This is a genomic window from Microcoleus sp. C2D2, assembly GCF_036702495.1.
Lineage (GTDB): Bacteria > Cyanobacteriota > Cyanobacteriia > Cyanobacteriales > Microcoleaceae > Microcoleus.
The window spans coordinates 8,091-51,345 of sequence record NZ_JAUBTO010000045.1 but is presented as its reverse complement, the minus strand read 5'-3'; the positions used below and the strand labels follow the sequence as shown (position 1 = coordinate 51,345).

General features: G+C 46.4%; 35 protein-coding genes, 1 tRNA gene and 2 pseudogenes. 10 read left to right on the top strand and 28 right to left on the bottom strand.

The genetic code is table 11. The features are described from left to right. From QUB61_RS16520 to QUB61_RS16505, 4 genes and pseudogenes are all read right to left on the bottom strand, one after another. Nucleotides 1-132: pseudogene (locus QUB61_RS16520) on the bottom strand (Mo-dependent nitrogenase C-terminal domain-containing protein); the annotation flags it as partial. A 120-nt stretch (nucleotides 133-252) separates the two neighbouring features. Next, nucleotides 253-1,089 (bottom strand): SGNH/GDSL hydrolase family protein, encoded by an 837-nt coding sequence (locus QUB61_RS16515; RefSeq protein WP_333136812.1) that lies wholly within the window; start codon nucleotides 1,087-1,089, stop codon nucleotides 253-255. Nucleotides 1,090-2,128: 1,039 nt separating this feature from the next. Next, a pseudogene (locus tag QUB61_RS16510) lies at nucleotides 2,129-2,341 on the bottom strand (ISKra4 family transposase); the annotation flags it as partial. 76 nt (nucleotides 2,342-2,417) lie between these two features. Continuing rightward, nucleotides 2,418-2,795 carry a Mo-dependent nitrogenase C-terminal domain-containing protein gene (locus QUB61_RS16505; RefSeq protein ID WP_333131727.1) on the bottom strand — a complete coding sequence of 126 codons (378 nt, stop codon included), beginning with the start codon at nucleotides 2,793-2,795 and terminating at the stop codon, nucleotides 2,418-2,420. Between the two features lie 471 nt (nucleotides 2,796-3,266). Here QUB61_RS16505 and QUB61_RS16500 point away from each other — a divergent pair, with 471 nt between their 5' ends. Beyond that, entirely contained in the window at nucleotides 3,267-3,857 is a 591-nt protein-coding gene (locus tag QUB61_RS16500) for a rhomboid family intramembrane serine protease (protein WP_333131729.1), read from the top strand. Nucleotides 3,858-4,129: 272 nt separating this feature from the next. Here QUB61_RS16500 and QUB61_RS16495 read toward each other — a convergent pair whose 3' ends face one another. Beyond that, on the bottom strand, nucleotides 4,130-7,018 hold the full coding sequence (locus tag QUB61_RS16495; protein ID WP_333131731.1) for a PAS domain S-box protein: 2,889 nt from the start codon (nucleotides 7,016-7,018) through the stop codon (nucleotides 4,130-4,132). 693 nt (nucleotides 7,019-7,711) lie between these two features. Here QUB61_RS16495 and QUB61_RS16490 point away from each other — a divergent pair. Then, entirely contained in the window at nucleotides 7,712-8,095 is a 384-nt protein-coding gene (locus tag QUB61_RS16490; protein ID WP_333131733.1) for a hypothetical protein, read from the top strand. Between the two features lie 234 nt (nucleotides 8,096-8,329). Then, nucleotides 8,330-8,575, top strand: coding sequence for a DUF2949 domain-containing protein (locus QUB61_RS16485; RefSeq protein ID WP_333131735.1), 246 nt, complete (start codon nucleotides 8,330-8,332; stop codon nucleotides 8,573-8,575). Nucleotides 8,576-10,654: 2,079 nt separating this feature from the next. On the opposite strand, the gene QUB61_RS16480 is transcribed toward QUB61_RS16485, so the two are convergent. The 11 genes from QUB61_RS16480 to QUB61_RS39925 form a co-directional block, all read right to left on the bottom strand. Then, nucleotides 10,655-10,728: transfer RNA gene (locus QUB61_RS16480), tRNA-Met, on the bottom strand. Between the two features lie 117 nt (nucleotides 10,729-10,845). Then, nucleotides 10,846-11,799 carry an asparaginase gene (locus tag QUB61_RS16475; RefSeq protein WP_333131737.1) on the bottom strand — a complete coding sequence of 318 codons (954 nt, stop codon included), beginning with the start codon at nucleotides 11,797-11,799 and terminating at the stop codon, nucleotides 10,846-10,848. A gap of 183 nt (nucleotides 11,800-11,982) precedes the next feature. Beyond that, nucleotides 11,983-12,492, bottom strand: a complete 510-nt coding sequence (locus tag QUB61_RS16470) for a CGLD27 family protein (protein WP_333131739.1) — start codon at nucleotides 12,490-12,492, stop codon at nucleotides 11,983-11,985. Between the two features lie 2 nt (nucleotides 12,493-12,494). Further along, the gene (rsfS, locus tag QUB61_RS16465; protein ID WP_333131742.1) at nucleotides 12,495-12,914 is read right to left on the bottom strand and encodes a ribosome silencing factor; all 420 of its coding nucleotides are present in this window, start codon (nucleotides 12,912-12,914) and stop codon (nucleotides 12,495-12,497) included. Nucleotides 12,915-13,052: 138 nt separating this feature from the next. Further along, the gene (gene yqeK / locus QUB61_RS16460) at nucleotides 13,053-13,688 is read right to left on the bottom strand and encodes a bis(5'-nucleosyl)-tetraphosphatase (symmetrical) YqeK (RefSeq protein WP_333131744.1); all 636 of its coding nucleotides are present in this window, start codon (nucleotides 13,686-13,688) and stop codon (nucleotides 13,053-13,055) included. A 705-nt stretch (nucleotides 13,689-14,393) separates the two neighbouring features. Beyond that, entirely contained in the window at nucleotides 14,394-15,662 is a 1,269-nt protein-coding gene (locus tag QUB61_RS16455) for a WcaI family glycosyltransferase (protein WP_333131745.1), read from the bottom strand. A 162-nt stretch (nucleotides 15,663-15,824) separates the two neighbouring features. Then, on the bottom strand, nucleotides 15,825-16,268 hold the full coding sequence (locus QUB61_RS16450; protein ID WP_333131747.1) for an ATP-binding protein: 444 nt from the start codon (nucleotides 16,266-16,268) through the stop codon (nucleotides 15,825-15,827). A gap of 947 nt (nucleotides 16,269-17,215) precedes the next feature. Continuing rightward, complete coding sequence (locus tag QUB61_RS16445; protein WP_333131749.1) at nucleotides 17,216-18,214, bottom strand: exopolysaccharide biosynthesis polyprenyl glycosylphosphotransferase; 999 nt, start codon at nucleotides 18,212-18,214, stop codon at nucleotides 17,216-17,218. A 400-nt stretch (nucleotides 18,215-18,614) separates the two neighbouring features. Continuing rightward, entirely contained in the window at nucleotides 18,615-19,283 is a 669-nt protein-coding gene (locus QUB61_RS16440) for a DUF3318 domain-containing protein (RefSeq protein WP_333131751.1), read from the bottom strand. A 257-nt stretch (nucleotides 19,284-19,540) separates the two neighbouring features. Next, the gene (locus QUB61_RS16435) at nucleotides 19,541-20,263 is read right to left on the bottom strand and encodes a DUF2079 domain-containing protein (RefSeq protein ID WP_333190048.1); all 723 of its coding nucleotides are present in this window, start codon (nucleotides 20,261-20,263) and stop codon (nucleotides 19,541-19,543) included. A 343-nt stretch (nucleotides 20,264-20,606) separates the two neighbouring features. Next, entirely contained in the window at nucleotides 20,607-20,795 is a 189-nt protein-coding gene (locus tag QUB61_RS39925) for a glycosyltransferase (protein ID WP_445300266.1), read from the bottom strand. A 668-nt stretch (nucleotides 20,796-21,463) separates the two neighbouring features. On the opposite strand from QUB61_RS39925, the gene QUB61_RS16430 reads away from it, so the two are divergent. The 3 genes from QUB61_RS16430 to QUB61_RS16420 all read left to right on the top strand — a co-directional run bounded on the left by QUB61_RS16430 (nucleotide 21,464) and on the right by QUB61_RS16420 (nucleotide 24,036). Continuing rightward, the gene (locus tag QUB61_RS16430; RefSeq protein ID WP_333131754.1) at nucleotides 21,464-21,844 is read left to right on the top strand and encodes a hypothetical protein; all 381 of its coding nucleotides are present in this window, start codon (nucleotides 21,464-21,466) and stop codon (nucleotides 21,842-21,844) included. A 161-nt stretch (nucleotides 21,845-22,005) separates the two neighbouring features. Further along, nucleotides 22,006-22,383: a polysaccharide deacetylase family protein gene (locus QUB61_RS16425; protein WP_333131756.1), complete on the top strand. Its 378-nt coding sequence runs from the start codon at nucleotides 22,006-22,008 to the stop codon at nucleotides 22,381-22,383. Between the two features lie 204 nt (nucleotides 22,384-22,587). Beyond that, nucleotides 22,588-24,036 (top strand): DUF5009 domain-containing protein, encoded by a 1,449-nt coding sequence (locus QUB61_RS16420; protein ID WP_333131758.1) that lies wholly within the window; start codon nucleotides 22,588-22,590, stop codon nucleotides 24,034-24,036. Nucleotides 24,037-24,116: 80 nt separating this feature from the next. On the opposite strand, the gene QUB61_RS16415 is transcribed toward QUB61_RS16420, so the two are convergent. Beyond that, on the bottom strand, nucleotides 24,117-25,178 hold the full coding sequence (locus QUB61_RS16415) for a hypothetical protein (RefSeq protein WP_333131761.1): 1,062 nt from the start codon (nucleotides 25,176-25,178) through the stop codon (nucleotides 24,117-24,119). Between the two features lie 207 nt (nucleotides 25,179-25,385). Between QUB61_RS16415 and QUB61_RS16410 the strand changes: the two genes are divergently transcribed. Next, entirely contained in the window at nucleotides 25,386-26,234 is an 849-nt protein-coding gene (locus tag QUB61_RS16410; protein WP_333131763.1) for a hypothetical protein, read from the top strand. Between the two features lie 125 nt (nucleotides 26,235-26,359). Here QUB61_RS16410 and QUB61_RS16405 read toward each other — a convergent pair whose 3' ends face one another. Further along, nucleotides 26,360-26,590, bottom strand: a complete 231-nt coding sequence (locus tag QUB61_RS16405; RefSeq protein WP_333131765.1) for a type II toxin-antitoxin system HicB family antitoxin — start codon at nucleotides 26,588-26,590, stop codon at nucleotides 26,360-26,362. A gap of 121 nt (nucleotides 26,591-26,711) precedes the next feature. Beyond that, nucleotides 26,712-28,121 (bottom strand): ferredoxin:protochlorophyllide reductase (ATP-dependent) subunit N, encoded by a 1,410-nt coding sequence (locus QUB61_RS16400; protein WP_199292772.1) that lies wholly within the window; start codon nucleotides 28,119-28,121, stop codon nucleotides 26,712-26,714. Between the two features lie 76 nt (nucleotides 28,122-28,197). Between QUB61_RS16400 and QUB61_RS16395 the strand changes: the two genes are divergently transcribed. After that, nucleotides 28,198-28,521 (top strand): hypothetical protein, encoded by a 324-nt coding sequence (locus QUB61_RS16395; protein WP_333131767.1) that lies wholly within the window; start codon nucleotides 28,198-28,200, stop codon nucleotides 28,519-28,521. An 88-nt stretch (nucleotides 28,522-28,609) separates the two neighbouring features. On the opposite strand, the gene QUB61_RS16390 is transcribed toward QUB61_RS16395, so the two are convergent. From QUB61_RS16390 to QUB61_RS16380, 3 genes are all read right to left on the bottom strand, one after another. Continuing rightward, a complete protein-coding gene (locus QUB61_RS16390) occupies nucleotides 28,610-30,118 on the bottom strand; it encodes a DUF5331 domain-containing protein (protein WP_333131769.1) in 1,509 nt (502 codons plus the stop codon). Nucleotides 30,119-30,152: 34 nt separating this feature from the next. Further along, a complete protein-coding gene (gene bchL, locus QUB61_RS16385; protein WP_333131771.1) occupies nucleotides 30,153-31,019 on the bottom strand; it encodes a ferredoxin:protochlorophyllide reductase (ATP-dependent) iron-sulfur ATP-binding protein in 867 nt (288 codons plus the stop codon). A gap of 1,225 nt (nucleotides 31,020-32,244) precedes the next feature. After that, the gene (locus tag QUB61_RS16380) at nucleotides 32,245-34,413 is read right to left on the bottom strand and encodes a CBS domain-containing protein (protein ID WP_333131773.1); all 2,169 of its coding nucleotides are present in this window, start codon (nucleotides 34,411-34,413) and stop codon (nucleotides 32,245-32,247) included. Nucleotides 34,414-34,563: 150 nt separating this feature from the next. Between QUB61_RS16380 and QUB61_RS16375 the strand changes: the two genes are divergently transcribed. Together QUB61_RS16375 and QUB61_RS16370 are read left to right on the top strand one after the other, a co-directional pair. Further along, a complete protein-coding gene (locus QUB61_RS16375; RefSeq protein ID WP_333131776.1) occupies nucleotides 34,564-37,128 on the top strand; it encodes a PhoD-like phosphatase in 2,565 nt (854 codons plus the stop codon). Nucleotides 37,129-37,263: 135 nt separating this feature from the next. Further along, nucleotides 37,264-37,389 (top strand): hypothetical protein, encoded by a 126-nt coding sequence (locus QUB61_RS16370; RefSeq protein ID WP_333131778.1) that lies wholly within the window; start codon nucleotides 37,264-37,266, stop codon nucleotides 37,387-37,389. Nucleotides 37,390-37,473: 84 nt separating this feature from the next. Here the strand turns inward: QUB61_RS16370 and QUB61_RS16365 are convergent, their stop codons facing one another. The 6 genes from QUB61_RS16365 to QUB61_RS16340 form a co-directional block, all read right to left on the bottom strand. Next, a complete protein-coding gene (locus QUB61_RS16365) occupies nucleotides 37,474-38,082 on the bottom strand; it encodes a transposase (protein ID WP_333131780.1) in 609 nt (202 codons plus the stop codon). A gap of 47 nt (nucleotides 38,083-38,129) precedes the next feature. Next, nucleotides 38,130-38,261: a hypothetical protein gene (locus tag QUB61_RS16360; RefSeq protein ID WP_333131782.1), complete on the bottom strand. Its 132-nt coding sequence runs from the start codon at nucleotides 38,259-38,261 to the stop codon at nucleotides 38,130-38,132. Nucleotides 38,262-38,346: 85 nt separating this feature from the next. Beyond that, on the bottom strand, nucleotides 38,347-38,664 hold the full coding sequence (locus QUB61_RS16355) for a hypothetical protein (protein ID WP_333190044.1): 318 nt from the start codon (nucleotides 38,662-38,664) through the stop codon (nucleotides 38,347-38,349). Nucleotides 38,665-38,705: 41 nt separating this feature from the next. Continuing rightward, nucleotides 38,706-40,553: a WD40 repeat domain-containing protein gene (locus QUB61_RS16350; protein WP_333190042.1), complete on the bottom strand. Its 1,848-nt coding sequence runs from the start codon at nucleotides 40,551-40,553 to the stop codon at nucleotides 38,706-38,708. After that, nucleotides 40,550-42,598 (bottom strand): ATP-binding protein, encoded by a 2,049-nt coding sequence (locus tag QUB61_RS16345; protein ID WP_333131791.1) that lies wholly within the window; start codon nucleotides 42,596-42,598, stop codon nucleotides 40,550-40,552. The genes QUB61_RS16350 and QUB61_RS16345 overlap by 4 nt, the downstream gene beginning before the upstream one ends. Before the next feature lie 449 nt (nucleotides 42,599-43,047). Continuing rightward, a partial coding sequence (locus QUB61_RS16340) for a hypothetical protein (protein ID WP_333190040.1) occupies nucleotides 43,048-43,255 on the bottom strand: 208 nt, incomplete at its 5' end.

The window sequence follows — 43,255 nt, the reverse complement described above, 5'->3', positions numbered from 1 at the left end:
ACAATAGGTCGTCACATCCTCGCCACACTCGTCAGCCAAATAACACAAAGCACGAAAGCGCAGCCCAACCACTTGCTGGTAAAGCGGATTTAACTTGCACAGTGGCGGAATGGATAATAAGGTGCGATCGCCCACGAGGAAAATTTCTACAATATCAGATGAGTCAATATTGCTCTCATGCAAAAGATTATGTCAACCTCTACCACAAGGAAGCATCCCGGTATTGTGGCGCCCGTCGGGCCTTAAAATGGTTTAGCGAAGCATCCCCAATTCAGATTTAATCATCCCGCTTTCCTGCACAATCGCGGACGCTGCTTCCCCCAAAATTTTGTGTGCCGCCGTCGTCGGATGAATGCCGTCCCAAAACAAAAATCGATCGGGACTACCACAAACACCTCCACCCAATAAACACGCACTCATCACATTAGTCAAACCATATTTAGCCGGAGAAGCGATCGCGTCCCGATAAAGCGCATTAGCATCCAGAGTCGCAATCTTTAAGTCCGAATGCTGTTGACTTAATCCCTTAACCGTTCGCCTCAAACCCTGATTGTGTGCTTGCGTTAATGCAGTGAGACTTGCAGAATTAGCGCTTGTTCGCGTCGCCGGTAACTGCCCCAAATCTGGTAAATTTGCCAGCAGGATATTTTTGGCACCCACACCAGCAAGAGACGCCATCGCCCTCGCCACATTTTCAACGGGAATATTCGCATTATTTCCCCCCTGCAAATAGTCATTCGCCCCCGCCCACAGTACATACAGCGCATGAGGATTTGCCTGTTTTTGGGAGTTAGTCCATGACTCAACTTGAGCTAACAAGCCAGGGACAAGGCTATTGCGATCGCTTCGGGTTGTTGCACCTCCATAGGCAAAATTAGTGATTCGTTCAGGCGGTAACTTTAGGCGATCGGCAAGATACTCTACCCAAACCTTACCATTCGAGTAACGCCCTTGAAAGTAAGTCGAACGAGGCGGATATTGACCGCCGCTGGCTCGAAACACCATTCCCATATCCGAAAGACTGTCCCCAAATACATATAGTTCATTGACAGCCTCAGAACTTTGAGCTGATAGGATGACTGCAACCATAAAAGATAAAAGCGCAATAATTACTGCAAAAAAAGTTTTTTTCAACACTGGGTATTAGTTAGATGCTTGAAATATTTGATATTTTGTACCCGGTAATTACCGAGTTCCTGATTTTGAGATTTAGTGTGAGTTATATTCTTGAAATCGCTTAAGCTGTTGCAGCATTTAAATTGTATGTCAAAAAAAATCAAAGTCTTGTGGGGTGGGCGTCCCGCCCGCCCTGAATATACAATTTAGATGCGCGACAGCTTATCTATTAGCCCCAATTACTAATATATCAATTTGGTAAAAAATGTGGGGAGTAAAACTGAACTTTAATTGTGAGTTGCCTCACTCCACTGCTCAACCTACATAGATTGGTGATGTCCTTGACACTTTTCTAATGCTATCTAGCTCATACCGCTGTAGAGGGGAAAAAACCGTACATATTTGGGGAGATTACCCAATAAAGTTAGGCAAAAGGCGAACCTGCAGCATCCCGGTTTTGCGCTTTTGAGCATCAAAGGGATATTGAGCCGTTAACGTACACCGAAGCGATCGCATTTAATTAACATTTTTCATCAACCACAGCAATCCTGAAATTTTCAACCTTCTATCAATTTGTTTTACTGCCGACTCTACAGTTCCCGAACCTCCAAAGCAAACCTTTTGTGTTGACAACTGCTCTTCGTTAACAATCCGGAGGCGAAGCTTCACCACATAAGCATAAAAGTTCTGCGCTTGTTTTTGAGGGCAAGACTTAAATCAATTTATGGTTTCCTCGACTCGTCCTTGCGACAGAAGTTCCTTATCCCCTCAGACCAGACCCTTCAACGACCCATCCACCTTACATAGATTTTCAACCTTCGTGATACCAATCTAAAATTTCCCGCCCGGCCCCGTCAATCGATTTTAGATTTTAGATTTTAGATTTTAGATTGACCCCACGGATAAATGCGGGGGCTTGAGGATTTTCGATTTGCGATTTTGGATTGATTCCACGGATAAATCACGTGGCGGGTACCACCTTTGAAATTCGCTTGTCAAGATTCAACTGGATAATAATATTGCCAATGCCATCATCACCATCTCCCAAACAGGTTAGTAGCTCTGATAAAGGCTGACTGTTCACATAATTAATTAACGCTTGATTGTCAAGAAAAAATGCCGCGTAATAACTGCCGTGCAGCCGCACAGCCTTGCAGTCAAGCCAGTGACTGCCCTCTCCCTCTTCTTTTCAGAGACGGACTTTCCCCCCATCCACACTGGTTTCCTTACAAAACAAAAACCCTCCCCAACAAGGATAAGGGAGGGTGAAAAGACAGTGAGAAATTTAAGTTTTTGCAGAATTAACAATAGGTCGTCACATCCTCGCCACACTCGTCAGCCAAATAACACAAAGCACGAAAGCGCAGCCCAACCACTTGCTCGTAAAGCGGATTTAACTTGCACAGCGGCGGAATGTGAAATAAAGTGCGGTCGCCAATTTTGACTTCCCGCTCAAACGGACACTGGCTGGGAATAAATTTACACAGCAACCGAGCCAACTTTTGACTTTTAATTGCGGTGTTATCAAGCCATTGTTTTAGCGGATGCAAGGGGTCAAAGTGTGGCTTTTGACCGTAAGGTTGAGATTTTGTAGCGACACTAACTGCGGTTTCTTCTTTGCCCAACCATACCCAACTTGGTAGAGTTCGGTAGGAGACTGTATGGTCAAATACATTCATCTTGCTCTGTTCCTCTTTTATAACGAGGTGCCAAGAACTCTTTGTAGAGCTTGTGCGATCTTATCTACAATCAGTATCTACAGCATCTCGTTTGGCTTTACCGGATTGAACTTCTTAAATTAATGACTTTCTACGAGAAAATTAGTTCCTGATTTTTTTTAGGCCTGGTGTGCGATCTAAAAAGTGTCCTCATTTCAAGCCCAAGGATTGATTGCTCGGGTAAAAATTCTGCCTTCTAAGTTCTAGGTTCAACCATCGGTTGACTCTCCTTTTGTAGTTCATCTACAATTTTGACGCATCGAGGTGAATTATTCCATACGTGAAAATGCGGAACTTTTAATGAAAGTTATAATATTTCTAAATAAGCTCTGCTGCAAAAAACCCGGAAACCCGGCGCCCGCTATCTTTTCTCGCGATCGCGAGCGAAACTCCTACAATTAGAAATAATCGGTATCACCGCCCTCACCACCCATGAGCAACCCAGAAACCAAAACTATCACCCGCGAATTGCAAAGCCACGCCGCCATTCTCGGCGGCTTCGTCTCCCTCCTCTGGATTATCGAAATTGTCGATGTATTGCTGTTCGGAGGCAGGCTGAATGCCTACGGAGTCCGCCCCCGCAGCATCGACGGACTTGAAGGCATCTTGTTTATGCCTTTTCTGCACGGCAGTTTTGCTCACTTAGCTGCCAATACCTTCCCTTTTGTGACATTGGGTTGGTTGATTATGCTGCGAGAAATTAGCGACTTTTTTATCGTGAGTGCTGTCACTGTGCTAGTCAGCGGATTCGGAGTTTGGCTGACCGGCGCGCCTAATTCCGTTCACATTGGTGCTAGCGGATTAATCTTTGGTTACTTCGGCTTTTTACTGCTGCGGGGCTATTTTGAACGCAGCTTTACCTCTATTTTGTTATCTTTAATTGTCGGTTTCTTCTACGGCAGCTTAATTTGGGGAGTTTTGCCCTCGCAGCCGGGAGTTTCCTGGCAAGGGCATTTCTTTGGCTTTGTTGGCGGGGTATTAACAGCTCAACTTTTGGGGCGGCAGAAACGGCCAATTAACTAGAATAAGACTGAGGCTGCATCGTATCATCACCTTGGTTTCTTGCTCATAAATTATCTAAAAGCGCAGGTGTTTTGGCAAGAAACCAGATTTATTTTGTAATACAAGTTCTGAAAAGTAGGGCTAAATATAGATGGTACGCGAGCGTCTGTAGGGACACGGCATTGCAGTCTCCGGCTCCAGGAGCAGGGACTTTTGATAATTGGTATAATATTTGAGGATTGGAGCAGCGACTTTTTTTAATTGGTATAACAATTGCCTCCAGGAAAGTAGGACTAACTACTTACTAATAATTCAACGTGCGCCGGCAAGCACACAGTAAAAACCGAACCGCCACCTAACTCGCTTTGAACTTGCATATCGCCACCCATCATCACGCAAAAGTGACGGCTAATAGTCAATCCCAAACCCGTGCCGCCGTACTTGCGCGTAGTTGAGGCGTCGCCCTGCATAAACGCTTGAAATAAATGCTGCAATTGTTCGGGGGGAATCCCAATGCCCGTATCAGCTACGCGAAAAATTATTAAGTCGGAAGGTTCTGCTATTTCTTGAGTTGTTAAGCTGTCATGTTTAACTCTTTCAATGCAGAGGGTAATAGTGCCACGTTCGGTAAATTTGGCTGCATTGCTCAGCAGGTTGAGCAATATTTGACGAGTTTTGGTAAGGTCAGCATACATCATTCCCAAGTTGCTAGCACAATAAACTTCAAACTTATTAGAAGTTTTATCTACCAAGGGTTTGACAGTAGAAGCTACCTCGTCAATTAAATTAACCGGGTTGAAAGTTTCCAAATAAAGTTCCATCCGCCCCGCTTCAATCTTAGAAATATCTAGAATGTCGCTAATTAAAGAAAGCAAGTGTTTCCCAGCAGTTTGAATTTTGTGCAAGTCGGGGATAAAATCTACGCAGCCTAAATCCTCGGCGTCTTCTTTGAGCATATCGCTGTAACCAATAATCGCGTTGAGAGGAGTTCGCAATTCGTGGCTCATATTAGCTAAAAAAGCGCTTTTGGCTTGGTTTGCAGCTTGAGCGGTTTGAGCGACTTTTTGGAATTCTTCTGCTAATTTGCGCTGGGTAATATCTTCAGCAATACCGACGATGCGGTAAATTTCCCCTGTTTTGCTGCGAACTGGAAAAGCCCGATCGCGCACCCAGCAAACTGAACCGTCCGATCGCACTACCCGATACTCCTCATCATAATCGCCCCGCACCTGTTTCTCAAAAGCAGCCTTGACGCGATCGAGATCTTCCGGGTGAATAGCATCCCAAAAAGCTTCCGGTTCTGAGTGCAAACTCTGACAGCTCAAATTCCATATTTTCTCGCAAGCAGGGCTCACATAAACTAGCTGCTTTTGATTGGGTTCTCTAATCCAAAATACCTCATGAATATTTTCTGCCAACTGGCGAAACCGCTCCTCGCTAGCCCGCAACTTCTCCACAGCACTGTGAAATTCAGTCACATCCTGAATCAGCGAAGCCACCCCCACGATCCTGCCATCAGCATCAACCAAAGTCGTATTGTACCACTCGCACAGAATAATTTTACCGTCCTTTCTGATGTTCTTGTGAAGGCTGGTAACTCCTCCTTTATTAGTGAGCAAAGTTATAGATAGTTGCCTGACATACTCCTTAGCATCTTCAGGAACTATTAGATCGACTCCGTGGCGTCCCATTGCTTCCAAGCGCTTGTATCCAAAAATTCTTTCCGCTGACAAATTCCATTCCGCTACTTCAAATTTGAGATTCCATTCAATGGCTCCCAAAGGAGTTTGGTGAAGGTGGAGAGCCAGTTTTTGCTGCGAGTTTTTCAGAGAAATAATTAATTGATTTTTGTCGGCGAACGCAGATTGCACCCGATCTTCGAGAGTAGTAAACGACTCTTCCAATTGACCGGCCATCCTATTAAAAGAGCGAGCCAGGACACCCACCTCATCCTCCCGCTCTAGAGACGCCATCAAGCCGGGATCTACCGCCATCCCGTCCCATTCTCCCCGCGAAAAAGCATCCGCAGCCAGGCTCAGACGCCGAATCGGTACCACAATCCACCTAGAAGTCAGAGCGCCAACCGCCGTTGCCAGCACCAAAGCACCCAGACACATCACCACAGTATACTGAGTATTGGCATTAATCCTTTCCATAAAATCCGCTTCAGGAACCGTCACCACAATCAACCAGTCGAGGCCGCTGCTGTCTGAGAGCGGCGTCACCTGTAGAAATTGCCGTTGACCGTCGATAGTAAAATCTAACTGGCGAGAACTGTCAATTTTGCCCAAATCCCCGAAGCGTTCTCTCAAATAGCGGGCACTCGATCGAATCAGAACATTCTTGCTGCTCGTTGCCACAATCCGTTTCGGAACGCCGTTGCTAACAATAAATGGTGGTTCAGGAGTAGAATTTGCCACTAATTGCCCCGACCTTTCTACAATAAAAGTCTGTCCTGATTTGCCAATTTTTAGACTTTCCAAGAATTGATTAATCTTGGAAATTCTCAAGTCAGAACCCAGGATTCCAATCAGTTTGCCATCCTCGGCATAAACTGGTTGAGCCGCCGTAATTGCTAGTTTGGGAGCGTCAAAATAACTATAAATTTTACTCCAAGTCGGTTTGCCTGCCCGCACCGGAGCTATGTACCAAGGCCGGAGGCGGGGGTCGTAGTTGAGAGTAGTTTTTAATAGCTTGGTTGGTTCCCCGAACTCAGACGGCGCGTAGCTGTGCAAGTTATAGCCAGTAGATTGATTGGAAATCTGAACTTGCAACTTGCCGTCGTCGAGACGTTCAACTCCAATAAAATCTTTTTGTTCGGAGGCGAATTGAATGTCGCTAACTTTATCAAAGGTTTTGATTTGTTGGGAGAAGTAGCGTTGCAAATTATCAGCATCCTGGACGTTCAAAATGCCGAGACGGATGGCATCGAGATTGAGCTGATTGATTTGGTGAGGTGTTTTGATATAAGCATAAATATGTTGCTGGATACGCGATGTGACTTCTGCGCGCAGTTGTGTGGCAACATCGTTGACGGCTATCCGCCCGTTGCGCAGCGACAGCCACCCCGTCAACCCTACAGCAGCGAAAGTCTGGATGGCAAAAGGCACCACAAGGACGATGCGAATTGGCACTTTGCCCGACATTTTTAAAATCTGGTCGGTCAGATATTTGATTGGCATGGTAAAGCAGAACTATTATGATCCCACAACATTTCCGTAAAGTGCAACCTGATAAGCGCAGATTTTGAAGTTGAGATCGTTTTAGTACGCAAAGTGCTGTTAATAACTCAGAATCTGCAGCTGGCAACTGAATTTTTAACGACTTCTACCGACATTTTAGCGCGATCGTCCGCTTTGAGAGCAGGGGCGATCGAGATGAAGCTGTATCAATCCTGGACTCACTCTACACGCTCATACTATTAGATTAAAGAATTAAAGAATTGGGAAAGACTGATTCTGTAAGGGTTTAGAACTTGCCGGCTGTTGCATTCTTTTTTTAAACTGGTATCTGAAACCGAGTTTTTTTAGGGTTTCGGCGGGCTGCAACGATGTATTTTCGTGAAAAAAAAAAAACGATGGATGCCCAGGCGGATAGCCAGCAGTGCATCCAGCACTAACTATTTTTCCACTCCTGACGCGGGCTAATCAAACAAACAAACCGAGTTTTGGGTTGACTCATTCCTGAAATGACGTATTTTGGCGTTTCAACCCGGTTGCTGCGTCAGTTCTATTTTTCCTATAACGCTATCCAAAGTTATAAGTTTTCACAGCAACTTTAATGGGTATCTGCACAAGCAGCTACTTTTGATAGAGTGCAACTTAATTCCGGCTGGGTACAATAAGCGTAGTAGGATGCAACTAGCGGAGGCATTGATGATGAACGCAGTTATTGCTACTCTTGGCACTGCTCTTGGAGTGAGCTCAATTTTTATCGGTTTCACGCCCGCGGTTCTCGCCCAACAAAGACTGCAACCAGCGCCCCAAAATTCGGAAACGACTTTATCCGGCGACTCCCTCAGGACTGTGGAGGACAGAACCGTAGACTCGGACTACCAAAACTTGATTGGTGAACGAGAAACGGCGGCTAATTCTGCTAGAAGGGAAAGCAGCTTGGGCGACACTTTTCGCCTCAAAATCGATGGCCCATTGGAATTTATTACTACTCCTTCGGACGCCCAGCGCCAAGGAAATCCTTTACCTCCAAAACAAACCGACAGCGGCACAGAAGCGGGAGTTCAGCTTCAGCTAGGACTTTAGCAATTTTAAATGAATTTATTTGAAGCAAGGGAGCGATCGCGGAACCTAATTTTTGAGAGTCGGAACTCTTGTGACTGCGATCGCCTTTTTTTATACGTTTTATCACAAGTTGTGTGCGATTTCCATCACACCACATCGCCGATTCTCAACAGAGAATTAGGACTATTAAACTTCTGATTAATTGCGATCGGCTACATATCTTTACAATAGCGCATAAAACTGGCGGTGAAGGTGATGGGAAAGGCTCAACTGCTCGATTATTTACGGGGGGACTTGGCGATATCGAATTCTGCGATCGCCGTTGCTCTCCGACACGGTGAACAAGATGCCAGCCAACTGCCTATGGTTCTGTGGCAGTACGGGTTAGTTACACTCGAACAGTTAAACCTAATTTTTGATTGGATGGAAGCTCAGCCGACTGAGCAATTTAAAATTTTCACCGATAAAAGGTCGCAAGGATGCCCAACACCGTACCAGTAGGTCTGAATGTGTTCCTATTGCGACGAATAAACAAATTGATCGTGAGCGAATTCTCTATTAGTAGGACTAAGACCAAAAAAACCTAGTTTCTCCGAAAAATCATAGATTTCTCCGAGAGATGCTCCCCGCAGAAACCAGGTTTTTGACCCCGCGTGCGTAAGTCCTCATTATATTAAATAAAATTACCAACTATAAGGGATTAACTTTTATGAAAGCAGCATCATAAGTATCTATTTCTTTGGCAATAGCTATTTACTCAAATGAAACCTTTGAAGCTGATGATGAAAGGCTAAACTATGAATCCTATAAAGAGCTAAGCCTTATTGGTGGTGAATGTAGGGAATCTAGCTTTCTTAAAAAAGGTGAAGTAAGAAGTCCCCACTTTTCCCATTTCAGAGATATCGGTAAAAATTGTCACTGGAGAAAAGGGAGCGATAGCAGTACATAAGATACTGATTCAGAGAATAGAAAACAAAGCTTAGGAAAGTTCCAGACTAAATTTAAAGGGATTGTTGAACGGGGGATAATTCAATATCAACAAATTTCATACTCCCCGATTCGCAATCAAATAGCTAACGGTAAAATCTTAGTGGCTCAATATAAAATTGAGAGCGAGGTGTGGCTAAGGTGGTTTAATAAAAACAGAGACCAAATTGAAAATATTGCTCAAAAATTTTAGCGAAACAATAAGTTTGTATCTGATGCAAATCCTATAGTTATTTTAAATTTCCTTGATTACTTGTGTGTTGCTGCTAGTAAATATAATTTGAGGCTCTCCTTTACCATGTAGTTTTTATGTTGGATAAAGAGATAGGAGTTAATAAAGATTTAGAGGAAGTTTGCTCTAACGTCGTTGAATTAATGAATTATGGTGATTGAGAAAAAGAATATAAACGAGCAAAAACAGTAGGAGAGACCAAAGTAAAATCCGCTCAACCTACTACTAGATTTTACTCTCTCACCTTCAAGGAAAGCTACCTACAAGCATTACGCCAGGAAGCAACAATAGAGGTTTCATCTTCTCAGAATGCCTGCCAAAAACTACAAGCAGGAGTTCCTCGCAGTGAAATTCAATAATAATGTAGATGCGTTTTCTATCTTAAACAAGTATCCCAGACGTATTATTAGTGTAGAAATTTACCCTACAATGGGTCTAACACACATTAATCTGGTGAATAATTCCACAAGCTGCCAGAAGTTCTATAACTTGTTCAAAAATTGGGTCAAGCTACCGAAAGCTTTATTGATTTAGAATCTGGTAGCCAACTCTCTGTACAAAAAGCTTCCCCAGTACCTTTAACAGAGGAGTTGTGGCTAAACTCCTTTAAGACTCTGTTATAACTGCATAAAACTCTGAGAGACTCCCCATCTGAAAAGTGGAAATCAAACTCTCTAGCCACACTCCCTGAACTAGCAGAGAAACTAGATTTAGAGCCTAATAAGTTAGTTGATCTTTGGCAAAGTGTCATCCCTACGGTAGGCTAAAAAACAACTATAAGGAGTAAAACAGGTATGTACCCTAATAGATACAAAACTAGCTCTAAACCCCTATCTAACTCAGCTTTACTTGAGCATTTTTAGAGACTACTGAGCTAGGAGATTACATCTAAAACTTAATATAGGAAAGTCTAGGGAAAAAATTAAAAGCTCTAGTAGAGAGTATAGAGGAGAATGATAGATGGTTGATGAGAGACTAACCGCCCTTCTCTAGGTGGTATATTTCCATTATATAGTTATGGAAATTTCCATTTACTTCTCTATTTTGAGCTATAAAGACTTTTAACGTAGTTGGGGTTATAATAACCTTAAGCTAGTAGACTAGCCTTAAAGCTCGATTTAGAGGCTATACAAAACATAAGCCAACTTAGGGAGAGATTCAGAATGTATCAGAATCTCAGCTTATTGGTGAGATGATCGGTGCTGATCTAATTTAACAGGTAGGTTTAACCCCTATTTCATTGTAGATTAGAGAGAAAACTGAGAGAAAGTAGGTAGGCAAAGAAACCAGCTAGTAGTGGTTTCATCAAACAAAACCCCTATAACCTTTTGGATTACAGGGGCTTGTCTTATTTAAGTTGCTAGCGGGAAGTGGATTTGAACCACTGACCTTCGGGTTATGAGCCCGACGAGCTACCAGGCTGCTCTATCCCGCGTCGCTTTGTCTCTTTTCTAATATAAACACCTTTTTCTCAAAATTGCAACCCCTAAATCAAAAAAACTTTTTAGATTGTGGGAGGGGTTGCTGAAATCGGCTCAGAGTGTCGTGAGTCCTAAAGCATGGAAACTTCGCCAACTACCTCCAAGCGCTTGAAGTCGCTGAGAGTAAGGTAAGTCTCCGAAAGAGTTTCGGCGATAGTCGGAGTAATCCACCCCAACTGCTTGAGCAAGTGAATCGCCACAGCAAATTGAGCGCGCTTTCCCCCATCCGTCACCTTAATTGCCAAGCCCATGCCTTCGCCAACGCGGCCAATGCACTGCACGCCTTCGGCGCCGGACTTGCTCACCAATTCCCCTTGAGTCAAGCGCATCAGTTCCGTATCAAATTTACCCTCACCGGCAACCATCATCGGGTGGTGAGTCATAGCGCGGACAATCCGCTCCATATCAACATTGTGGCCGGAGGCTAACTGAGCGTACAAAGACGCCATTTGCCCCAACTGCAACAGATAGGTAGGAGCGCCGCAGTCGTCGCGAGCGCTGATAAACTCTTCGGCAGGCATTGCCAGCAAGTCAGCCACTTTGCCCAAAATAAGCTGCTGGACGGGATGTTTGCGGCGCAAATAAGTTTCCAGAGGCCAGTGCAGTTGCTGACAGACAGCGAGCATTCCGGCGTGTTTGCCGGAGCAGTTGTATTGCAGGGCGCTCTTTTTGCCTTCGGGAATGGGGCATTGAAGTTTAGAGGGGTCAATGTCGCAGCGCCACAGGACGTTAAATACCTGGCGCGATTGCTCGATCGTACCTTGATGGGAACTGCAAATAATCGCTAAATCTCGATCGGTCAATTCGTAGCGTTCTAAAGTGCCAGTCCCCGTCACCGCCAAAGCTTGAAAAGGCTTGAGTGAAGAACGGACAAATGAGGCCGTTTCCGAGTTACCAGCAACGGACAGAACGCGCCCGCGGTTGTCGCAGACAGCGGCCTGGGCGCGGTGCTTCGATTCCACAATACCTTCGCGCAGCAGTGTGACTTCCAGTTCGGGAGCTTGGGTTCGTTTTCCCCTTGTCATATCAATTTTAGATTTTAGATTTTAGATTTTAGATTGAGGCCGGTGGAAGTTTTGAGTTGCCAGCTGCCAGTTACGAGTTATAAAGTTAATCTTTCTGCGATCGTTTCTGACTCATGCACGGGAGTGTGCACTTGTTGGCCCTGCGCGGCAATCTCACAACTCAAAACTTCTGAACCGAACCGATTACAAACAACTCCAAGTTAGTCCCCCGACCACCAGCAATACTGTCAAACCATAAAATGTCTGCCGCAGACGCCTGAGAATTGGTTCTAGTTGGTAGTTAACAATCAACTGGTCTTGAAGCAAAACTTCCGGAGTTTTAGGCCAAGATTGACAATCGTACCAGCCAGACTCTTCGTAGACGACCGTGGGATTTGAAAGGCGCGATCGCACGTAGAACCAACCCAAGTAGAGTCGCAGCAAAGCTAATCCTAGAATAAAACTGGCACCTGCGGCACCGCTGAGGACAAACTGAGCTGGATACTTGACAGGAGCAAAGCTAGAAGCAGCTATGGGCCCAGATACTAAGCAACTCCAAGCCCACACCCAAGCTAGTTTTGCCAGGTATCCGGGCCAATTGAGTGTTACCCAGCTAAAAAACCAGGATTCTTTAAGTTCTTGGTATTCATTGATCGGTCGCTGTTCTTGCGGAACCGGACAAATAGAAACAGAAGCGTCTTTCACATTAGCCATCCTCAGGGCGCGGGGGAAAAGTCAATGCGTTCGGCGTGTCCCCAGAACGCTTCTAAATTGTAGAATTCGCGCTCTTGAGGCTTCAAAATGTGAACGATCGCGTCGCCGTAGTCCATGACGACCCAACTAGCGTCTGATAGCCCTTGTGTACGCAGCGGCAAGCGTTGCCACTCTTCTTCCACTTGGTCTGCTATCGCTTGGGAGATGGCTCGTACCTGCACGTTGGAAAATCCGGTGACGATCGCAAAGTAGTCTGCCAAATAGGATACTTCGGCCACCCGGAGCAATACAATATCTACTGCTTTGCGGTCCTCGGCTGCTTGGGCAACGGTCACGATCAGGCCGCGGGCTTCGTCTGGGGAGGTGCCGTCCGTTGCTGTAGACTGGGCCCTGGAGTATTCGAGTTGGGTTAGATCTGACATTAAGTGTTTAAGTTCCTAATTGATACGGTAAGGAAGAATGGGTGCGCTACAAGCGATCGGTTGTTGGCAGTTTGAGACGGGAAATAGGAGTTAGGTTGAAGCTAAAAGTAAGGACAGGATTGCTGATAAATTTTACTTTTAACTTGTGATTTGTTCGATCGACTTCTGGGTCGAATTTCCTGTTTCCGGCGATCGAGCCATAAGCAGCGCCCAATTGCGGGTAAGTACGGTGCGGGGGTGGATGTAGCAGCGAGTTTCTAGCAAATATTTAAGAGAATAATCGCTAGTTTGCCACACGGCTGCATAAAGATTTTGCAAGCTTGCCTCGCGCAGTGCTTCTAGTTGGGCTGTGTTGCCGCGGCTCGGCTCTATGGTATCTGCTATGAATACGGTACAACTGAGCTGGCTCATGTTTGGTCTGCCGAGGGTGTGATTGGCGATGGCGTCCAAAATTTCTCGATCGACCACCCCGAATTCGTCTCTGGCGACGATCGCGCTCGCGTCTGCGTGCAGCAAATGCGGGTGTGCTTCCAACACTGAGTCTAACTCTAAACCTTCCTTCTGGGCCATGAACAGCAGCAGTTGAGGTTTGAAGTATTTTGCCAAATCGTGCAACAAACCGGCCGATCGGGCTTTTGCTTCGTCGAGCCCGTAATGGCGAGCCAAGTCACCTGCTACTTGTTCGACTCCGAGGATGTGTTTGATTCGAGCAGCAGGAACTCTGTCACAGAGCCAAGCTAGAATGGTTTCGCGCTGGGGCGGTGCAAGTGCCAAGTATTAACTCCGAAATTGTATAGTGTCTTTTATTTTAGCGTTTTCTTCTCATAATCTGGCTTATATCCCAGTCTCGAGCCCCCTCGCATCCCCCAAAACATCCGGGGACGAAATAATTCTCTTGTCCCCCCCTTATTAAGGGGGGCTAGGGGGGATCTCCGGGGAAACAAAACACGCCGCGAGTCTATCTTTTGGCGACCTTTTATTTTTTGGAGATGTCGGATAGATTTGCTGTTTTTTGTAATTATTTCATTTGTTCTATAGCGGTTCTTGGGTATATTATGTAGACAATTCAACTTAACAAGTTTGGCAACACAGGGTTTCGGCGTACTCCATATTTCTGAGAAAGGCTATACTTTTAGTCAGTGCCATCAAAGGTTTTTTTATAGTTGCTCCTGTTCTCGCTTCGATGGTAATTTTGATTCCCATTTTGTTGAAAAGGGAATTTCCGCTAAAAACCTTAATCGAAATGGCTGTTATTGGCCGTCAAAAATGTTTTTCAGTTATCGCTATTTTACTTTTAATTAGTGCAGTAATGGCTGTCTGGATGGCTGCGGAGACAGTTCCGGTTCTGGTATATAGGAGAATTAAATCGATCGACCCTCAGTATTTCATTTTTTGGGCGTTTATCTTAACGAGCGTTATTTCTGTACTGATCGGGACATCTTTTGGCACTGTAAGCACGCGCGGTTTCAAGCGCTTATCTTATTTTGGCAGCGGTGTCAAAATTTTCTCAGCATGACTCGCTGCAACCGCCGCAAATAAAGCTTCATAATGATTCAAAGCTTCCTCAAATCCGTAATTCTGCACAGCATAATTTCTGCCTTGCTCGCCCAACGCATCCACCTTAGCAGGGTGCAAGTACAAATCCTCAACAGCATCAGCCAAAGCCTGCGAATCTTCAGGCTCTACCACCACCCCGCCACCGCTTTGCTGTACTGCTTTCTGGGCTGTACCCGTTTCTGGAACCGAAGCCAAAATTGCCCGACCGCTGGCTAGAATCACTTGAATTTTTGAAGGCATATTAAAGTTAGTAACGCGGCGCTTTTGTACGACTAAACTAACATCAGCAGCAGCTAACAATTCGGGCAATTTTTCTCGCGGTTCAAATGGTAGCAGCATTACATTATTAGCTTTGTAAGTTTCGCAATCTTGTTGCAAGCGCGCCAGTGCTGTTGATTCCCCCACAATTACAAAAGCGATTTCGGGTATGTGTTTCAAACAAGCCGCTGCTTGGACAACTGTTTGCAAGCCTTGAGTGAGGGCAATATTGCCAGCATAGAGAACGACAAATTTGCCCTTGAGTTTGTGAGTTTCTCGAAATGAGTTATTTTCCTTGGGTAAGGGGCGAATGAAATTGACATCAACCCAATTGGGAACGCAAACTATTTTTTCCTGGGGTACTCCCTGAGAGTGCAATTTTTCGAGAAAACCGCTGTCGATGACGCTGACTTGGCTGGCTGTGCTGTAGGCAAATTTTTCTAAGGCGTCAGCAATCCGAATTAGCACTCCGTTTTTTTTGACCAAGCCGACGCGCACGGCTGCTTCTGAGACGATATCCTGAACGTTGAGGACGATCGGGCAAGCGCGAATCCAGGCGTAAAAGGCGACTGGGACGCAAATCGGTAAAGGGGGCATTGTCGAGAAAATCACGTCGGGACGCCAGCCTCTGAAGGCTTGGACGGCGCTAGAGGCGACAAAACTACCGTCTAGCAAAAGTCGGTCTAGCAGGCTGGGGTGGGGGCCGTTGACGCGCAGATAGCTGCGCTGAATTGTGACGCCCTTGTGTTCTTCGGTGAAATATAATTTGCCCTCATATTGCGGATAAATCCGGCGCTGGGGATAGTTGGGCATTCCTGTGACTACTCGGACTTGGTGGCCGCGCTTGACTAGGCCTTGGGCTAGTTCTGTCATTAGGGGGGCAATGCCGATCGGCTCTGGATAGTAGTTATAGGAATAAATTAGAATACGCATAATATTTATGAAGCAAATAGTCCTGCCGCCGCCTGCGTCGAGCCTGCACCCCTGGAATTGCAAGAGGATGTGGTTGGGTTCCCGGTAGCACAACAGGGGGCGACGTTGGGACCTTCCACTCCTTGCCAAAGAAGCCGCCCGGACCGGGCGGGTATCGCGCCCTCAGGTAATGTTTTTGCGCATTACCAGGCAGTTGCGGAGATCGTCGGTACGGATATACCGAAGGTCGTCTGTGAGCTTGTACATGAACACCAGTCCCCTTCCTCCTACTTGGTTCGAGGGATCGAGCTTCTCTTGCATGATCGAGTGCAGCTTTGCTTCTAATTTGAAGGGTTGACCCCTGTCCCAAATCCTAATTTCTAAGTAATCGGCAAACACTTTTACCTCAAGGTCTATCAGCGTGGCCGGGGGCAAGTTCTGGTGAGCGTGGCGGACAACGTTTGTAAAGCCTTCGGCGATGATCAGCCTGCACTGCCACGGCCACTGGAAATCCGCTGGCAGTCCGGGCAAAACGATATTATCCCACCATTCCAAAACGGATGTTAAAGCCTTCATGTCTGTTTCAACCTGAAGGTGCCACTCGGCCTTTGGTTGCTCGTCTTTCATCTTTCTTCCCCCTGGTAGGCCCCCACCACCGCTGTACTCAGCCCCGGAGGGAGAGAAAAAGGAGGGCAAGGTCTTGGCAACATATTAGTTAAGTCAAGCTTGAGTTGAAGAAGCCCGTTTTGCCTCAAGGTGAGCATTCCTTTCGCACCATTTACTCGCAGAGCAAATGAGAGACTTCCGATACTGTAACTCGCCTCGGTAGGGCGTTTAATTGACACTCTCCGACCTCAAGGAACGGAGATTCTTAAGAAACTACCAAAAGGTAATTCAAAAAGGCGGTGTCAAGACGCCTCCTTACGTTCAAAACAACTACCTTTCGGTGCTGTAATTACACTTACTTTTGGTTTATGCTTTCGTTCGCAATGCGTCAACACTAGCCAGTTCGGTACGCTCATCATCCTGCCTTTACTTACCTGTACCAAGCGTCTTACTCAGCGGTGTTGGCAGTGTCTTACTCGTCAGGATTTCACCGTTACTCTTGATGATTCATCGCGTAGTTGATACGCCTAGTTGTTGGACACACTAACTATGACATAGATCGCTCGAAGCGATCCGTGCTGCTACTGCGTTTCATCAAGAGCTTAAAAGACCGGGGTTTGCGCGTGACGCGCTACGCGTGAAAATTCCCGAGTCAGCTTGCGAGGCAGTGATTTGAGCTTGGACCATGTTAGCAGTCGGTACTTTTCTAAACACAGGTGAGTTCTTCTCGTCCTCGAAAATCATGCTGGATCCTTCGAGTACGACCTCGAACTGGCAAATTGCTAATTATTAATGGTCTGATTGCAGAGTTAACAACTAGCTGCGCATTTTTTCCTGTGTGAATTTTAACACTTAATGCTAACGTAGGTATCGCTACCGATCGCCTGCTTGAGTAAGTATCGAGTTCGAGTTCCCGCCGCCCGTCGGCAACATCACCTGAAAATTCAGCGGTGGGTTGTTGAGGGATTCTACACAGCGCCGCTATTTTTGTTAAACAGGACTGTTACGGTTTTAACAATTAGTTTCAAGTCATACATCAGGCTCCAATTTTGTTGGTATTTTAAATCTAAACTGATGACATCTTCAAAATCCCGGACTTGAGACCGACCGTTGACTTGCCATTCGCCGGTCATCCCAGGCTTGACATCCAAACGCTGCCACTGAGGGACTTCGTAGCGCTCAACTTCGTCTGGGGTAGGCGGTCTGGTGCCGACTAGACTCATTTCGCCTTTGAGCACGTTCCAAAACTGCGGCAGTTCGTCGAGACTGGTTTTGCGCAAGATGCGCCCGACTTTCGTAATCCGCGGGTCGTTGTCATTTTTGAAAAATGCGCCAGAAGCTTGGTTTTTGATTTGGGCTTTCATGGCTTCGGCGTTGGTACACATCGATCGAAATTTCCAAATCCGAAATTGTCTGCCCATCCAGCCACAGCGGGTTTGACCGAAAAATATCGGGCCTGGATCGTTGATAGTGATTGCAGCAGCTATGGGTACGAGCAAAATTCCTGTAATCATCAAACCGACTATTGCCCCAACGATGTCTATGAGCCGCTTCACCCACGATTGCACTGAGGGGTGGGTCATCGGTAGCTCAGTATCCGATCGTAGGGTCTCTGTGGGAGTTGAGGTGGCCGTTGGCTCCTCGATCGTCAGCACTTGATCTAGGCTGGTGAGAGCAAATACTGCCATCACCTGCGGCTTGAGGCTTCGGAGCACTAAGTCGCTATCCCGCTGTTTGGCCAATTTCAGATTGCTGACTAAAGCACCTATCCCGCTACTGTCGATGAATGTCGTCTGACTGAAGTCTAGGACGATTTTGCTGGGAACGGTGCTCCCGGAGAAAAGTTCCTGGCAGGTTGTCTTGAAGTTTACGGCTTCAAGTACGCTCAAGCGCACGGGTATGTGAACTGAGGGAATCTCGTCCAAGTACGTAACCCGAAAATCTGCCTCTGGGGTTTGGCTGACCATGAAGTCCTGGTTTCAAATTTCAAGCTGATATCTTTAGCCTATTGTGTCTTAGCAGCTCCACCTTTACCAAATATTATGGTTAACAAAAGGCTAGCTTTATAAAAACTTTATAAAGCTAGCCTGAAAACTCGCCCGCCGAGCGCGATCTCAAAGGCAAGGGTAGACTTGAGTTTACCAGTCCCAGTTTTGACCCAAAGATTTTTAAACGCAGCCGCGGCCAAACTTTCACTACATCGGCCTCAAGATTTTTGTGGAGGGGGGCCGATTAATCTTGTCGTTAATAATTCGATTGCCCCTCTTTGGGCGGATAGTCACCGCAGTTAACAGTTAACAGCTAACACAGAAGTCAACAGTCAACCGTTAACTGGAAAACCCCCGTACCAAGCGTCGGGGGATGAGGTTAAGAATTGTAGACGTTTTCTGACTGGGAGGTTTCGCGGGTGATGGGTTTGACTTTGGCTTTGGCTTTGGCTGCGTTGCGTTTGAGGGCCTGGAGACGAGCTTCGTATTTAGCCCGCTGCTGTTTTTTCGAGGTTTGCTCGATTAAGGTTTTTAAGGCGCTGCCGAGACTTTTGTAGGCGTTTGGGAGAGTGTAGCCGAAGCGGGTGGCTAGGGCGAGGGCTTTTTCGTCGGCGTCTATTGCTTCTTTTAAACTTTTCTCTCCGTTGTTTTTTTGGTAAAGTCTCCAGCCGGAGACGCCGCACAGGGATAGGGCCAGTAACAGCAGCAAGCCGTCTTGCACCCAAAGTTCGCCGACGGCGCCGCCTAAACCAATGGCGAGGGCTGCCATTTCCCAACCGTCTCTGGCGATGGTGTCGTTTTGGATTCTAGCGACTTCGTGCCAAAATAGGAGGTTGCGCTGATCCATTGCTAGCTGTTCCCAGCGGATCAGGTCTATTTGGATTTCTACCTGGTCTTTGCCTATTTCTTCGCTGCGGATCAGGGTAGGATTAACTTCTATTGTTTTTTCTACTGTTACCCAACTTTGGAGTTCTGGGGGCAGTATGTTTTTCAAGCGCCGGATCTCACTCATCTCGGCTCTTGCTGTAGAGGTTGCATAGGATGTCATAGCTCCGGCCTATTGATTTTCCAAAGGTTAATATGTGTCTATTTCTGGAGTATAGCAAACCTTTAATCAAAATCTCGAAGAGCAACGGGGGTCGATCGACCAATACTTGCAATTTTACTTGATTTTAGTCTCTGGGGGCGATCGCAACTGCCTGCTAGATCGTGGACTTTCGAGTATTTCATCAACGGTTCGATTTCTTGCCGCAATTTCGACCAAGCCGACAAAACTTCCGGCTTAGAAGGTATACCTTTTTGAATTCAAACAACTCCGTCCAATACTTCGGCAATTCCGTACAAACCTCGCCGTAGAGCTTCATCGGTAAAACGCACTCCCCCCCGAACTCTACCTCTGTCAACGGGAACTTTTAAATTGTTTTGCTGCAACTGCCACAAATCTAACAGCGCATAATCGACATCGGCTACTTTTCCCTCTTCGTCTCTCATCTGCATCACTTCTAAACCGATGATGTTCAGGCGGCCCGAAAGGTGGGAAACTATATAACCGCTGGTGGAAACGCTAGCATCTTGGAGAATCAAATTTAAGACTTTTTTTACATGAGCTGCGTGTCCGAGTAGAGCGGGCAAAGATTGATAAACCCAAGGTTGAAAAGAATCAGGAGAAATAAAATACAAAGCTCGACCTGGATGGGAAGTGTAGGTAAGTATTATCGACAAACCGATACAGCCAATCCAGAAGCGGTGGAGCCTAGGTTTAAATTTGTCTTGATGCTGCGACCACCAGAGTATTGTACCGTAAAATAAGCCCGGAATTACAGCGAAGGTGTAGCGAGTATTGATGGAAGTAGCGGCTTGATTAAAAACTTGTAGCAGCAGAACCAATAAAGCGAAAACAGTCATTATCCAGGCGCTAGGAGCGAGCGCAGGTACAAATGCTAGTGGCAACCAATGACCTAAAAGATATAAAATTCGCCTACTTGCATCTTTAAAAAATACTTCAATTATGAGCTGAGGTTGACTGATTATCGCCTAAAGCAGTTATAGTGTTTACGGCTTCAAATTGAAATAAGCAGATCGGCATTTTTAGGGAATCTTTAAATATATTGACTTGATAATTTTTGTAGAGGTGTTGCTGGGAAACTTGGGCGGAAAATTCACCAATTGTATATCCCTTTTTTTAACCTTTATGCATCAAATAAAAAGCCGATAATTGTTTGTATTTTAAATATTTGTTGGGCTGTATTTTGTTAAATCCTTTGAGTCCGGCTTGCATATCTCTATATGGTAGATTGAGAATTTTTCCAGAAATGAAGTTAAATATTTTGCAGGATATTTTTCTGAGAAAGGTAAGATTTCGGAAGTTTCCTCAAGCGAGGTTTCTGCAACCAATTACGACATCAAATTGTTTTAATTTATCGACTAAGAGTTCGAGGTGTTCGAGGGAGTAAGCTAAGTCGCCATCCATCAATAAAATGCACTCGGCGTCTACACATTCGCTGCCTTTTTTGACGGCATATCCTTTGCCTTGACGGTGGCTGTAAGAAATTAGTTTGATGTGATGTGTGGGGAAAGTATTGAGTTAGTTTTCGATAATTGGCAGTGTATTATCGGTCGGGCTGTCATTAACACTGATAAAATTGTAAGCATGATTTTTTTGAAAAAATTTCAAATTATGTCACAGGTTTGGTCTATGCAATTTGCTTCGTTGTAAACAGGCAGAATTACCGCTATCTTCATCATGGTTGTTGGATATGCCTTTAGGTCAAATATGGTACCACCTCGGGAGGTAAATCACAAGTAAAAAAATTACAGAGAAAATTTCTGGCGGGGAGAGGTATTGTTCACTGCTGCTGAGAAAATTGACTTCAACTTCGCCTTGAAAGTGCAAAGACGAAGTTGGACTTTTTGCAACCTTTGAACAGGGGGCAGTTTAGGGGTTGGAGGGTGCGGTCGCAATTGCTGCTGTCGATCGCCCATACTGGCTAATCTATCTCAAATGATGATTTTTGAGCAAGCGGACGATCGCCAATCCTCTAGCACGGCTTCTGTCCTGTGAACGGGGGTTGCGGGATAAGTGCGATCGAGAAAATTTGATCGTGCTGGAGTTGAGCCAGCTTATCTTTACGCAAAACGCGGGCGATCGACAATCTAGATGATTCCAGCAGCCAGAAAAACCCTCTTACTCCCACCCGAACCTTTTACCTCATGAGCTTGTAATTGTCAATGGTAAATTATTTAGTTAACAAATTGCCCGAGTATTTTCAACCGCGTATTACCCTCCGAAAAAAACGCATTATTAGCTTTTTACTAGCATTCATCCTAACTTCCATCACTTATCAAGTAATCTTAGAAATCATCACAGTACAAATTCCGATTTTCGGCTTTCACGATATTGTTGACCTTCAGAATCCCCAGGAAATACCGCCGCAGCGTCGAGAATTTCCCGGCGACTACAGCCAGCAAAATTTGGAACCTTTTTTAGATTATTTAGTTAGCCATAACTATTGGTTTTTGTCATCCCAAGATCTTTACGAGTATTTCATAGCAAATCCCCAAAAGCTGGTGCCGAGTGCGCGATCGCCCAAAAGTCATGATTACTTTTGACGAGGGAAATAAAAGCATTTATACGCACTTACTGTCGATTTTAGAAACACTCGAAAATAAATACCGAAAAAAACCAAAGTAGTTGTATTTATCAACTCCGGCTTCTTCGGCCATCATGACTCCTCATAAAAAAGGTAACTTGTCAAGACTTGAGAGACGGAATGCAAAAAGGTTTTTATGATATTCAATCCCACGGGCTGAATCACCAAAATTTAACAAAAATGTCTCTGACAGAATTAGACCGAGAATTATCTGAAGATCAAATTAGGCTGAGGAAATGCACCCAAGATTTAGACCAAAATCGAACAGTCGCCTCACATATAGCCTACCCGTTTGGCGCTGTCAACAAACAAGTTGATAAATACGTTGCCAAATATTTCTCATCAGGATACTTGTACGACACTTCAAAACTAAAAATGTGGTTTTTTTCACCCAATAAATACCGAATTTCGAGGTTGACAGTCAATAAAAAATACTCCGCAAAAAGACTCAGCAACCTAGCTTCAGGAAGCTGGCTGCACAAATTTATTGGCAAATAAGCCGGAGATATTCTATTATTTTTGAACAAAAAGGATGTGTAGTAATATCCTGTGCCGTAAATTAACCGTTATTCCCCTCCGGGTTAAGTTCACCATTATCTATCAAAAAGCGCAAGAACTCCAGTAAACCCGCCGGCCGATATCTTGCGGTCAACCAACCGTACTTGATATAAATTAGAATCCCAAACATCAGAGGTAAAAGACATGGTGAAACAAGAAAATAGTTTAGCAGTTGCTGCCGTTTCCCAACGCGCAGACGCGCTGGATGCCCTGCGCGGACTAGCAGTTTTAGCGATGGTTTTATCCGGTACAATAGCCCGGAAAACATTGCCGGCGTGGATGTATCACGCCCAACTGCCACCGCCCGACCACCTTTTTAATAACAAACTGCCGGGATTAACCTGGGTTGATTTAGTTTTCCCCTTCTTTTTGTTTGCAATGGGGGCCGCGATACCGCTAGCGTTGTCGCGCCGCATCGCCAAGGGATGGGATACAAAAAAAGTGATTTTATCTATTTTGCAAAGAGGCTTTTTGTTAGCGTCATTTGCGATATTTCTCCAGCACATTCGCCCGACTATAATTAACCCAGACGCCTCCATCCCGCAGAAGTGGTGGATGGCCTTGTTTGGATTTTTAATATTATTTTTAATGTATGTTCGCTGGCCGTCCAGGTGGTTTGTGTGGCGGCGGACTTCCTTAACCGTTGCTGCTTGGAGTGCCGGGATTGGCTTCGTATCTCACATCAAATATCCCAACGGTGTAGGATTTTTAGTTAGCCGTAGCGATATTATCTTGATTGTACTAGCAAATATGGCCGTTTTCGGCTCGCTAATTTGGCTGTTTACTCGTTCAAATACGTGGTTGCGAGTGGGATTTTTGGGCTTGCTGTTGGCGGCGCGGCTGTCTTCTCCTACTGACGGTTGGATTAATTTAGTTTGGCGGTACTCTCCTGCACCTTGGCTATTTCAATTTGATTATTTAAAGTATTTGTTTGTGGTGATTCCCGGTACGATTGCGGGCGATTGGCTGGGTCGGTGGATAGAGTATTGTTCGCCGGAAGAGGCGAGTTATGCTAGCTGGAAGAGTTGGCGCTATTTCAGCATTATGGTTTTGATGTTTGCTGTCAATTTAGTTTTGTTAATTGGACTGCAAGCTAGATGGGTGTGGCAGACTGCATTAGTGACGGTGGTGCTGTGTTTGTGCGCTTTGGTTTTGTTGAGAAAGCCAGGGAATGTCACGGAAAATTTATTGAACCGCCTTTACAAATGGGGGTTTTATTGGGTGGTTTTGGGTTTGCTGTTTGAGCCTTATGAAGGCGGAATCAAGAAAGATTCAGCGACGATGAGTTACTTGTTTTTAACGGCGGGAATGGCGATTTTGCTGTTGATTGGGTTGATGATAATTATCGATGTGTTTCAAAGAAAATGGTTTTTGCAGTTGTTTATTGATAACGGGGTGAATCCGATGATTGGCTATGCAGGATTTGCGAATATTATCTGGCCGATTCTAGTTTTAAGTAAATTGGAACCGGTGATTGTTGAGCTGACTTCAACCAATCCATTGATGGGGTTTTTGAGGGGGTTGGGATATACGGCGATTGTGGCGTTAATTGTGGTAGTGTTTACCAGGTTTAAACTGTTTTTGAGGACATAAATTTTGAGGTTTGGAGTAAGAAGTTTAGTGCTTCTTGATTCAAACTAAGGGAGAGGACAGAAGTCCTCTCTAGGAACTTATTAAGATTGGAGCGACTTCAAAATACCGCTTTCCAACTGATAAATTGCTGCCATAATCCCGCTTTCAGGATTTGTGAGCAGGGACTTTTTGACATCTTTTAAGTATTCTACAATGTGTGCCCGCAAAATCGGTCTTTCTACTTTGACTGTGTGATTGTAATCCCACAAATCCCAGATGATAATCCCGATGCCGACAATCGGGTCGATTAAACTTACTCCCAACTGACTAGCAACTGTACCGCCTGTTTTTGTTGCCATTTTGGCGGCGGCTTTGCTGGCAACTTTTGCGGTAACTTTGCTGCCAACTTTAGTTGCTACTCCCAAAATTAAGGGTTTAGCAATTAAGTAGCCGCTGCCGCCAACTAATACTTTTAATGATAAATTAGAGACGTTTCCTTTGTCGCTAATTGTGGTGGCAATATCGTTCAGATATTTGTCCCACTGTACTTGCGGTATATTATAATTGTTTTGAACTACTTTCACATTCTTGCTAACTTCGGCTATGTACAAGTTAGCAGTATCTTGAGTGATTAATTGAAATCGCAGTTGAGCGTTTTTGGGTACCAGCACGCGGTTAGCAAATTCTCTTTGAAAGTCTTCGGTTAATTTTTCGGAAACAGCTTGAGAAGCTGCGGTCATATCAAATCTGTTGAGTACGGCAGATTTCACGAAATTAAAAGGTACGGTAAACTCCATCTTTTTTTGATTGAAGTAATCGAAGTACCAATCGAGGAAGCTATTGTCTACTCGTGCAATTACTTCGGCTTCCCATTTATCCAATTCTTGGGATGCGAAAGTTTCGGCTGTTGTATGGGATTGTTGGATAGCGTTTTTAATGTCTTGGTTGACTTTGCTAAAATCGTGTGGCGGCGAGACTACAACTGCTGTGGTTCCCGTATTTGTTAGTGACTGGGAAATTAGAAAGTTACCTAATAGGGGAATGATGACTACTAAAATTACGATCGTCCAAATCATCGGTGTGACAGTTTTGATAAACTGACCGATAACTCTGAGACGTTCTGTTTTCTCTGAATAGCTAATTTCTTCCTTCTCTTGTCTCATGGCGGTTTCTCAACTGATGAGAGTTGGGCTAGTTTCGATTATAGGCGATCGTACCTGCGATCGTGTTACGGGCCTGTGGCCTGAGATTCTGGAAAGGTTGGCGAAAAGTGCGCGCGAAGCTACCCCAAAGGGAATCGCCAGTTTTTAATTCTTGACTGCATAGAAATTAAAGTGGTACTATTTTTGAATATATCTCAAGCTGTTAATATGACCTTAGATCCTTTGCTCCGCAAGCTAGCAGCCATAAATCAAGCTTTATCTGCCATTTCAGCAGAAACCTGCACGGCGGCCGGATGCAATCAAGCAGTTTCAAAACCCGGTCACAAATTATGCTACGAACATTGGAAAGCTAACAACGCTCAACCCGTGTCAGCGCCCAAACCTAAACCCCAACAACCCTCTTCCCCCTCACTTCTGTCCGCTACCAGCATCAGCGAGAAACTAGAAATATCAAAGCACAAAGTCAATCCGATTTTAGCAGAGTTAGGATTGGTAAACAAAGAGCGCAACGGCTGGGTAGCCACTAAGCGGGGAATAGGTTTTGGGGCGGTGCAAAAAACCTACCCTCAAGACAACACTCCTTATGTGCTTTGGCCGGAATCTATACTGACAAATCAAGTTTTTCTAGCGACTATTGAGAGTCTTAAAGGTGACAATTCAGAACAGAGCAAAACAGAAGTAAACACAAAGCTAGGGTTCCGCGAGAAGTTTCGGGCGAGTGCACAGCATCGAACAACCGACGGTCACTTTGTGCGGTCTAAAGCTGAAGTTTTGATTGATAATTGGCTCTATATGGCGGAGCTAGTTCACGCCTATGAACGCCGACTACCCATAGAGGAAGAAGCTTACTGTGACTTTTATATTCCTGGGGGAAAAGTGTATATTGAATACTGGGGATATGAGAACAACCCGGAGTATGTGGCGCGTAAGGAAGTGAAGCAAGAACTATATCAAAAGTACGAACTCAACCTGATTGAGTTAACAGATGAACACATCAAGAATTTGGATGATTATTTGCCTAGAATGTTATTAAAATTTGGAGTAATTGTAAATTGATTGAAAAGTACGATCGCACTCTTCATCCGCGTCAATCCGCGTTAATCTGCCTGCATCAGCGGTTCATAAAAAAATTAAAGAGCGATCGCCCTTTAACCCTCCCTCAAACTCGATCGTCCTTTATGCTAAACATCAGCCGCAGGTAAAGGAATCTCATCGCCGCACTCATAAGCAGTCTCTACCCACAATTCCCTAGCTTCCTGAATATTATCCATCGCTTCCGACAAAGTTTCCCCCACAGACATACAACCCGGAAGGTCTTTTATTATGGCTGTATAACCTTCAGATTCTGGATAAAAACTGATAGCATATTTCAGGCTCAAGTAATAATCTAGAGATTTAAGGTTGACTTTCATCTTCTAATTAAAAGAGCGATCGCACACTTCATCCGCGTTCATCTGCGTCAATCCGCCTACATCAGCGGTTCCCAAAAAAATAAGGTGAGCAAAGCCCACCTTACTCTCTTACTAAAAACGATTAAACCTTCGCTTCATTCTTCACCAAATTACCCCAACCCAAATCCTTCAGCGAATTATTCCGGCGCAGCGGACGAGTCACCAACTCCAAAATATCCCGCGCATTACCAAAGCCGTGAATTTGAGCAAAAGTAAACTCAACAGACCACTTAGTATTAATCCCCCGCGCTTCCAAAGGATTAGCGTGAGCCATACCCGTAATCACCAAATCAATATTCTGCTCGTAAATCCGCTGAAGCTGATTGTAATTGTCTGGTTTCTCCACAATCCGAGGAGTAGGAACTCCCATCTCGTGACAAGTCTTTTCTAACAAAGCCAACTCGGCCGCCTGATAGCGCTTGTCCATGTAAGGAATCCCAATTTCCGGGCAAGTCATGCCGCAGCGAATCAAGAAACGTGCTAAAGAAATCTCTAACAAATTGTCGCCCATAAAGAAGACAGATTTGCCGCGAATTATTTGCAGGTAATCTTCCAAACCAGCCCAAATTTGCGCTTCCCGTTCGTCCAAACCTTTTGGTTCAATTCCCAACACTGAGCAAATCTTTTCAATCCAAGCGCGAGTTCCGTCAGGGCCGATCGGGAATGGCGCACCAATTAGCTTACACTTGCGGCGGCGCATCAACGTAGAAGCAGTGCGCGACAAGAACGGATTCATACCCGATACATAATAACCTTCTTCCAAGACTGGCAATTCAGTGTAGCGCTTGGAAGGAAGCCAACCGGATACTTTGATTCCTTGCTTCTTCAATTCTAGAGTTAGCTGAGTAACAACCGGATCGGGCAAAGAACCAAAAAGTACCAGCGGCGTGTGCTTGACATATTCCGATTCATCTGCTGCCACTTCCTCTTTTTTCTTGCCGAAATTCAGCAGTTGAGAGATAGCATTGCGTTCTTGTTTCTGAGATTCCATCACGGGCGCTTTCTCAGGGCATTTAGCAGCCATAGCTGCCAAAACGGTATCTTCCCCTTGAGTAAAAGCGTAATCCAAACCGTTAGCGCGGGCTGTGACGATGGGAATGCCAATTTCTGCTTCGAGTTTCGGCGCTAACCCTTCCAAATCCATTTTGATGATTTCGGTGGTGCAAGTGCCGATCCAGACAATTACACTGGGGTTACGATCGCGCTTAATTTGCAAGCACAGCCGCTTCAACTCATCATAATCGTTTAACTGAGCGGAAATATCGCCCTCTTCCAACTCAGCCATCGCATAGCGAGGCTCAGCAAAAATCATCACGCCCATGGCGTTTTGCAAGAAATAGCCGCAAGTCTTGGTACCGATGACCAAGAAAAAGCTATCTTCAATTTTTTGATAAAGCCAAGCTACGCAGCTAATCGGACAAAAAGTGTGATAATTGCCTGTTTCGCATTCAAAGTTTAAAGCTTCCGGTTCATTAGTAGTAATAGCAGTCATATCTCAAATCTTCTCCCTTTAAATTGTTTTTAGTCTGAAACAGGACAGGCTCGCCTAGCGAGGAAATACCTGTATTTTGCGATCGCATCTCTTGCTGCGGACAAGCATAAGTGGTTTTCAGGTTGTTTTTCTTCTCGATCGCGAACAGGCGCAGCGGCGAGACAACACCTGTGAAAGTGCGATCGCGCTGAAGCAGCGAACAATAATAGAAATACCTGGTTTTGGCGTAATTCCTCTGAAAAATAGATGCAGCCCACTCAATATTTCCGCAGCAGCCGCAGCATCCAAAATTTTGGCTAAAAAATTCTGCGCGAGGGCATACAATCCCTCACAGCAGGGATTTAGTGTTCTTCAATTCCCTAAGGCAAAAAGCCTTTTGGTAGTTGTGAGTTTGAGCTAATTAAAAATTAACAACTCGCAACTCACAACTCACAAATAGACCGGGAAACTTCAAGACTAGGACCGAGGCGGGCGATCGCGCAACAACCTCACTTAAAATCCGACAAAAAGCCCGAAATTTCTTCATCCTCATCGTCGGAATCCAAATCGCCGAGATCTAAAGCATCTAAATCATCTTCGTCAGGATCTCCGGTAGTTGCTTCCCCGAGATCGTCAAGTCCGAGATCGTCGAGGTCATCGTCATCAGATACAGAGAAATCGTCAATACCGTCTTCGTCCAAGTCGCCCAGATCGATGTCTAGGTCATCTGAGGTCGCTGTCCCAAACGGATCGGGTATTTCTTCGGGGACAAAATCTTCATCTTCTTCCCCAAAGGGATCGGATATCCCCCCTTCGAGCTCCTCAGAGGTTAAAGTCCCAAATTGTGAGGATTCTTCTTCATCGTCATCCCCGAGGTCGAGACCGTCCAAAGCCGAGGCTTCTTCTTCATCGTCATCCCCGAGGTCGAGACCGTCCAAAGCCGAGGATTCTTCTTCATCGTCATCCCCGAGGTCGAGATCGCCCAAAGCCAAGGCTTCTTCTTCATCGTCGTCGCCGAGGTCGAAGTCAGATACGGCCTCTTCCTCGTCGTTACCGAGGTCGAAGTCAGATACGGCCTCTTCCTCGTCGCCGATGTCGAAGTCAGATACGGCGTCTTCCTCATCGTCGCCGATGTCGAAGTCAGATACGGCGTCTTCCTCATCGTCGCCGATGTCGAGACCGTCCAAAGCCGAGGCTTCTTCCTCATCGTCGTCCATGTCGAAGTCGGAGGCTGCTTCTTCCTCATCGTCGTCCATGTCGAAGTCGGAGACTGCTTCTTCCTCATCGTCGTCGCCGATGTCGAAGTCGGAGACTGCTTCTTCCTCATCATCGTCGCCGATGTCGAAGTCAGAGAATCCTTCTTCCTCATCGTCGTCGAAGGATTCCTCCTCGGAGCTCAGTGCTGACGCAGCAGCAGCCAGACCGGCGGCTCCGGCGACTCCGGCGACTACTCCGGCTCCTGCTAAGGCCGCACCCCCTAATTTATTTGATTTGGCATCAGCGGGTGCAGCAGTTGCAGTTTGAGCCGCTGCTGGTGCAGCAGTTGCAGTTTGAGCCGCTGCTGGTGCAGCAGTTGTAGTTTGAGCCGCTGCTGGTGCAGCAGTTGTAGTTTGAGCCGCTGCTGGTGCAGCAGTTGCCGTTTGAGTCGCTGCTGGTGCAGCAGTTGCCGTTTGAGCTGCTGCGGCTGCAGCAGTTGTTGGAGTTTGGCTGGCCGTCTGTTGCGTGGTATTTGAGGGTATACCCAGCGCCAGGTCCGGGTCAAAATTTAGCCCCAACACTTCGATCAGGCTGTCTGCATCCGGCTTGAGTTTTGAGAAGGGCAGCATTAATTGCTGGAGTTCCGGCTCCAGGGCAGCCGCAATTCCCAGGATGAGGTAAGAAACAGGCCTTTTCCCGCCGTCGGGTGTGGCGACCGTGTTGTCAGCCGTCATGTGCAGGAGCAGCCAAGCCCGATTAACCTGGTAGTAGTCCAACCACTTCTGTTTGAGAGCAACTGAAAAAGTATCAAAAAAAGCCATAACCTCTTTATCCTCATCCTGATCGCTAGACCTATTAAACCATCATCAGGTCTAGCTCATCTTCCTCCTTCTTGACCACTGGTTGGACTGGATTTAGGTAAAAATCTGATAGCAGCGAGAATAATTCGCGATCGGGCGTGTCGTTGGGCACTACTCCTTCGGGCCTTGCCAAAATCTGGTCGGCGATGTTGAGGTAGTAATCGCAGACGTAGTTGAGGGAAGGATCGCTCTCGGCCATCTCAAACAATGTTTTGCCTTTGACGCGAGAAACGCGGATGTCTTCAATCAAGGGCAGCACTTCCAGCACCGGCATGGGTACAGAGTCTATGTACTTGTCGATCAAGTCGCGCTTGGAGGTGCGGTTGCCAATTAAACCGGCGAGCCGCAACGGGTGAGTGCGGGCTTTTTCGCGGACTGAGGCGGCGATGCGGTTGGCTGCAAATAAAGCGTCGAACCCGTTGTCGGTAACAATCATGCAGTAGTCGGCATAGTTCAAGGGGGCTGCAAAACCGCCGCACACTACGTCGCCGAGCACGTCGAACAGGATGATGTCGTACTCGTCGAAGGCATTGAGTTCTTTGAGCAGTTTGACGGTTTCGCCGACTACATAGCCGCCACAGCCAGCTCCTGCGGGAGGGCCGCCTGCTTCTACGCAGTCAACGCCACCGTAGCCTTTGTAGATGACATCTTCGGGCCAAACGTCTTCGTAGTGATAGTCCTTTTCCTGAAGGGTGTCAATAATTGTGGGGATTAAGAAGCCCGTGAGGGTAAATGTGCTGTCGTGCTTTGGATCGCAACCGATTTGCAAAACTTTCTTGCCGCGCTTGGCTAGGGCAACGGAGATGTTGCAGCTTGTTGTCGATTTGCCAATTCCACCTTTTCCGTAAACTGCGAGTTTCACTCTTTGTTCTCCTATAGGTTTCTATCAAAACGATGAGGGCTGGGGTTTCATGCTTTTTTTCGATCGCCCAACTGCAATAGCCCCATTGCAATAGCAGGCGTTGCAATAGCCCAACTGCCCTGCCCTTAATGTCTGTCGATTTGAGATTTCTGATTTGAGATTTTAGATTGACTCCACAGATGAATCTGGGGGTTCTCCCTAATGTCTAAAATTTTTCGCTCTCGACGACTTTTGTTTGGGGCTTGTATCCGTCTTTCGGTTAGGCCAATTTTGGAGCCTGCCCTGAGTCACCTCGTTGAAAGCATTATTAGCTAACTTGCGATGAAAAGAAAGGGGGCGTCTAAATGAAAATGCTAGTAAATTTGTTTATTTTGCACCTTTTGGAATCTTAACTGGTTTTTTGACCTAAAAATCTATTTTTAGAATTTTTTTAGATTTTTAATTAATTTTAGAATACTTTTTTAATATAAAGAGGTACAAAAATAAAACAAAAATTAACGAATCAAACAATCTGGGCTTTTGGCGTTGGGGCTAGGATGCAGGCAGTTGATGGCTTGTGCGGGTAACTTGAACTGGCACAAAGGCGCTAGTGGATGAGGCACACGGGAGAGTGAGTTCGGTCCGGTTGGGTAAGGGGATGGCAAAGTTATAGGATTTTTGATTTTTGATTTTTGATTTTTGATGGGGAAAGAGTGATTTTGCTGGGGTTTCTGGTGTTTTGTAAAAAATTGTGAATTTTTACGAATAGGTGGGGGAGTGTCCTAGTGTCCGAGTGAGACGGTACATGACAGAGACATTAACGCCGCCATGAATATCCGCGAGGAAGGTTTACGACTTTTGGCGTTCGGGCATCTCGCTAACGCTTCTTTCCAACGTGTAAGACCATCTAAAGGCACTGCTTTTAGAGGCAACGTTGGATGAAGGAAGAATCTGGGTCGTTTTACGGCGGGGAGTTGTCAAGTCTTCCCAATGACTACTGATACCAGTTTAAAAAAAGAATGCAACTGTAGGCCCGTGCTCCCAACCACGAGTTTCATCAGTCATTTCCAATTCTTCAATTCTTCAATTCTTCAATCGAAAATCTAAAATCTAAAATCCTACTGATACCAGTTTAAAAAAAGAAGGCAACTGTAGGTCCGTGCTCCCGACCACGAGGTTCATCAGTCATTTCCAATTCTTCAATCGAAAATCTAAAATCTAAAATCTAAAATCCTATGACTGCTGACTAATGACAACTGACGATCGGAATCTCGATCGCAAACTCAGTGCCCCGTCCAGCTTCCGAAACACAGCCGAGCCGCCCCCCGTGCTGTTCCACCACTAAATGGTAAGAAATCGACAGTCCCAACCCAGTGCCCTTGCCGACTGGTTTGGTAGTAAAAAACGGGTCAAATAATTGGCGGCGAATCTCCTCCGGTATGCCCCGCCCGTTGTCGGAAATGCGGATCGCCACAAAATCGTCGCCAACAACTTCAGTGCGAATTGTAATAGTGGGAAAAGTCAATGGAGAACTAGGATTTGACGGGGGTGAATTTTTCCCATTTCTCGTCGCCCATTTCCCTGTCTGGATTTCTTCATCCAAAGCATCAATCGCATTGCCGATAATATTCATGAACACCTGATTGATCTGACCGGCACAGCACTGGATGTGGGGCAAATTGCCGTATTCTTTAACGATCTGAATAGATGGATGTCCGCCGTAAGCTTTGAGCCGGTGCTGCAAAATCAACAAAGTGCTTTCGAGTCCCTCGTGAATGTCAACGAGCTTGATGTTAGATTGATCCGAGCGCGAAAAATTGCGCATCGACACAACTATTTGGCGGATGCGCTCGGTTCCTACTTGCATAGAAGACACGATCTTAGATAAGTCTTCTACCAAAAAATCGACTTCCATGTCTGTTGCTGCTTCCCGAATTTCCGAGACTGGTTCGGGATAGTGCTGCTGGTAAAGTTCCAACAGTTGGATCAATTCTTTGATGTAGTGGCTGGCGTGGGAAAGGTTGCCGTAGATAAAATTAACAGGATTGTTAATTTCGTGAGCGATACCGGCAATCATTTGTCCCAAAGAAGACATTTTTTCGGTTTGCACTAATTGAGTTTGAGTTTGCTGCAACTTTCGCACAGTTTGCTCTAATTGCTGCGCTTGATTTTTCAAGCAACTTTGCTTTCGCCGCAGCACTTCTTCGACTCGCTGGCGCTTGATAATATCCCGTCTCAACAATTCATTTGATTCTAAAAGTTGAGCGGTGCGTTCTTCAACTTGTTTTTTTAAGTCGTCGTGAGCTTGGCGCAGGGCTTCTTGGGCCCGCTGCCGCTCTAAAATTTCTTGCTGCAAAAGTTCGTTGGCGCGCTGCAATTGGGCGGCTCGCGCGTCCACTGCTTCCTGCAAAAGCTCGATCGTCCCGTAAACTTCAGATTGGTTAAAAACTTGCGGCAAACTTGTCTCTGAGACAACGCCCAAAAGTTCTCCCTGGCTGCCAACTACTACCAAACGGCGGACGCTGTGCCGCTGCATGGACTGGTGGACACTCCAGAGGGAATCGGCGGGAGATATGCAAAATAAAGGCGCACCCATGGCCTGAGTTGCGGAGATTTCCGAGAGGTTTAATTCGAGGGCGTGAAACTTCACGATGTCGCGCTCGGTGACAATGCCGATCGGAATTTCGTATTTTTGTGGTGGTGCCATCGCCCCATCGGGATGCTGAATTTGCTCTTGGACAATGACGACGTAACTAACTTGATGCTTGACCATGAGCTGGGCTAAATCGAGGGCTGAGGCAGTTTTTGGGGCCGATATGACTTGGTGCGTCATGACATCTGCAGCACAGCGAAAATTCGTTAGCAAGTTAACCGGTTGCAGGGCTTCGTGGATGGCTTCGCGGGTGATGATGCCCAGAAGTCGCGAGTCCTCATCGACTACGGGCAAATGCCGGATCTGGTGCTGGCGCAACGCGAACAGAGCTGTGAAAATATCTGGAGACTCGGATTGTTTGAGGGTAATGGGCGCGAGAGTCATTACGTCAGCAATTGTCAGTCCTACTGCACAAGCTGCGACGGTAGTTAGCTTGACGATAATATCCCGTTCTGTAAAAATGCCGATCGGCCGATTATCTTCCACGACTATGACGCAACTGCGCTTGGCCGTGTTCTTAAGAGCGTTTTGTTTTTCGCCGCAAAGCTGACAGGAGACGTGCATCGGGTTCATGAGAGCCAACACTTCGGCGATCGGGGTTTCTGGAGCCACGGTGATGGGGTGGCGGTCGAGAGCCCGATCTAAAGGTGACGAGCAGATCGGCCCGCTGTTGGGTGGTCCGGCGGGTTCTGATGATTTAATTGCTGGCGACTGCAGGGCTGAATCTAGGAAAAGCTGTAATTGTTGTTGTTGTTGTAGCATGGTTGATTATTAATTTTACTTAATGAATTGTTACAAATTTGCTGACACGGGTTGGCAGACTTAGCATTAATTAAGCGGGTGACAAATTGTCGATCGCCTAAAATCTGATTGCTAGAGCACCCTTATTTAATTTTTATTTTTTTAAATCCTATGTCGTGGACTCCCTTAAGTCATCGAATTCATCACTTGCCGCTCATCCTTGCGGGCCCGATTTTGCGCCGGACTCAAACAGAGGCCGTGACTGTGTGGCTGGCTCTGAAAGCACCCCGCCAAGTCGAACTCAAGGTTTATTCCACTGAGGGCGGAACCGGCGAAATTGTCGATCGGCCCTTGCTTCAAGGTTCGATCTCTACCGTGCAGCTCGGCAAATACCTGCACGTAGTGGCGGTGACTGCTAAACCAATTAACAGCAAGGTCTTGACATCCGGGCAAATTTATGCTTATGACATCGAGTTTGCTGGGAGTCCCGAGTCGCAGTCCGGGGTTGCAGTCGCAGAAAATGAGAAAGAAAATCTCATTTCTTGCCTGTGGCCGGCCTCCCCTGATTTGTCGGCTTTGGGGCCGGAGACGATCGGTTATTTCCCTCACCAGTTGCCGACTTTTGCGCTGCCGCCGAAGGATTTAAACTATTTGCGTATCGTTCACGGTTCTTGTCGCAAGCCCCACGGAAACGGCAGAGATGCCCTGCCAATCTTGGATAATTCCATCGAACAGTTTGCAGGAATGGCAAATAGCAGACCCCACCAACTCTTTTTAACGGGCGACCAAATTTACGGCGATGACGTTGCCGATGCGATGCTGTGGGCTTTGACTGATGCTGGCGATACACTGTTGGGCTGGGAAGAGAGTCTACCCCTGATGGATGATGCCCAAATTAAAAAGAATTTGTGTATCAGTATACCTAAAATTTCGGAAAACGAAAATGCAGGTGGCCGAGAGAGAAAAATTTTTAGAGAGTCGCCAATTCAGAAACCGTCTGATACTGAGTCTGAGTCCAAAAAACCTATTCAGTTACAGCCGGGGACTCGCAGCGATATTGCCAGAGATTTTGGCGGCTTTACGGCGATGTTGGTGAATCAACCGGAAAAATCTAAAAGTCACTTGTTCGGTTTGGGGGAATATTGCGCGATGTATTTGTTAGTTTGGTCGCCGATACTTTGGTGCGCGCGTTTTCCGAAGGGTAAGGATATTTGCCCAAATTCTAAGCAGGCAAAAGTCTGGGATAGAGAAGTTGTTGAACTTGAGGGTTTTGCCCGCAATTTGTGGAGGGTGAGGAGGGCGCTAGCGAATATTCCTACTTATATGATTTGCGATGACCATGATGTTAGCGATGATTTGTTTTTGAATCGAGAGTGGTGTTACCGGGTGCTGGGGAAGCCGCTGGGCAGGCGGGTGGTTCAGAATGCTTTGCTGGCTTATGCTGTGTTTCAGGCTTGGGGAAATACGCCCGCACAGTTCGATCGCGAAAAACCGGGAGATAAATTATTAAAGGCGGCTGAAAAATGGTCGGCTTCGGCGGGGACTGATGTTTCTGTTTGGGAGGAGGCGGCTTCGTATTTGGGAATTCCCAGGATCGATCCGAAAACTAATTTGCCTAAGTTTAAATTAGATGAAGATGTTTTTATTTTGGATCGGGATGACGAGGGTGTAAGTGAGGTTTTGAATTGGCATTTTACTGTGAGAAGTTTTAAGCACGAGGTGATTGTGCTGGATACGCGGACTTGGCGGGGGTATCCGGTGGAAAGCCCGATCGACCCGCCGATGCTTTTGACTCACAAAGGTTTTGAGGAGCAAATTCAGAAACCTTTGAAGGAGACTGATTTGCTGAATAAAACTGGCGAGTTTGAGGTTGAGGCGACGCTGGTGGTTGTGCCGACAAATTTGGTGGGTTTGTGGCTTATTGATGCGGTGCAAAAGTGGGATGTGGCACAGGGGAAGGTTTTTAATAGTGATGCGGGGGATGCTTGGAATTTTCATGAGTTGGCTTTTGTGAAGCTGTTGGTGGAATTTTTTAAACAGCGCGATCGGGTGATTGTGTTGACGGGGGATATTCACTATGCTGCTGCTGTGCGGCTGAGTTATTGGTCTGATTGTCATTTTGGCGATTCTCGATCGAATATTGAGCCTTTGAAGGGGGCAAGTTATAAGTCAAGTTATCAATATTCTGTGCTGGCCCAGTTGACTGCTAGTGCTTTTATTAATGAGGAGTGGAAAACGCATTTAGTTCATACTAAGATTAAGTCGCTGCTTCCTGAGCGATCGCACCAATGTTTGGGATGGAATGAGCCGCTGGAATTAATGAATATTTCGACGATGAGCATAAAGAAGGCTGTGGCTGCTGGTTTCAAAAATAGACAATCTCTGCCTGATTGGGGCTATCGGATTGACTGGATTAAACGGCAAAGAGCTCGGGTGTTTTTGCAGCTAGAAAAGGGAACTGCGTCAGAGAGATCGCATAAAAATAAACAATTGTCTGTGCTGCACAGGTTGTGGAATTTGATAGCGCTGTTGTGGCGCAATCGCTGGCTGCAAGAGGGTGATGAGATTGTGGGATATAGCAATATGGCGATCGTCAGTTTTCAGTGGCCGGATGATGGTGATGGGGAGAAGGCGGTGATCCAAAATGTTTATTGGCGGCCGCTTTGGAAGCCGAACAGTGTGGTTTACAGTCAATATTTTGTGCCGCTAGGATTGGATGAGCCAACGGTTGATTGAGCGGGTGTTTGGTTGATTTATTGTTTTGGATGTGACGGCGCCGGGAGGACACGGCAGTGCCTTTTCCCTACCTCAAAATGTCGAGCGCGCGATCGGATTTAATCATCGACGACATGGCTGCGGGAGGACACGGCAGTGCCGTTTCCCTACCTCAAAATGTCGATCGCGCGATCGGATTTAATCATCGACGACATGGCTGCGGGAGGACACGGCAGTGCCGTTTCCCTACCTCAAAATAATCGATCGCCCGATCGGATATAACCATCGCCCGATTCATTGTAGGGAAACGGCACTGCCGTGTCCTGATTTCTGCCGTGTCCGAGTTTCTGGCGGGTCCTAATTTCTTTAAAAACGCGAATCTAACAAAATAGGGTGATTTTTCTGGTGTTCTAATTTCTCAGGATTTTCGCCCCAACGCTGAGGATTGTTGGTGATGTATTGCCTTTTGCAATTCAAAGATTCTTCATCGCGGATAATTGATTCGTAAAAACCATCTTGCCAGACAGGAACTTCTGTTGTTTCGCAGAACTTATGAATGAATCTCGTAACAGCACTTTTATAGGAACGGATTGCGGTAGGAATGGAACCGCGAACGGGTTGACCCAATTTTTCGGGGGTAGGGACACGCCTTTGCTGTGTTTTTACGGGGGTATTGTCAACGATCGCCAAAAGTCCGTGTACATGATCGGGCATAATCACAAATGTATCTAATTGAAAGCGGGGAAAATGATTGGGAATTTCTAGCCAACAAGTGTGGGCAAGATGACCTAAAAGATTTAATTGCATTTTACCGTCAATCACTTCGCCGAATATACATTGTCGTGCTTCGGTGCAAATGGTAATGTAATAAACACCGGGTTGAGTATAATCGTATCCTTTAATCCGTACAGAACGGCGGTGGTGTTTGTTGGGGTCGTAAGGCATTGTATAAAAATAGAATAATATCTCCCTCATTATTCTATCGGCAATACGGCATTGGAGGACACGGCAGTGCCGTTTCCCTACACGAAAAAGTCGATCGCCCCATGGAGCACATCATCACCACCCGATTTTTCGGGAAACGGCACTGCCGTGTCCGAATTTCTTCGCCCTACCCCAAAATAATCGATCGCCCGCAGAGAGCACATCACCACCACCCGATTTTTCGGGAAACGGCACTGCCGTGTCCGAATTTCTTCGCGCTACGCCAAAATAATCAGATCGCCCGCAGAGAGCACATCACCACCACCCGATTTTTCGGGAAACGGCACTGCCGTGTCCGAATTTCTTGGCGCACAATCGCATATAACCACCGCCCAATTCGTAGGGAAACGGCACTGCCGTGTCCGAATTTCTGCCGTGTCCTAATTTCGGGTAAGGGGTAAAATTAACCGAATTGCATGAGGAATTTGCCCGATCGCACATTTGGCGATCGCCCGATCGCACATTTGGCGATCGCCCGATCGCACATTTGGCGATCGCCCGATCGCACATTTCCCGATCGAATGCGACAATCGGATGCAACCATCGACAACACGGCAAGGTCGGACACCGCACCGTGCCGTTTCCCTACCCCAAAAAATCATCGCCCATTTCTCTCAAACATCGCCCAAATCCCCCATTCCCTCCAATCGCAGGAAATGCACCCGGCCCAACGCATCCCCCGCTACAACACTCACCCCATCAGGGGCGATCGTACAGCAATAGAACTCAGCATCTCCGCTGAAACTAGCAACCTCTTTGCCACTAAGCAAATCCCAGATTTTTAGGGTGTTATCCCTAGAAGCGGAAATCGCAGTTTTGCCGTCTGGTGCGAGATCCACTGCATATACCGAGTCAGTATGACCGGTGAGGGTTCTAACTTCGGTACCTGTCTCGGTGTCCCAGATTTTCAGGGTTTTATCGTGTGAAGCGGAAATCGCGGTTTTGCCGTCTGGTGCGAGATCCACTGCATTTACCAAGTCAGTATGACCGATGAGGGTTCTAACTTCGGTACCTGTCTCGGTGTCCCAGATTTTCAGGGTATTATCCCATGAAGCGGAAATCGCTGTGAGGCCGTCTGGTGCGATCGCCACTGCTGTTACGATGTAACTATGACCGGTGAGGGTTCTAACTTCGGTACCTGTCTCGGTGTCCCAGATTTTCAGGGTGTTATCCTCTTCCCCCCCTGAAGCGGAAATCACTGTGAGGCCGTCTGGTGCGATTGCCACTGCTGTTACCATGTCACTATGACCGGTGAGGGTTCTAACTTCGGTACCTGTCTCGGTGTCCCAGATTTTCAGGGTGTTATCCCTAGAAGCGGAAATCGCTGTCTTCCCGTCTGGTGCGATCGCCACTGCATTTACCAAGCTAGTATGACCGGTGAGGGTTCTAACTTCGGTACCTGTCTCGGTGTCCCAGATTTTCAGGGTGTTATCGTGTGAAACGGAAATCGCTCTTTTGCCGTCTGGTGCGATCGCGACTGCATATACCGAGTCACTATGACCAGTGAGGGTTCTAACTTCCGTACCTGTCTCGGTGTCCCAGATTTTCAGGGTTATATCCTGTGAAGCGGAAATCACTGTGAGGCAGTCTGGTGCGATCGCCACTGCTATTTCCAAGTAAGTATGACCAGTGAGGGTTCTAACTTCCGTACCTGTTTCGGTGTCCCAGATTTTCAGGGTTATATCGTGTGAAGCGGAAATCGCGGTTTTGCCGTCTGGTGCGATCGCCACTGCTGCTACGTCACTATGACGGGTGAGGGTTCTAACTTCGGTACCTGTCTCGGTGTCCCAGATTTTCAGGGTGTTATCGTCTGAAGCGGAAATCGCGGTTTTGCCGTCTGGTGCGATCGCCACTGCTCTTACCGATTTAGTATGACCGGTGAGGGTTCTAACTTCGGTACCTGTCTCGGTGTCCCAGATTTTCAGGGTGTTATCGTCTGAAGCGGAAATCGCTGTCTTGCCGTCTGGTGCGATCGCCACTGCTCTTACCGAGTCAGTATGACCGGTGAGGGTTCTCAGACATCCTTCTCCGGGCCGCTCTAAATTAGCCCTCAAAGGCCGCAGCCAAAGACTATTTTTCGACTGCTTGGCTTGTTCCAGCAACCCCTGAATATCAGTCATTTCAAAATCCAGCAACCTCCCCAACAAATGACCTGCCAGTTGCGTTTTATCCCTTTCCAAAACGTGCGCCGACTTGCGAATTGCCCCTTGAATCAACTTCAGCGTTTCAGTTTGCCCCTGCGACAGCAAAACATCTGCATTCCTCCCTAAATCGTAATCCTCAATTAGCGGCTGCACCCCCAACAATTTTAACTTCGCCTCAATAAAACCAAAATCCGTCACCCAACCATAATAACGGTTGAAATCTCGCCCAATCTCAATGAAATCCCTGGGTTGATGCTTCAACAAATATTCTCGCTCCGATTTACTTTGCTCCGCTAACCACACACCCAAATCGCTCATAGAGGCGCTCCTTCTATCCTGTTATTCATACCTTGGCGGTTAAGTTCATCAACATCAACCCCCGCAGATTGCACGGTTTCATCTTTTGCCAGAAACTCGCGAAAACTGTTGTGATAAATGCTGTAGCGAATTTCGCCGCTGACTTGCTGCTGCCGCAAAAATGAATCCCATTTCTTGAGTAGCTGCTGTACTTTAAAATCTGTCTCGCCTACGGATTTAGCAATCCAGCGGCGAGAAACAGCTTCGCGCGCTTTCGAGATGACGTAGATAATCTTAACTTTCATCTCCAACAGCGGATCGTCTTCCCTGCCCATCATCTGTACCCAATGCTTCCGATAATATCCTGTCAACTCCCTAGGCAAATCTTCCAGAGAAACATCCCTGTACTCGCCGTTTTCGATATCATTCAGCACGTAGCGGAGATACATAAAATTGTTCTGGCTTTTTTGGGCCACCGCCCCCACAAACTGTTCCCGGGTCAAATCATTACTGGCAATCCAATTCTGAATGGACGCGCTATTGCTGGTGCGTTGTGCAATATAAGCCTTCGTATCTTCCAGACTTTCTGCATCGTACTGCATCAAATCAAACACCCGATGATTCATCGGCAAAGGCAAAGATTCCGGCCGCTTGGAAACAATAAAGTAAACGTTATCCGGCAAAACGTCCGGCAAATAGAGAACGTTGCTGCCGCTGCTTTGCAAACTCAAATCGACTTCATCGAGGGCATCTACCACAAAAATCAACTTTTTCCCGCCCAATGTAGCGCTGACTTCCCCCAACAGCCGCCCTAAAAAATTGCCGTTTGCCGTCGCATTTTCCGGCAGTTGCGGATACTTATCCCTGAGTTTAAAGCCATCAATTAATTGAAGGCAGGCATTTTCCAGAAATGTTTTGGCGTCAACAATTCCGTCGGATCGCGAGTTAAAATGAGTAACGCAGCGGCGTCTCATCATCAACACGCACTGCGCCAGAATAGAACTTTTCCCGACACCAGGTTCTGCTTCTAAAACAAAATAGCCTTTGCGATTCTTCTGCAAGAAACGACCAATTTCTTCAAATACAAATCTGCGCCCGGTAAAGTCTTTAGTCCGGTCTTCAATAATCGTCTCGGACTTCAAAGAAATCGGCAATCCGGGCGCGGAAGTATCGATAAATGTTTGCAGCAATTCCCGAACTTGCGCCAAATCCGATCGGATGCCAATTTCTATCGCTGACAATTTCCCCATCACTTGACAAATCTGCTGCCCAGTTGCCACGGCCTCCAACTTTTGCAGTATTTCCCCATTTTTCAGCCCCAAATCTCTCAGTTCTGATAAAGCAATTTGGTGCAGATTCAACAGCATCGCCGCAAACTTTCCTCCTCCCTTCGCCGCATCCTGTTTCAGCACTCCGCAGTACGCTTTCGGGAAAGTTGCGTACAGCTTGTCCGCCACAAATTCGACAGTTTCCGCATCGAAGGATTTGCCCTCGCGCCGGGCGAATTCGTTGAGGAAAGTTGCCCAATCTGCTGTTGTCAATCCGGTAACTCGATCGAACTCCTCGGCATCCGCAGAAAAAATCAGGGTTAACTGGTCTTCGGAAATATTTAAACCCCTTGACAAGTCGGCTGTATTCGTGTTAATATCCAGCCAGTATTCAGAAGTTTTATCGGCTAATTGACCGAGATCCCTTTCAGGAGAAGGCAAATTTTCGCTAAGTGCGATCGCAATTAATTGAGGGGACGAAGTAACCTCTCTCAAAATATAGGCGATCGCCTCACCCGCAGCCTCAATCAAATCCTGATTATCGAGAATCCTCGGATTTTTGCTCAACCCTTGGGTCATCCGATTTCCGAGGTCATTAGCCGCGATATTCCCTGCTATATCACCAGCAATCGCCGCTAAAATAGAAACTCCCCCAAGGGCGATCGGGCCGCCCATCATACCCGCTGCTGCTTGAGTTGCCGGATTGGCGATCGCATTTGAAATAACTTGTCCAATAGCCATCACCGCACTGCATCCAATTACCCTAGTTTTAAAATTAGCTAAGTCCCTTCGCGACATATAATAAATATTTTTATTTTCAAAAGTTAGTAGTAATTATATAGCAATCCTAAATGAGTCGTAAATTTTTTACCCCACCCCAGCCCTCCCCTTACTAAGGTCCGGGAGTAAGAAATTCACAAATGATTTAGGATCGCTATATCTTGCACGCTTCCGTTTAGTCCGCCGTTCGTTTCAACCCCGGTCTCATAGCTTGCATTCGGTTGAAACCGACTAAAGATTCGCCTGATTTGTGACGCGGCCCGCCGTTCGTTTCAACCCCTGGCGGACTCGCGGAGGAACCAACTAACTTTCCCTGCGCGGACAAACTAACAAACTAACAAATCGAATTCGATCGCACATTTCTCTCAAATTCGTTAGCGCAGCCCTCGAAGAGGATCGTTCATCCACAAAAAACCCGATCGTTCATCCACAAAAAACCCGATCGCAGGGCCCCAGAAACCGGGTTTTTACCGAAATACTTCCTTACAATTGAGATGTTGCAGCATTGTCAATAAGCCTTTTATGAACGGGCAAGATGCCCGTTCCACAAGAAAATCTACTCTTTGTGGAACAGGCATCTTGCCTGTTAAGCGAGAATATTGAGATGTTGCAGCATTGTCAATAAGCCTTTTATGAACGGGCAAGATGCCCGTTCCACAAGAAAATCTACTCTTT

Coding starts and splice junctions, on each gene's coding strand:
- QUB61_RS16515 (WP_333136812.1), bottom strand. CDS start 1,089: ATGGTTGCAGTCATCCTATCAGCTCAAAGTTCTGAGGCTGTCAATGAA.
- QUB61_RS16505 (WP_333131727.1), bottom strand. CDS start 2,795: ATGAATGTATTTGACCATACAGTCTCCTACCGAACTCTACCAAGTTGG.
- QUB61_RS16500 (WP_333131729.1), top strand. CDS start 3,267: ATGAGCAACCCAGAAACCAAAACTATCACCCGCGAATTGCAAAGCCAC.
- QUB61_RS16495 (WP_333131731.1), bottom strand. CDS start 7,018: ATGCCAATCAAATATCTGACCGACCAGATTTTAAAAATGTCGGGCAAA.
- QUB61_RS16490 (WP_333131733.1), top strand. CDS start 7,712: ATGATGAACGCAGTTATTGCTACTCTTGGCACTGCTCTTGGAGTGAGC.
- QUB61_RS16485 (WP_333131735.1), top strand. CDS start 8,330: ATGGGAAAGGCTCAACTGCTCGATTATTTACGGGGGGACTTGGCGATA.
- QUB61_RS16475 (WP_333131737.1), bottom strand. CDS start 11,799: ATGACAAGGGGAAAACGAACCCAAGCTCCCGAACTGGAAGTCACACTG.
- QUB61_RS16470 (WP_333131739.1), bottom strand. CDS start 12,492: ATGGCTAATGTGAAAGACGCTTCTGTTTCTATTTGTCCGGTTCCGCAA.
- rsfS (WP_333131742.1), bottom strand. CDS start 12,914: ATGTCAGATCTAACCCAACTCGAATACTCCAGGGCCCAGTCTACAGCA.
- QUB61_RS16455 (WP_333131745.1), bottom strand. CDS start 15,662: ATGCGTATTCTAATTTATTCCTATAACTACTATCCAGAGCCGATCGGC.
- QUB61_RS16450 (WP_333131747.1), bottom strand. CDS start 16,268: ATGAAAGACGAGCAACCAAAGGCCGAGTGGCACCTTCAGGTTGAAACA.
- QUB61_RS16445 (WP_333131749.1), bottom strand. CDS start 18,214: ATGGTCAGCCAAACCCCAGAGGCAGATTTTCGGGTTACGTACTTGGAC.
- QUB61_RS16440 (WP_333131751.1), bottom strand. CDS start 19,283: ATGACATCCTATGCAACCTCTACAGCAAGAGCCGAGATGAGTGAGATC.
- QUB61_RS16430 (WP_333131754.1), top strand. CDS start 21,464: ATGGTAAATTATTTAGTTAACAAATTGCCCGAGTATTTTCAACCGCGT.
- QUB61_RS16425 (WP_333131756.1), top strand. CDS start 22,006: ATGCAAAAAGGTTTTTATGATATTCAATCCCACGGGCTGAATCACCAA.
- QUB61_RS16420 (WP_333131758.1), top strand. CDS start 22,588: ATGGTGAAACAAGAAAATAGTTTAGCAGTTGCTGCCGTTTCCCAACGC.
- QUB61_RS16415 (WP_333131761.1), bottom strand. CDS start 25,178: ATGAGACAAGAGAAGGAAGAAATTAGCTATTCAGAGAAAACAGAACGT.
- QUB61_RS16410 (WP_333131763.1), top strand. CDS start 25,386: ATGACCTTAGATCCTTTGCTCCGCAAGCTAGCAGCCATAAATCAAGCT.
- QUB61_RS16405 (WP_333131765.1), bottom strand. CDS start 26,590: ATGAAAGTCAACCTTAAATCTCTAGATTATTACTTGAGCCTGAAATAT.
- QUB61_RS16400 (WP_199292772.1), bottom strand. CDS start 28,121: ATGACTGCTATTACTACTAATGAACCGGAAGCTTTAAACTTTGAATGC.
- QUB61_RS16390 (WP_333131769.1), bottom strand. CDS start 30,118: ATGGCTTTTTTTGATACTTTTTCAGTTGCTCTCAAACAGAAGTGGTTG.
- QUB61_RS16380 (WP_333131773.1), bottom strand. CDS start 34,413: ATGCTACAACAACAACAACAATTACAGCTTTTCCTAGATTCAGCCCTG.
- QUB61_RS16375 (WP_333131776.1), top strand. CDS start 34,564: ATGTCGTGGACTCCCTTAAGTCATCGAATTCATCACTTGCCGCTCATC.
- QUB61_RS16365 (WP_333131780.1), bottom strand. CDS start 38,082: ATGAGGGAGATATTATTCTATTTTTATACAATGCCTTACGACCCCAAC.
- QUB61_RS16350 (WP_333190042.1), bottom strand. CDS start 40,553: ATGAGCGATTTGGGTGTGTGGTTAGCGGAGCAAAGTAAATCGGAGCGA.
- QUB61_RS16345 (WP_333131791.1), bottom strand. CDS start 42,598: ATGTCGCGAAGGGACTTAGCTAATTTTAAAACTAGGGTAATTGGATGC.